A 57,671-nucleotide genomic window follows, 5' to 3' on the forward strand; every position below is an offset into this window, starting at 1 on the left:
GCCGTCGCCGCCGCCGAAGACGGCGAACAGCATGTTGATGACCATCAGCATGATGAAGCCGAGCGCGGCCGCCATCACGAAGCCGTAGAACCGGCGGTTGACGCGGATCCAGCCTGCCTTGTACGCGATCAGCACGCCGGCGAAGACCGCCATCGTGCCGAGCACGGCCTGCATGGCAGCGCCGCTGGCGATGCGGTTGTCGACGATGCTCGACAGGACGCCGAGGAATACACCCTCGAACGCCGCGTACGACAGGATCAGCGCCGGCGAGGCCTTGCGCTTGAAGGCCTGGACGAGGGCCAGGACCATACCGATCAGCGCGGCACCGATGCCGATGCCGTACGACCGGCTGATGTTCGCGTCGTCGACCGGCAGCAGCGCCCAGGCGAGCGCGGCCGTGACGATCAGAACGCCGAGCGTGGTACCGGTGCGCATGATGACGTCGTCGATCGTCATGCGGCCGGTGGTGACCGGGGCCTGCGGCGGAGCGCCGTGCTGCAGGTCCTGCTGGGCGTACGGGTTCTGCGCGTAGGGGTTCTGCGCGTACGGGTTGCCGGCTTGCGGCTGCGCGTACGGGTTGCCCTGCGTGCCCACAGCTGCGCCCCCGGCCTGCGGCGCGGTGTTGAAGCCCGCGTGGCCGTTGTCGCGGCTGAACCCCCGTCGCGAGAAGACCGGGTTGCTGCTCCTCATTTCACTCCTCCATGGCCACCCTGCGTGGCTGCCTTGGCTCAAGAGTAATAGGTAGGCAAAGGATTGACCCTACTGCTTGGGGAGGATCTTTCCCTCGTCGTGCTGCGCAACACGCTACGCGGGTGCTTGATTCCCGGCACGGGAGGGCCGCACTCATGACCAACCTGCGACATTGGCCTCCCCGCACCTCACCCGAACGGAAACCCCGTGTACCCCTCGGCGAGGTCCGTCTCGGCCGCCCGGGACGCCGCGATCCTCTCCAGCCGCGCCAGCTGGAGCCGGTCCTCGAAGGCGGTGGTGTCGGGGGCGCGGTGCAGCAGGGTCGTCATGTCGTAGGAGAACCGCTCGGCCTGCCACACGCGCCGCAGACAGGTCTCCGAGTAGGCGTCGAGCCGCTCCGCCGAACCGGTCTCCTTCTCGTACGACAGTGCCCGCGCGAAGGTGACGACGTCCCCGACGGCCAGGTTCAGCCCCTTGGCCCCCGTGGGCGGCACGATGTGCGCGGCGTCCCCGGCGAGGAAGAGCCGCCCGTGCCGCATGGGCTCATGGACGTACGACCGCATGGGCGTGACCGACTTCTGGGTGATCGGCCCGCGCTCCAGCCGCCAGTCGTCGGCGGTCTCCAAGCGCCGCTCCAGCTCGTCCCAGATCGCCTCGTCGGACCACTCCTGCGTGTCGGTGGCTTCCGGCACTTGGAGGTAGAGCCGGGATACGGACGGGGAGCGCATGGAGAGAAGGGCGAAGCCGCGGTCGTGGCGGGCGTAGACCAGCTCGTCGTGGGAGGGCGGTACATCGGCGAGGATGCCGAGCCAGCCGAAGGGGTACGTCCGTTCGAACGTGCGGGTGAGTTCGGCGGGGATCGCCTGCCGGGCCACTCCCCAGAAACCGTCGCAGCCGACGACGTACTCGCACTCCAGGACGTCCTCACGCCCCTCGTGCCGGAACCGCACCCGCGGGCTGTCGGTCTCCGCGCCCTCGACGGCCAGCGCCTCGGCGCCGAACAGCAGCGGGCCGCCCTCCTTGAGCTGGAGGGCGATGAGGTCCTTGCAGACCTCGGTCTGCGCGTACACCATCACGGACCGGCCGCCGGTCAGCTCCGGGAAGTCGACGCGGTGGCGCCTGCGGTCGAAGCGCAGCTCGATACCGTCGTGCCGCAGCCCCTCCCGGTCCATCCGCTCCCCGGCCCCGGCCGCGCGCAGCACGTCGACCGTGCCCTGCTCCAGGATCCCGGCCCGCTGCCGCTGCTCCACGTAGGCACGGTCGCGGCTCTCCAGGACGACCGAGTCGATACCGGCGTTGTGGAGCAGCCGGGCGAGGAGGAGCCCGGCGGGGCCTGCTCCGATGATGCCGACGGTGGTGCGCATCGATCGCTCTCCGTTTCTCTGTTCGCATAGCGAACTTTTCTTCACCATCTCCTGAAACGCGAGTCTCCGACGGCGCAGGCACGAAGTCAACGATCCTGCGATGAACTCTTCAATGGACGGGGCACGAGAAAGCGGTCGCGAAGGCGGCCCGCGAGAAGGTCGGAAGGTGCCCGGAACCGGACTTGAACCGGTACGCCCGCGAGGGGCAGCGAGGTTTAAGCTCGCCGTGTCTGCATTCCACCATCCGGGCAGGCCATGGGCTCCGCATCGAGGTTCCGAGCCTATCGGGACGCATCCCTCGAACAGCGGACGGGCGGACCGATGTTGTCTTATTTTATTGACGCCTGAGGGTGCATCAGCACATGGAACGGGCCATCCGCACTTGCCACCAGCCTTTCGTGCGACGCCCGGCGGCGTATACGGAATGACGGAATTTCACCGCCCGAACGAGGGGGCTCCACCTGTTCTTGACGAGTGGCCTCCGTGTCGTCCTCCAAGCGGGCCTCCGCTCAGAGTCGAGCGTCATCCCCAGGTATGACACGACCGCCCGCGGTCCGACCGAAGTCGCCCCCCGGAACCAGAACAGCGGGTGACTACACGAAGAGAGACGGCCGGGACGATGGATGACGTCCCCAGAACATCACCGTCGTCCTCAGGAGTGCCTTCTCGTGACCACCGCATCCATCGCCGGCCGGGCCACCGCCGTGGCCGCGCGCGCCACGGATCTGTCGAAGATCTACGGACAGGGCGAGACCCAGGTGGTCGCCCTCGACCGGGTCTCCATCGAGTTCCGCCAGGCCGAGTTCACCGCGATCATGGGCCCGTCCGGGTCCGGCAAGTCCACGCTGATGCACTGCGTGGCCGGCCTCGACACCTTCTCCTCCGGTTCCGTGCGCATCGGTGAGACCGAGCTGGGCTCCCTGAAGGACAAGCAGCTGACGAAGCTGCGCCGCGACAAGATCGGCTTCATCTTCCAGGCGTTCAACCTGCTGCCGACGCTGACGGCGCTGGAGAACATCACGCTGCCCATGGACATCGCCGGCCGCAAGCCGGACAAGCAGTGGCTGAACAACGTGATCGAGATGGTGGGTCTGAGGGACCGGCTGAGCCACCGCCCCGCCCAGCTCTCCGGCGGCCAGCAGCAGCGCGTCGCGGTCGCCCGCGCGCTCGCCTCCCGGCCCGAGATCATCTTCGGTGACGAGCCGACCGGAAACCTCGACTCGCGCTCCGGCGCCGAGGTGCTGGGCTTTCTGCGCAACTCCGTACGGGAGTTGGGGCAGACGGTCGTGATGGTCACGCACGACCCTGTGGCCGCCGCGTACGCGGACCGCGTCGTCTTCCTCGCCGACGGCCGCATCGTCGACGAGATGTACCGGCCGACCGCGGACAACGTGCTCGACTTCATGAAGCAGTTCGACGCGAAGGGCCGCACCAGCTGATGTTCCGCACCGCCCTGCGCAACGTACTCGCGCACAAGGCCCGGCTGTTGATGACCGTGCTCGCCGTGATGCTCGGCGTCGCGTTCGTCTCCGGCACCCTGGTCTTCGCCGACACCCTCTCCAACGCCTTCCGCAACCAGTCTGCGAAGAGCTACGACGACGTCGCCGTCTCCATCACCTCGTACGCCAGCACCGACGACGCCAAGGAAGAGCCCGGCCTCTCCCGCAAGACCCTCGACAAGGTCTCCGCGGTGGACGGCGTCGCCGCCGTGTCCGGCCGCGTCGACGGCTTCGCCGGGGTCGCCGACCCCGACGGGAAGCTGATCGGCGTCGGCTGGTCCAACAAGGGTTCCAACTTCGCCCCAGGCAAGGACGGCAAGGACCCCGCCTACACGTTCACCGACGGCTCCGGCCCGGTGAAGGACAGTCAGATCGCCCTGGACAAGGAGTCCGCGGCCAAGGGCGAGTACCAGGTCGGCGACCGGGTCCGGGTCGCCACCAACGGGCCGGTGAAGGAGTTCACCCTCAGCGGCGTGTTCACCACCGAGGACGGCGCGGTGAACGCCGGCGGCAGCCTCGTCCTGTTCGACACCGCCGTCGCCCAGAAGCAGTACCTCAAGCCGGGCTACTTCGAGAGCGCCACCGTCACCGCCGCCCCCGGCGCGACCGACGCGAAGATCCTGGACGCGGTCAAGCCGCTGCTGCCGGACACCGCCGAGGCCAAGACCGGCAAGGCGCTCGCGGACGAGCAGGCCAAGGAGATCGAGCAGGGCCTGGGCAATCTCAAGCAGGTCCTGCTCGGCTTCGCGGGCATCGCGCTCTTCGTCGGGATCTTCCTGATCTCCAACACCTTCACGATGCTGGTCGCCCAGCGCACGAAGGAGATCGCCCTGATGCGGGCCGTCGGTGCGTCGCGCAAGCAGATCACCCGTTCGGTGCTCGCCGAGGCGGCGGTGGTGGGCCTGGTCGCCTCGCTGATCGGCTTCGCCCTCGGCGTCGGGCTCGCGGTCGGTCTGCGGTCCGGGATGGCCGCGTTCGGCATGAAGATTCCGGACGGCCCGCTGATCCTGTCCGTCACGCCGGTGATCGCCGCGATCGGCGTCGGTGTGCTGATCACGATGTTCGCCGCCTGGCTGCCCGGTCGCCGGGCCGCGAAGATCCCGCCGGTGGCGGCCATGAACAGCGTCCACGCGGTGGCCACCACCAAGTCGCTGGTGCTGCGCAACTCCATCGGTACGGCCATCACCGGCCTCGGCGCGGCCGCGATCGTGGCGGGTGCCTCGACCGGCGGCGACGACGGCCGGATGTACATCGGGGCGGGCGCGTTCTTCGCGCTGATCGGTGTGATCATCCTGATCCCGCTGCTGTCCCGGCCCGTGATCGCGCTCGTCCGTCCGCTGCTCGTCGGCCCCTTCGGGGTGTCCGGGAAGCTGGCCGGCCAGAACGCGGTCCGCAACCCGCGCCGTACCGGCGCCACCGCCTCGGCGCTGGCGATCGGACTGACGCTGGTGACCGGCCTGTCGGTGCTCGGTGCCACGGTCGGCACGGCCATCGACAAGATGACCACGGACAACATCAAGGCCGACTACATGGTCTCGATGGCGAACGGCGGGGACCTCGACCAGTCCGCGCTGACGGCGCTGGAGAAGGCGAAGGGCGTCACCGCGGTCTCGCCGCAGCAGGACGTCGGCCTCCAGGTCGGTGGCGGGGACTACGTGTCCGCTTCGGCGGTCACCCCGGGCGCCATCCAGCACGTCCTGAACGTCGACGTCGTCAGCGGCGACATCGGCTCGCTCGCCAAGGGCCAGATCGCGGTCGCCGAGAAGACGGCCAAGAGCAGGGGCTGGAAGACCGGCGACAGTGTCAACGTCGCCTTCACCGACGAGAAGAAGGCCACGCTGACGGTCGGCGCCGTCTACAAGGACAGCGAGTTCCTCTCCCCCGTGCTCATCGACACCAAGGTCGTGAACCCGCACGAGGTGAAGCCGTACATCCCGCAGATCTTCGTGAAGGTGGACGGCGGCGAGTCCGCAGCGAACGAGAAGGTCCTCATCGACGCGCTGGGCGACAACCCCGCGATCACGATCGCGGACAAGCAGGACATCCGCAACGAGTTCGGCGGCGCCATCAACACCCTGCTGAACATCATGTACGGCCTGCTGGCGATGGCCCTGATCATCGCCGTGCTGGGCGTCGTCAACACCCTCGCGATGTCGGTCTTCGAACGGCAGCAGGAGATCGGCATGCTGCGGGCGATCGGTCTCGACCGGCGCCGGGTGAAGCGGATGGTCCGGCTGGAGGCCGTGGTCATCTCGGTGTTCGGCGCGGTGGTCGGCATCGGTCTCGGCTCGTTCCTCGGCTGGGCGATCGGCGAGACCATCGCGGAAGAGATCCCGGGCTACGTACTGGTCCTGCCCTGGGAGCGGATCGGGATCTTCCTGGTGCTGGCCGGACTGGTGGGCGTCCTGGCCGCGCTGTGGCCGGCGCGCAACGCCGCGAGGCTGAACATGCTGAACGCGATCAAGACGGAATAGCCGTACGAGCACATACGAGCACATGGGCCCCGCTCCCGGGGAGCGGGGCCCATGGCGTTTCAGCCCCAGACGCGGGCCCGCAGCGGCATCCCCGAGTCACCCGATGCGGGCGTCCGCACGGCCAGTACCTGGTTGACGCCGATGCGGTTGTGCTCGAAGGACAGCGCGCAGGCCGCCATGTACAGGAGCCAGACGCGGGCGCGGCCGGGGCTGGTGAGCCGTACGGCATGGGCCCAGTCGGCCTGCAGGTTGGCGACCCAGCGGCGCAGGGTGAGGGCGTAGTGCTCGCGGATCGCCTCGACGTCCCGCACTTCGAACTGCGCACGCTCCAGCTGGGTCACCGTGGTGCCGACGGGGGCGAGTTCGCCGTCGGGGAAGACATAGGAGTCGATGAACTCGTCCACGCTGTACGTCGACTCGTCGCGCTGAGGGCGGCGGGCGATCTGGTGGTTGAGCAGCCGTCCGCCGGGCTTGAGCAGGGTGTACAGGGTGCGGGCGTACTCCAGGTAGCGGGCGGAGCCGACGTGTTCGGCCATGCCGATGGAGGAGATCGCGTCGTACGGCCCGTCGGCGACGTCCCGGTAGTCCTGCACCCGGATCTCCACCTTGTCCGTCAGCCCCTCGCCCGCGACGCGCTTACGGGCGTACGCGGCCTGCTCGTGGGAGAGGGTGATGCCGACGACGCTCACGCCGTGCTCGCGGGCGGCGTGAATGGCCATGGAGCCCCAGCCGCAGCCGACGTCGAGGAGTCTTTGTCCCGGCGTCAGGGCGAGCTTGCGGCAGATGAGTTCGAGCTTGTCGCGCTGGGCGTCCTCCAGGGTCCCGGCGTCCTCCCAGTAGGCGCACGAGTAGACCATGGACGGGCCGAGGACGATCTCGTAGAAGTCGTTGCCGACGTCGTAGTGATGGCTGATCGCGCGTCTGTCGCTGCGCTTGGTGTGGAGGTGGGCGCGACCGCGGCGGACCTCCTCACGGGGCGGGGCGGGCGGCAGCGCGGGGCCGGCGAGCTTCACCAGTCCGCGTACGGCGGCCCGCACCTCGGGGTCGCGCAGCGCCTGGACGAGGGTCCGGTCGTCCTCCCCGCGCTCCCAGATGAACCCGGCCATCAGGTCGAGGGCGGTGTAGAGGTCGCCGTCGATGTCCAGGTCACCGGCGACCCAGGCGCGGGCGAGGCCCAGTTCGCCCGGCTTCCACAGCAGCCGGCGCACGGCACGGCGATTGCGTACGACGAGGGTCGGTGCACCCGGCGGCCCCGCCTGCGAACCGTCCCAGGCGCGGATGCGCACCGGGAGCGGGGCCCCCAGCAGCTGTTCGACGAGGCTCTTCAGCCGCTGTGCGGCGTCTGGCATGGCGCACACCTCCGTGACGGGGGATCCCGGAATGTCCCAACACCACGTAAACAAAAACAGGGGGACTACGCAGTCCCCCAAGAGCGTTACAACTGGGCAAAACAGCTGTAGCCAACACCTACATGGCGGCCCGGCCGAAGCCGCCGGAAGGCCCCCGGCGAACGCCGAAGGGCCTCCCGCACCACGGATGGCGGGAGGCCCTTCGGTTCGTTCAGCGACGGGAGCCGGTCAGGAGGCCTTGGCCTTCTCCTCGGACTTCTCGGTCTTCGGCGCGGCGGCGACCGGGGCGGGCTTTGCGGCCTCGTAGAACTCCTCGCGCGGGTGCTCCATCGCGCCGAGGGAGACGACCTCGCGCTTGAGGAACATGCCGAGAGTCCAGTCGGCGAAGACACGGACCTTGCGGTTCCAGGTCGGCATGGCCATACCGTGGTAGCCGCGGTGCATGTACCAGGCGAGCCGGCCCTTGACCTTGATCTTCATCTTGCCCATGACGATCATCGCGACGCCCTTGTGGAGGCCGAGCCCGGCCACCGCACCCTTGTTGGCGTGGGCGTAGTCCTTCTGCGGGAAGCCCCGCATACCGGAGATCACGTTGTCGCCGAGCACCTTGGCCTGCCGCAGCGCGTGCTGGGCGTTGGGCGGGCACCAGGCGTTCTCGTTGCCCGCCTTGCGGCCGACGAGGTCCGGGACCTGGGCGTTGTCGCCGGCGGCCCAGATGTAGTCGGTGCCCTTGACCTGGAGGGTCGGCTCGCAGTCGACGTGACCGCGGGGGCCGAGCGGCAGGCCGTAGCGGGACAGGACCGGGTTGGGCTTGACGCCGGCGGTCCACACGATGGTGTTGGAGTCGACCTCGAGGCCGTTCTTCAGCACCACATGGCCGTCGATGCAGGAGTCCATGGAGGTGGAGAGGTAGACCTCGACCCCGCGGGCCTCAAGGTGCTCCTTGCCGTACTGACCGAGCTTGGGGCCGACCTCGGGAAGGATCTTGTCGGCGGCGTCGACGAGGATGAACCGCATGTCCTCGCGCGAGACGTTGGTGTAGTACTTGGCCGCGTCGCGGGCCATGTCCTCGACCTCGCCGATGGTCTCCGCGCCCGCGAAGCCACCGCCGATGAAGACGAAGGTGAGCGCCTTGCGGCGGATCTCCTCGTCGGTGGTGGAGGCGGCCTTGTCGAGCTGCTCCAGCACGTGGTTGCGCAGGCCGATGGCCTCTTCGATGCCCTTCATACCGATGCCCTGCTCGGCGAGGCCGGGGATCGGGAAGGTGCGGGAGACCGCGCCGAGCGCGATGACCAGATAGTCGAAGGGCAGCTCGTACGCCTCGCCGACCAGCGGGGCGACGGTGGCGACCTTGCGGTCCTGGTCGATGGTGGTGACCCGGCCGGTGAGGACTTCCGCCTTGGGGAGCACACGTCGCAGCGGGACGACGACGTGGCGAGGGGAGATGTTGCCGGCGGCGGTTTCGGGGAGGAAGGGCTGGTAGGTCATGTACGACCGGGGGTCGACGACCGTGACGGTCGCCTCGCCGTAGCGCATCTTCTTCTGAATGCGCCGAGCTGCGTACAGGCCTACGTACCCACCGCCTACTACGAGGATCCTGGGACGCTCCGTGGTGCTCATGCCATCGAGTATCCACCCGCCCCAGGGGGGTGGCTCGTGCGCCCCTTCACAAGCTCCGGCAGGGGGTGTGTTATGCTGCGCGGCCCGCGTGACACAGGTCATGCCGGCGAGGGGGAACCACCGTACCGGTCGACCCGTTGTCAATGCCGCGTGAGCTGCCTCTCCGTTCCACCGGATCCCGCGTGAGCCCCTCGAAACACCCTCCGCGAAACCCTCGCGCAACGTCTCCGTCACGCACTCCTGAGCACGCCCACAGGCCCTGCGAACCCCCGGAAGGACCAACCGGAGCCTGTTCGTCGCCCAACAGGGCAGAATTCCTTGTGAAGAACTTCACGAACTTTTCCGGCGGGGTGTCGCGCAGTGGCGTGTCACGCCCCTCGGATGCGCTCATACGTTATCCGGCCTGCTCAGCCGATGGCTACCAATGAGTAATAAACGAGAGCTACGCCACCGGTGCGTGTCGTTCACCCGTCAGCCACGCTCCGCGCGATATTGGACAGAAGTGTGCATAGCGTGCCCGCATGAGCACTTCACAGCTGGCCAAGAAGGCCACTTCGCGAATAGGCGCAGTCAGCGCGGTCCTGGGTATCGCTCTTGCGATGGGCGCGGTGACGACCGCATCCGCCGCCGCGGCACCCGCCACTCACGCCGCCGTAAAGGCCACTCCGGCCAAGGGTGGCGGCCATGGCGACGATGGGGGGTGCAGCGGCCTCATCGTCCTACTCTGCAACTGACGGACAGCCCGCACAGGCTGCGGCGACGGCCCCGGCTCCTCTCTATGAGGAGCCGGGGCCTTCTGCCACCTTGAAGGCGATGCCGTCGAGGATGTCGTGCTCGCTCACGACGACTTCCTCGGCGCCGATCCGCTCCATGATCGAGAGGAGTACGAGGGCGCCCGCACCGATCACGTCCACGCGTCCCGGATGCATGGAGGGGATGGCCGCGCGCTCGGTGTGGGTGGAGTGCAGCAGCCGTTCGGTGATCTCCCGGACCCGGTCGTGGGAGACCCGGGAGTGGTGGATGGCGACGGAGTCGTACTCGGGCAGGTCCTGCGCGATGGCGGAGACCGTGGTGACCGATCCGGCCAGGCCGACCAGCGTGCGCGCCTCGCGCAGCGGAACCGTCTCCTCGGCGAGGTCGAGGGCGGCTTCGATGTCGGCGCGCATCGCCGCGATCTGCTCCTCACCGGGCGGGTCGGACACGACGCCGTCACGCACGAGGTGCCGCTCCGTCATCCGCACACAGCCGACGTCCACAGAGCGCGCGGCGCGCACGTGCTCCTCCCCCACGACGAACTCGGTGGAGCCGCCCCCGATGTCCACCACGAGGTACGGCTTGTCGAGGTGATCGCTCCCCGCAAGCTCCTTCGTCGCCCCCGTGAACGAGAACTCCGCCTCCTGATCGCCGGAGATCACCTCGGGCTCCACCCCGAGAATGTCCAGCACCCCCCGCACGAACTCGTCCCGGTTCTCGGCGTCCCGGGAAGCGGAGGTGGCCACGAACCGCAGCCGCTCCGCCCCGTGCTCCTTGATGATCGCCGCGTACTCCCGGCACGCCGCAAACGTCCGCTCCAACGCCTCCGGCGCAAGCCGCCCGGTCCGATCCACCCCCTGCCCGAGCCGCACGATCGTCATACGCCGGTCCAGATCGACGAGTCGACCGCTCTCCGGGTCCACGTCGGCGACGAGAAGCCGGATGGAGTTGGTACCGCAGTCGATGGCGGCGACGCGGGTCACTGCTCGTCCTCCTTCGGCGCCGTCACACACGCCCCCTTGCGCCACCACTCCGGCAGCATCGCGATCGCCTCGTCGCCGAGCGGATTGACACCAGGCCCCGCGGCCAGCGAGTGCGCGACAAGCACATGCAGACACTTCACCCGGTCCGGCATCCCGCCCGCGCTCGGAAAGCCCTTCAGCTCATCGATCTCGTCCCGGCGCCGGATGTAGTCCTCATGCGCGGAGCGATACGCGACGGCCAGCTCCGGGTCGGTCTCCAGACGCGCCGTCATCTCCTTCATGACGCCGTTCGCCTCGAGCGTGCCGATCGCCGACGCGGCCTTGGGGCACGTCAGGTAGTACAGCGTCGGGAAGGGCGTCCCGTCGGGCAGTCGCGGCGCCGTCTCCACGACGTCCGGCTGCCCGCACGGGCACCGGTGCGCGATGGCACGCAGCCCGCGCGGCGGACGCCCGAGCTGCTGCTTGAAGGCCTCGACGTCCGCGTCGGTGGGCTCGGTGCGCGGAGTGGACGGCGGGGGCTTTTCCATGCTCGTACGACATTCTCTCTGTCAGTTCACTGGCCGGAGGCGTCGGACTTGTCGACCCCGTCCCAGACATTCAGGTACCAGGGACGGTCCGCCGCCCCGGTGTCGGCGCGCGACTGCTTCGCCGCGCGCGGGTCGACCACGATGAACCCGGTCTCCCCCGGCATCACATAGTGCAGCCGCTGCCGGATCTGCTGCTGGGCGTACGCGTCGTCCTGCCAGCGCGCCTTCAGGTCCCGCAGCTGCTCGACCCGCTGCTGGGCCTGCTGCTTCTGCTGCTCCAGATCGGCGATCTCGGCGCGCTGGGAAACGTACTGCCTTATCGGATAGGCGAGGGCCACGACCAGCGAGCACAGGACGAGTGCCAGCAGCGCCGCGCGGCCGGTCAGCCGGGAGCGGCGGGCCTGGCGTTTGGTCTGGGACCGGTAGACACGGGCCGCCGTCTGCTCGCCGAGCAGCCGGATCCTGGTCGCGGTGGAGAATCGGTCCCGGTCCTTGACGGCCATGACCCACCTCCCCTTCATACGTGCGTACGTCCCCGCACACGGTACGGGACCGAGTACGGGGACGTACGTACGACGCTGCTCTAAGGCCTGTGTCAGTCCTTGAAGCGGGGGAAGGCGCTACGACCGGCGTAAACCGCCGCGTCGTCGAGGATCTCCTCGATGCGCAGCAGCTGGTTGTACTTGGCGACGCGGTCCGAGCGGGCCGGGGCGCCGGTCTTGATCTGACCGCAGTTCACGGCGACGGCCAGGTCGGCGATGGTGACGTCCTCGGTCTCGCCGGAGCGGTGGGACATCATGCACTTGAAGCCGTTGCGCTGGGCCATCTCGACGGCATCCAGGGTCTCGGTCAGCGAGCCGATCTGGTTGACCTTGACCAGCAGGGCGTTCGCGGAGCCCTCCTCGATGCCGCGGGCCAGGCGCTCCGGGTTGGTGACGAAGAGGTCGTCGCCGACGATCTGGACCTTGTCGCCCAGCTTCTCGGTGATGGCGTTCCAGCCGGCCCAGTCGTCCTCGTACAGCGGGTCCTCGATGGAGACGAGCGGGTACGCGGAGACGAGCTCCTCGTAGTACTCGGTCATCTCGGCGGCCGAGCGGGACTTGCCCTCGAACTCGTAGCTGCCGTCCTTGTAGAACTCGGACGCGGCGACGTCGAGCGCGAGCGCGATCTGCTCGCCGGGGACGTAACCGGCCTGCTTGATGGCCTCGATGATGAGGTCGAGCGCGGCGCGGTTGGACTCCAGGTTCGGGGCGAAGCCGCCCTCGTCGCCGAGGCCGGTGGACAGGCCCTTGGTCTTCAGCACCTTCTTGAGGGTGTGGTAGACCTCGGCGCCCCAGCGCAGGGCCTCGGAGAAGGTCTCCGCGCCGATCGGGGCGATCATGAACTCCTGGATGTCCACGTTGGAGTCGGCGTGCGAGCCGCCGTTCAGGATGTTCATCATCGGCACCGGCAGCAGGTGCGCGTTCGGGCCGCCCAGGTAGCGGAAGAGCGGGAGGTCGCTGGCCTCGGAGGCGGCGTGGGCGACGGCGAGGGAGACGCCGAGGATGGCGTTGGCGCCGAGCGAGCCCTTGTTGTCGGTGGCGTCCAGGTCGAACATCGCCTGGTCGATCAGGCGCTGCTCGGTGGCGTCGTAGCCGACCAGCTCCGGGCCGATCTGCTCGATGACGGCGAGGACGGCCTTCTCGACACCCTTGCCCTGGTAGCGGTTGGGGTCGCCGTCACGCAGCTCGATGGCCTCGAAGGCGCCGGTGGACGCACCGGAGGGAACGGCGGCACGACCCGTGCTGCCGTCGTCGAGGCCGACCTCGACCTCGACCGTGGGGTTGCCTCGGGAGTCCAGGATTTCCCGGGCTACGACGACGTCGATGGACGGCACGAGCATCTCCTTCGTGGATGTGACGCGGTTTAGCAGGACCGCAGCGGCTCTGCGAGATGAGCCTAACCGGCTCCGGGCGATCAGCCACCGGGTCACCCACCCGATGGACAGAACCGAGAGTAAATTGTTTCTGAACGGAACAAAAAGTGGGGCGGACGTGGGGCAGAAAAAAGCCCCGTCCCGGTGCGTACGGGGGAATGACGCACCGGGGCGGGGAGCCGAAGGCTGGATATCACTTCAGGTGCAGCTGCTGACCCGGGTAGATGAGGTCGGCGTCCGCGACGATGTCCTTGTTCAGCTGGAACACCTTGTGCCAGCCGCCCTTGACGCCGTGCTCCTCGGCGATGGTGCTGAGGGTGTCGCCCTTGACGACCTTGTACTCGCCGTCACCCTTCTTGACCTTCTTGCCGGTCGGGGTGGTGACGGTCTTCTTGGTGCTCTGCTCAGGCGCGGGGCGCTCGGCGGAGCGGGAGGCCGACTGCTGCTCGCTGGAGCGCGTGGTGGTCTCGTTGCTCTGGTTCTGCGAGGAACCGCTCGACGAGGAGCCGTTGTACGAGGCGCCCGACAGGCCGGTGCCGCAGTTCGGCCAGGCACCCTTGCCCTGGCCCGCGAGGACCTTCTCGGCTATCTCGATCTGCTGGGCCTTGGAGGCCTGGTCGGCGGTGGCGGCGTACTGCGTGCCGCCGTACGCCGCCCAGGTGGAGGCGGAGAACTGCAGACCGCCGTAGTAGCCGTTGCCGGTGTTGATGGACCAGTTGCCGCCGGACTCGCACTGGGCGACGGTGTCCCACTCGGAGGCGGTGGCGGCGGAGGCGTTGCCGGCCACCATCAGCGGGGCGGCGACGGCGGCACCGGTGACACCGGCGATGGCGATGGCGCGAGTGGCCTTGGACGGGCGGCGGTGCTTGCCCTTGCCGGAAAACAGCATGCTTGGATCCCCTCACCGACGCCTGCGAGGTGAGCTGTCGGGTTCGGGCCGGTTGAGTTGCCCGGCCATGTCTCGTACGAGGCTTTCGTCCCGTACGGGGCACGGCTTCACCCCAAGCCGCTCGGTCAACTGACCGGCGCGGCGCTTACCTTGGGTCCCCCGCTCCTGCCTACGGCGCTGTTAAGCGACGACTGTTCCCGTGCGGCCACTGGCAGGATTCGGCGTTGTGGCAGCCGGGGCTCGTGTTGACGAGCGGTGATGACCGTAGACACGCGATCCGTGGAATTTCAAAGACGATCAGGGCTTCTGAGACTCATCCCACACTTTCACTAAACCGGACATTCGGCGCGAAGCGGTGCGTCAACTACCGTTGGTTTTCGCCCGTTTCGACACCGACTCCGAGGGTCTGACCGGGGATGATGAGGTCCGGGTCGGCACCGATGGTTCCCTTGTTCTCGGCGTAGAGCGCGCGCCATCCGCCGTTCAGCTCAAGGGAGTCGGCGATGGTGGTGAGAGTGTCCCCGGTGCGGACGCTGTAGGAGGCGTGACGGCCGGAGGTGTCGGCACGTCCCTCACTCTCGGCCTCGTCCGCGCTGGCGCCCCGATGCTTGCCGGTCCCGGTGCCGGTGTCCGTAAGGTACGAAGAGCCGCCGCTCTGGACGGACTTGTCCGTATCATCACCCTCGGTCGAACCCGTGGAGGAGCTGGCGGAATCCCGTGAGGCACTCGGGCTAGATTCGGCGGATGTGTCTGACTTGGCCGAGTTGTCCGCCGCATCCGACGGCTCATCCGACGGCTCGTCAGACGGAGACGGAGAGGACGGCGAAGGGGAGGACGAGGAAGGGGAGGGCGAGGTGGACGACTCCGAAGATGAGGATGACTCAGGCGAGTCGGACAAACCGGATGAGTCGGAGGAAGTGTCGGGCGAGGTGGACGGTTCGGCCGATGCCTCGCCCGCCAGGCCCGTGTCGACGTTCGCCGAGCGGGAGTCCTCACCCAGACCGTGGAGCAGTCCGCATGCGGGCCACGCGCCGGCGCCCTGGTCCGCGAGGATCTTCTCGGCGACGGCTATCTGCTGGGAACGGCTGGCCTGGTCGGCGCTCGGGGCGTAGTCGAGGCCGCCGTACTGCTCCCAGTCCTCCTGGGCCAACTGCAGGCCGCCGAAGAACCCGTTGCCGCTGTTGGCGCTCCAGGCGCCGCCGCTCTCGCACTCCGCGACCTTGTCCCAGGTGCTGCCGTCGGCCGCGCTCGCGCCGCTCGCACCGAGGAGGGGGATGGCGATGGCGGAGCCGGTCACTCCGGCCGCGACGAGCAGGGCCGGGGCCTGACGGGGGCGACGGTGACGACCGTTCCCGGAGAGCATGCGGGGGCCTTTCGCGAGACAGCAGGGACCGGCGCGGCGGGTGAGGCTGGGGGGCCGCGCTGATCCGTGAACGTATAGGCAGCCCTTCACTTGTCACAAGTTAATGCCGCGTAGATCACGTGAAGATCACAGACTTGAGGTTCTGTCGCCTTTGGCTGCTTTCGAAGAGATGCGCCCCGTGATCTCAAACGGCGGGACAAGCGGCTCACGCTGGACCGGTGTGCCCCCACCACGGAGGTTCAGATGGTTCACGAGGACAGGCCAAAATCCTTTTGTGAACCATGTGTTCTCCCTGTCCTTGGCGAGCGCCCACGGCCCGTACCGCTCGGGAAGCTGGTCCCAAAGGCAGCCGCTGCGCAACCGATGGAGGACCCCGTTCACTTGAGTCCGGATGTCCACGGAGCCGCGCGCAAACTGACGATGCCGGAAGTAGGTTGCCATCAGCTCCTCGACAGCCGGCCACTCCGACTCCAGTACTTCACTGGGAACCAGGGCCCCAGTCCGCGCGTGCCATTCGGTCACCCTGCACTTGAGCCCGGAACGCTTCCGAACCTCTCCGAGCGGCTTCACCGTAATGTCCAGACGGTCGATCACCTGCCCCACCTCGGAGAGAGCCAAGTCCCGTGGCTTCCCCTTCACAATCAGCATGAGACCCGAGAGGTCCCCGGCACGCAGCGCTGCCTCCTCCTGTTCCGCGAGCACCTCCCTGCCCCTGGCAAGCAGTTCCCTTGCGCTCCGTACATCCTCAGCGAGCTGCCGCATGACCGCGTCCTTCACTGCCTGGTCAAGGTCGGGGACACGGGCCAGATCGGCTGCGGCACGTGCAGCGGCCTCCTCCTTGTCCTTGAGCGAATTCTCGAAGTGGGCAACACGCTCCCTCTGCTTGTGGATGTCCCCGGGACAGACCTGCGGGCTGCACCCCGACAGTGACGCAAGCTTCTCCGGCTCGGCCAGCAGCGTCAGAACCTCTCTCCACACCGCGGCCTCGATATCGTCGGCGGTCAGGTGAGGGTCCGAGCAACCCGTCTTCTTCCCTTTGCCGTTGTTACTGCCGCCGCACCGGTAGTAGCGAGTGTCGTTGGTTTTGCGGTAGTTGCCGACGTAACGGCGTCCGCATGAGCCGACGATCCGGCCGGTCAGCGGGTAGTACCCGGCAGGCGCATGCGAGGAGTGGCTGTTCCCCAGCATTGCCTTCGCAAGAGCGTCGGCTCGATCCTGGGTGATGATGCGGGGAACTCGGATGGCCACAGTGTCTCCATGCAGAGGGACTCCCTCCTGATCCAATTTGGTGCGGCTCCTCCCACTGCCGGCGGGGTTTCGGAAGACAACCTCCCCGCTGAGAAGAGCAGGGCTCCTGAGGCGCCGATGAAGATTGGCAGCAGTCCACAGTCGACCGCCGCGTGTGAGATACCCCAGGGTGTTCAACTCCCGAGCTGTCTCTGAGACGTTCTTCTCCTCGTCCACGATGAGACTCACGGCTTGGCGGACGACCCTCGCTTCGCCCTCGCTGATGACGAGCGTGGACCCACGCTTGCCGACCTGCTCGATGACGTACCCCCACGGCGGCGGGCCACCGACCCAGCCGCCTTCAAGGGCCTTGCGCTGGCGGCCGCCCTGCGTGCGCTCGCAGATGAGCTTCCACTCGGCCTCGGCCATCAGAGCGTGGAACTGCAGTTGTTGTCGGCCGGACGACGTGGTGGTGTCGATGTCCTGGGTGACTGACGCGAAACTGACGCCGAGGTCCTCCATGGCCCGGATCCAGGTCCAGAATGCCCGACCGGTACGGCCGATGCGGTCGAAGTTGTGGACCACGATCACGTCGACGAGACCTTGCCTAGCGGCCTGTTCGAGTCGCAACATGCCGGGACGCTCGATGATCGCCCCCGACACTCCCGCATCCTTGAAGATCAACTCAGGGGACAGAGTCCATCCAGGCTGGTTACTGATGTAGGCACGCCCCTCGCTCTCCTGGACATCAAGCCCGTAGCCCTAGGCCTGCTCATACGTGGAGACTCGCAGCATCAAAGCTGCTCGAACGGCGCGAGCGGGCTTCGATCCGCGGTTGGCCGCGGGCATGGGCATACCGATAGCGTTGAACACGTCAGCCCCTTCACGGCTGGCAAGGCCCCGGAGCTCTGGACAGCTCTGGGGCCCCTTGCATTATCGGGAATCTAACGCTTGTCAGGACACAGCGCTGCGGAATATGTGAAATTCTCGCCAATCTCCTATTTCTTGATACGTCAGGATCAGTCCCCGGGCTCTCCAACGGCCACGCATCCATTGCCCGGTTCCCGATACGGTCATCGTGTGAACGCCCCTTACACCGTCCCCGAACTCTTCACCTGGGAGTTCGCCGTCGACCCCTACCCGGCCTATGCCTGGCTGCGTGAGCACTCCCCCGTCCATCGGACCGAACTGCCCAGCGGGGTCGAGGCATGGCTGGTGACCCGCTATGCCGACGCGCGCCAAGCTCTCGCGGACGGGCGGCTGTCGAAGAACCCCGACCACCATGCCGAGGACGCACACGGGAAGAGCAAGACCGGTATCCCTGGCGAGCGCAGCGCCAATCTCATGACACACCTGCTCAACATCGACCCGCCGGACCACACACGGCTGCGGCGTTTTGTCTCCAAGGCGTTCACCCCCCGCCGTGTAGCGGAATTCGCGCCCCGCGTACAGGAGTTGACGGACGGCCTCATCGACCGGTTCGCGCCACGGGGCGAGGCCGACCTCATCCACGACTTCGCCTTCCCCCTCCCCATCTACGCCATCTGCGACCTCCTCGGCGTCCCGCACGACGACCAGGACGAATTGCGCGACTGGGCGGGGATGATGATCCGGCATGGAGGAGGCCCACGCGGTGGCGTCGCCCGCTCCGTCAAGAAGATTCGTGGCTACCTCGCCGAACTCATCCGCCGTAAGCGCAACGACCTGGGCGACGACCTGATCTCAGGCCTCATCCGCGCCTCCGACCACGGCGAGCACCTCACCGAGAATGAGGCTGCCGCGATGTGCTTCGTGCTGCTCCTCGCAGGCTTCGAGACCACCATCAACTTGATCGGCAACGGCGTGTACGCGCTTCTGCGCAATCCTGAGCAGCGGACCCGGCTTCAGGAGTCGATCAAGCGGGGTGAGCAAGAGCTGCTCGACACCGGCATCGAAGAGCTACTCCGCTACGACGGCCCCGTGGAGCTGGCCACCTGGCGCTTCGCGACCGAATCTCTCGCCATCGGAGGCCAGCACATTGCCGCCGGTGACCCAGTGCTGGTCGTACTTGCCGCCGCAGACCGCGACCCTGCGCGTTTCGCCGAGCCCGACACACTCGATCTCTCCCGCTCGGACAACCCTCACCTCGGTTACGGCCACGGCATCCACTACTGCCTCGGCGCACCCCTGGCCCGCCTCGAAGGTCGTACCGCTCTTGAGACACTATTGCGCCGCCTGCCCGATCTCCGGCTTGCCGCCGACCCCGCCGACCTGCGCTGGCGGGGTGGGCTGATCATGCGTGGCCTACGCGATCTCCCCGTACAGTTCACCGCAGTCTGACCGGGCTCAGCCCTCCGCCTCCTTGATCGCATCCCGGTAAGCCCGCGCCGCCGCCCGCAGCGCCGCCTCCGGGTCGACCCCGTCGGCCTCGGCGCGGGACGCGAGCGCCAGCAGCTCATAGCCCACGCCCTCGGCCTTCGGCAGCGGCACGTCCAGTCCCGCCGTGCGCACGCGCGAGGCCAGCTTCGCCGCGAGGGCGAGGCCGGGCTGGCCGAGGGGGACGCCGTCGGTCACCGACTTCCGCCGCTTCTCGGCCGCCTTGGTGCGCAGCCAGTGCTCCTTGACCTCCTCGGGGGTCGTCGCCGTCTCGTCGCCGAAGACGTGCGGGTGGCGGTGGATGAGCTTGGTGACGATGCCGCCCGCCACGTCGTCGATGGAGTAGGGGGAGTCGGTGTCCTCCTCGGCGATGCGGGCGTGGAAGACGACCTGGAGCAGGACGTCCCCCAACTCCTCGCGCAGTTCGTCGGCGTCGCCGTCCTCGATCGCCTCGACGAGTTCGTACGCCTCCTCGATCGCGTACTTCGCCAGGCCCTTGTGGGTCTGCTGCGACGACCAGGGGCACTCGGCGCGGATCCGGTCCATGACCTGGACGAGGTCGAGGAGGCGGGCGCCCGGCAGGTCGTACGAGGCGGGCAGCAGCTCCAGGTCGGGCATGTGGAAGCGACCCGAGCCTGCGAGCCGCGCGAGGCCGTCCGTCAGGGCCGGTTCGCCCTCGCCCGTGGCGACGACCACCACCGTCCGCCCGCCGGCGCAGATGTCGACCAGTTCCTCGGCGGTCGGGGACGCCTCGTCCACCGATATGCCTGCCTCCCCCAGATACGGCAGCTGCGGGTGCGCGCCGTCCGCGCACAGCACCCGGTCGGCGCCGTGCAGCGTCTGCCACGCGGACCAGGACAGCAGTCCGGGCGCCACGCGGTGGCTGGTGGTGAGCAGGATGATGCGGCCGGGGGCCTGTTCTGCGCTGGTTGCGTTCACTCTCCGAACGTAACGCACACCACTGACGGTGCCCCGAGTTGTCCACAGGGGGCAGGCGGCGGTTGCCGCCGTGCCGTTACGCCGTCTCCTGCGTCCCCGTCGCCGTGATCTCTCGTACCCACGGGGTCTTCGCGTCGACGCGGCTGCTCTTCTCGACGTCCCAGGCGCCGTAGCGCGGGTTGAGGTCGACGTTCAGTTTGTCGGAGGCCTCGGACAGTGCCTGCCAGAAGGCGGGCTGGCTGGTGTCGGTGCCGAGCCTCTCGGCGAGTTTCTGGGCCTCCAGCTGGAGGCGGAGGTTCTCGTCGAGGTGCTCCGGGGGGACGCCGTACTGCTGGAGCCAGGTCGTCTCCAGCCCCTTGGCGCCGCCGGCCTGCTCCTCCAGGGAGGTCCGCATCTCCTGGATCTCCTTGCGGGAGACGGTCACGCCCGCGTCCTGGGCGGCGCGGTGCAGCACCCGGTCGAGGACCATGCCGTGCAGGGTGTCGCGGGTGAGGCTGCCGGTCTTGGCGATGGCCTGCTCGTACTGTGCCTCGTCCGCGACGACCGCCCGCTGGGCCTCGCGCACCTGGCTGACCCTGTTCTCCAGCTGGGAGACGGTGATCCGCTGTCCACCGACGACGGCTGCCGCGCCGGGGTGCGCATCGTTTCCGCATGCGGTGAGAAGGGGGGCCGCGGCGACGATCGCGGCGGAGAGGAGGAGCGCGGTGCGACGGCGGCGGTGCAAGGAAGCCTCCCGGGATGGAGATTGTGCGGCGGTGCACAAAGTCTTGCGGTGATCGATGGTAGGCAGTGGCCAAGCTCTGGCCAACCCATTCGACCAACGATTCATCAGGACTTCGGGCACCTGGGAACCCGTCGAGTCGCACGTACGGCCCTCGATGAAGGGCCGGGTCTGCCGGACCCGCCTAGCGTCGAGGTGAACGCCGGTGCCGACTGCGCCGTGCTCCGAGGCAGAGGAGTCCCATGTCCGTCGTCTTGAATCTGCGCTGGCCGGAGATCACCCCCGAGGTGTACGAGGCCGCTCGCTCCGAGGTCCGCTGGGAGGAGGAGCCCGCGGACGGCCTGGACCTGCATGTGTCGTGGTATGCCGCGGACGGCTTCCACGTGCTCGACGTGTGGCGTACGGAGGACCACTTCGAGCGGTTCGTCGAGGAGCGGCTCGCGCCCGTGATCAAGGGCAAGCTGGGCGTCGAGGGCGACCCCGTCTACGAGTTCGCCCCCATGTACCGGCGGTTCGTGGCCCCCGGTGTCGCCGGGGCATCCTCCTAGCGCACGGCTCGCACTACCCGCGTACCTGTCCCAGCCACTGCAGCGTCCGGCGGATGTCCGTGGCGAGTGGGTGGCCGGGGCCGTGCAGGCGCTCCACGTCGAGTACCAGGCGGGCGAGGGTGTCGTGGGCGGCGCCGCGGTCGCCGAGGGCGAGGAGGAGGTGGCCGATGCGGCGGCGCACGTCGTGGGAGAGGTGGGGGTCGCCGGCGACGTACTGGTTCTCGTAGTACGGCAGGAGCGTGCGGTACTCCGCGAGTGCCGCCGCCGGTTCACCGAGCTGTTCGAGGCACTGGGCGGCCTCGTAGCGGAAGCGCAGGGACTGGGGGTCGGCCTGGCCGGCCTCGGCGGCGCGTTCGTCGGCGAGGCGGCGCAGTTCCGGCAGCGCGCGCCGGTACTGGCCGTCGTCCATGAGCGTGGCCGCGTACTGCTTGCGCAGGGTGCGCACGACCGGGGAGTGCTCGCCGTGCTGTTCGGCGGCGACGGGCAGGATCGCGCCGAGGATGTCGACGGCCTGGGTGATGCGGCCCTCGCCGAGGAGCCGCTTGACCTCGTCCACGGCGCGGGCGACGTCCGGCTTCTCGGCGACGGGCGGGACGACGGGGGCGGGCTGGGGCGCGGGTGTGCGGGCGCGGTCCGGCCAGGGGGCGTGCGGGCGCAGGAAGGGGCGTCTGGGGTCGAGGGGCGCCGCGGTGGGCGTCCCGCGCCCGGGCAGGAGCAGCGCTAGGTGCTCGTACACCTCCTGCGCGGAGGCGGGCCGGTGCTGCGGGTCCTTGGCGAGCAGCCCCAGGACGAGCGTTTCGAGCGATTCGGGGACTTCGGGGCGGATGCGGCGCACGGGCACCGGGGGCTCGTAGAGGTGCCGGTGCAGCACGCCGAGCGCCGTCGAGCCCGAGAACGGGACGTCGCCGCTGAGGAGTTCGTGCAGCACTACGCCGAGTGCGTACAGGTCGGTGTACGGGCCGACCGCGCCGCCCATCGCCTGCTCGGGGGCCATGTAGGCGGGCGAGCCGATGGGGGTGCCGGTGTGAGTGAGGCGGGTGGTGTCGGTGTCCATGACGTGGGCGACGCCGAGGTCGAGGACGGTGATCGTGCCGTCCTGCTTCACCATCACGTTGCGCGGCTTGAGGTCTCGGTGGACGATCGGCACCGCGTGCACGGCGCTCAGCACGGCGCACAGCTGCGCGGCGACCGCGACGGCCCACTGCCACGGGTACGGGTTGCGCTCGGCGAGATGACCGGCGAGGTCGACGCCGTCGACGTACTGCATGACGAGGAACAGCTCCTCGCCCGCGGTGCCCGCGTCATGCACCGTCACCAGGCCGGGGTGGTCGACCTGTGCGGTCACCCGGCACTCGCGCTCGAAGCGGCGGCGCAGTTCCTCGGCCTCGTGGCCGGCCACCTTGTCGGGCCGCAGCAGCTTCACCGCCACGCGCCGGTCGAGTCGCTGGTCGTAGGCCGTCCAGACCTGGCCCATGCCGCCCTGCCCGATGAGGGTGGACAGTGCGTACCGGCCGGCGACGACACGTCCTGCCGCCACGGTCACCGTCCGCTCTCGTGGTTGCCGTCGTGCTTGCGCAGATAGTCGCTGAGCTCGTCGAGCTCGGCGCGCACCTGGTCGATCCGGGCCGGGGCGGGGCGCTGCGGCCGGGTGGGTATCGGCGCCCGGTCCGCGGCGGCCTGGGGCATCGGGGGCGGGAAGTGCGGGGCGGCCGGGGTCTGCGGCGCGGTGGTGGCGGGGTACGGCGTCGACCGCTGCGGGTAGCCCTGCCCCGGTATCGGCGTCTGCCCCGCGCCGTACGCACCGGCGCCGTGGCGGAGCCGCTGGAAGTGGCGTATCTCGGCGACGAGGTAGTACGCGATGCTCGCCACCAGCGAACCCAGCAGCAGGAAGAGCCCGAGCCAGCCGCCCGGGGTGTGGATCTCCTCGCCGGGCTCGGAGCCGAGCAGCCCGACCGCGACGATATCGATGGCGATCAGGGCCCCGAGCAGGATCCAGTCGCGCATCTTGCGGGTGACGACCGCCAGGCGCAGCAGCATCGTCCAGGCGAGGAAGCCGAAGCTGATGATCGAGAGCGTCACGAACACCACACGCAGCAGAACCAGCCACAGCGTCGGGGGCGGCTGCTTCACCGGCTGCGGGTAGCCGTGGCCATGCATGACTGCTCCTGGTGCCTGAAGTGGGGTGTAGGGGACCCTCGGCGTCGCCTCGCGCGGGCGCGACGTCGGTGGTGCGATTGTTCGGTTCGAGCGTATAGGCCGACACCGACAACCGGTCCGCGTTGTACCGAACCGTTGTCGTGCGACCGGTCCCCTACGACCTCCCGGGCGAGAGCCGCACCGTCACACCACGTGCCGCATCCACACGTTGGGCTCGACATACACGGCGTACCCCTGCTCCGGTTCGCACCGCACCGGTACAAGCCCGCCCGGCACCTCGATGTCACCGGCGGTGTCGAAGGGCAGGCCCGTCCAGCCGCGCCACTGCTCCAGCGAGCCGGCGACGGTCATGGACGCCGGGGCGATGGAGTCGATGACGGCACCGGCGCGGGCGTGGACGCGCAGCCAGGGGTCGTGCGGGAGCCCGTCGGGGCGTACGCGGTGGGCGTACTCCTCGATGGGCGTGCGCACTTCGAGGTGCTTGGCGCTGGGGCGGACCGGGGCGACGACCTCGCCGAAGCCGTGCGCTCGGGCGTTCTCGCGCATCGCCGACAGCATGCGGCCGGACAGTCCGCGCCCCTGGGCGTGCGGGGCGACGGTGATGGAGATGGCGCTGACCGTGTCGGGGCGGACCCCGCGGCGCAGGTCACCGAAGGCCCACACCAGCACTTCGTCCCACCCGCGCGCGGGCAGTTGGCCCCGCCCTTCGGCGGCGAGAGCGAAGGGCACGCTCTTGGCGTGCGCCACGACCTCGCCCGTCTCGTCCTCGGCGAACAGCACGAACTCCGGGAGTTCGGCAGCGATGCGCGGATAGTGGGCGTCGCCCACGGCGTCGTTGATGACGAACTCCGGCCAGCTGTTGGGCATTTCGGCGATCCGCTGACGCGCCTCGGGACGTTCGGCCAGGCTCCATACCTTCAGCTCCATGCGGTCACCGTAGGTTCAGCCTCCGCACTGGCGCAGCATTATTTCCTTGTCGGGTGCCGTCACCGGCATCTCGTATTTCAGGGAGACCTGCGCGAAGCGGACCGCGTAGGAGCAGCGGATCCGTTTGTTCGGGGGGAGCCAGGACGCCGGGCCGGAGTCGCCCTTGGAGCTGTTGGCGCGGCCCTGGGCCGGGATCAGGTTGAGCGGGTCGTTCGCCAGTTGCTCGCGTTTGTTCTCGGACCAGCGTGCGGCGCCCATCTGCCAGCTGTAGGAGAGCGGCACCATGTGGTCGATCTGCACCTCGGTGGCCTTCTGCTTGCGCCACTCGATGGTCGTGCCGGTGTACGGGTCGTGCAGTGTCATGGAGATGACGACGCAGTCCGAGCCGGAGCGGAAACGGACGTCCTCGCCGTCCCGTTGGAGGAGGTCGTTGCGGGTGTCGCAGCCGTTGCGGGCCAGCGGCACACCGTCCGCCGAGTCCATCCACGCGTAGCCGAACTCGTCGCGCTCGTAACCCGTCTTGGGGCCGCGCCCCTTGGTCGTCACCTTCTCGATCAGCGCCCGCGCCTCGGCCCGGTCGGCGTCCGAGGTGAGGGGCGCGAGGCCCGGTTTCGTCCCGTCCGGGTTGTCGAACGGGCTGGTGCCGGAGCCGGAGGGTTCGTTGGCGCCGGAGGGCTCGCTGTCGACCTCGGGCAGATCGACGTTCTCGCAGCCCGCGAGCAGTAGTGCCATGCCGAGCATTACGGCGGCGGCGGCCGCCCCACCCCTGAGTTGTTTCACGTTGTCCCACGGTAGCGGCCGAGAGGTCCAGACCATATAGGCCCTTAAAGGGCATACATCTCAAGTCGGGCGTATCGTCGGTATCTGAGTAACCTCCGGAAGGAGCTCTGGATGGGCATCTTCGAGAAGCTCAGGAACCAGGTGAAGGGCGACAAGGCCAAGGACATGTCCGACACCGCGGAACAGAAGGTCAACGAGAAGACGGGCAACAAGTACGAGAGCCAGGTCGACCAGGCGCAGCAGAGGGCCGAGGGCGCCATGGGCATGGATCGCGACAAGCCCGAACAGCCGTAGCCACCAGACTCACGGAGGACAGCAGACCAGGCCGTCCGCGGACACCCACTTCCCGCGGACGGCTTCACACGCTCTGCGAGCTCTACGACCCCAGGATCGACGCCAGGAACTCCCCGACCCAGCCGAGCAACTCCCGCCCGACCAGCGGCTTCCCGCCCACCTTCGCGGTCTTCGGGCGCGGCACCAGCAGTTGGTGGGCGGCCGGCTTGATGACGGTCCCCGGGTACAGCCGCTTGACGCGCAGCTCCTGCGACTCGCGCAACTCCACCGGCGCGAAGCGGATGTTGTTGCCCTGCAGGACGATCTCGCCGACGCCGCACGCGCGCGCGAGCATCCGGAGTCCGGCCACCAGCAGCAGGTTCTCCACCGGCTCGGGCAACTTGCCGTAGCGGTCGACGAGTTCCTCGCGTACGGACTTGATGTCCTCCTCCGTGTTGGCGGAGGCGATGGACCGGTAGGCCTGCAACCTGAGCCGCTCGCCCGGCGCGTAGTCGTGCGGGACGTGCGCGTCCACCGGCAGCTCGATCTTGACCTCCAGGGGCGGCTCCTCCTCGACACCGCCCTCCAGGGAGGCCCGGTAGTCCGCCACCGCCTCGCCGACCATCCGTACGTACAGGTCGAAGCCGACACCCGCGATATGACCGGACTGCTCGCCGCCCAGGAGGTTTCCGGCGCCGCGGATCTCCAGGTCCTTCATGGCGACGTACATGCCCGCGCCCATCTCGGTGTGCTGGGCGATGGTCGCGAGCCGCTCGTGGGCGGTCTCGGTCAGCGGCTTCTCCGGCGGGTACAGGAAGTACGCGTAGCCGCGCTCGCGCCCACGGCCCACGCGCCCGCGCAGCTGATGCAGCTGGGACAGGCCGAAGTTGTCGCCGCGCTCCACGATGAGCGTGTTGGCGTTGGAGATGTCGATGCCCGACTCCACGATCGTCGTCGACACCAGCACGTCGTACCGCTTCTCCCAGAAGTCGACGACGACCTGCTCCAGCGCCTGCTCCGACATCTGGCCGTGGGCCGTCGCGATCCGCGCCTCGGGCACGATCTCGCGCAGCCGCGCAGTCGCCCGGTCGATGGACTCGACGCGGTTGTGGATGTAGAAGACCTGGCCCTCGCGCAGGAGTTCACGGCGGATGGCCGCGCCGATCTGCTTCTCCTCGTACGGCCCGACGAAGGTCAGCACCGGGTGGCGCTCCTCCGGCGGTGTGGTGATCGTCGACATCTCGCGGATGCCGGTGACCGCCATCTCCAGGGTGCGCGGGATGGGGGTCGCGGACATCGTCAGTACGTCGACGTTCGCGCGCAGCTTCTTCAGCTGCTCCTTGTGCTCGACGCCGAAGCGCTGCTCCTCGTCGACGATGACCAGGCCGAGGTCCTTGAACTTGGTCTCGGAGGAGAACAGCCGGTGCGTGCCGATGACGACGTCCACCGAGCCCTCGCGCAGGCCCTCCAGGGTCGCCTTCGCCTCCGTGTCCGTCTGGAAGCGGCTCAACGCCCGCACATTGACCGGGAATTGCGAGTACCGCTCGCTGAACGTGCCGAAGTGCTGCTGCACCAGCAGGGTCGTCGGGACGAGCACGGCGACCTGCTTGCCGTCCTGCACGGCCTTGAAGGCGGCGCGGACCGCGATCTCCGTCTTGCCGTAGCCGACGTCGCCGCAGACCAGGCGGTCCATGGGGACCGACTTCTCCATGTCGTCCTTGACCTCGGCGATGGTGGTGAGCTGGTCGGGCGTCTCCACGTACGGAAAGGCGTCCTCCAGCTCCCGCTGCCACGGGGTGTCCGCGCCGAAGGTGTGCCCGGGGGCCGCCATGCGCGCGCTGTACAGCTTGATCAGGTCCGCGGCGATCTCCTTGACCGCCTTCTTCGCGCGGGCCTTCGTCTTCGTCCAGTCGGCGCCGCCGAGGCGGTGCAGGGTCGGGGCCTCGCCGCCGACGTACTTGGTGATCTGCTCCAGCTGGTCGGTGGGGATGTAGAGCCGGTCGCCGGGCTGGCCACGCTTGGCGGGGGCGTACTCCACGACCAGGTACTCGCGGGTCGCGCCCTGCACCGTCCGCTGCACCATCTCGATGTACCGGCCGACACCGTGCTGCTCGTGCACGATGTAGTCGCCCGCCTCCAGGGTCAGCGGGTCGATGGTCTTGCGGCGCCGGGCGGGCATCCGGGCGCCGTCCTTGCCGGCCGCCTTCTGCCCGGAGAGGTCCGTCTCGGTGAGGACCGCGAGCTTCAGCGCCGTATCGACGAATCCGTAGTCGATCGAGCCGCACGCCACGTGCACGACGGACGGGGAGATCTCGCCGAGGTCCGCCTCGAGCCGTGCGGCGATGCCCTCGCCGCCGAGCACCTCGACGGTCCTGGCCGCCGGGCCGTGCGCTTCCGTCACGTACACCGTGCGCCAGCCGTCGGCGAGCCAGCCCTTGGTGTCGGCCAGCGCCCGCGCGGTGTCCCCGCGGTAGGACTCCGGCGCGTGCATGCCGAGCTTGAGCGTGTCCGCGTCGAGCTCCTCGTCCGCGGCGAACGGCGACACCGACCACCACATCATGTCCAGCTCGCGCGCCCGGTCCCGGACGTCCGCGATGGACCACAGGGAGGCCGCGCCGACGTCGATCGGCGCGTTGCCACCGCCCGCGGTGGCCGCCCAGGAGGCCTGAAGGAACTCCTGCGACGTCGCGACGAGATCCGAGGCACGCGTGCGTACCCGCTCCGGATCGCATACGACGGCCATGGCGCCCTTGGGGAGTACGTCGAGCAGCAGCTCCATGTCGTCGACGAGGACCGGCGCGAGGGATTCCATGCCCTCCACCGCGATCCCCTCGGCGATCTTGCCGAGCAGCTCGCCCAGCTCGGGGTGGGCCTCGGCCAGGGCACGCGCGCGTGCACGCACATCGTCCGTGAGCAGCAGCTCGCGGCAGGGCGGCGCCCACAGGCCGTGCTCGGCGACCTCAAGGGAGCGCTGGTCGGCGACCTTGAAGTAGCGGATCTCCTCGACGTCGTCGCCCCAGAACTCCACGCGCAGGGGGTGTTCCTCGGTGGGCGGGAAGACGTCCAGGATGCCGCCTCGTACGGCGAACTCGCCACGCTTCTCGACGAGCTCCACGCGCGCGTACGCAGCGGCGGCGAGGGCGTCCACGACGGTGTTCAGGTCGGCGGTCTCGCCGGTGCGCAGGGCGACGGGTTCCAGGTCGCCGAGGCCCTTGACCTGGGGCTGGAGCACGGAGCGTACGGGCGCTACGACCACGGAGACCGGGCCCGTCTCCGGGTCGTCGGCCCTGGGGTGGGCCAGGCGGCGCAGGACGGCGAGGCGGCGGCCCACGGTGTCGCTGCGGGGGCTGAGGCGCTCGTGCGGGAGGGTTTCCCAGGACGGGTACTCCGCGATGCCCTCCGAGGGGAGCAGGGAGCGGAGGGCCGCCGCCAGGTCCTCTGCCTCGCGGCCGGTCGCGGTCACCGCGAGGACGGGGCGGCCGGACTCGCGGGCCAGGGCGGCGACGGCGAGGGGGCGGGCCGCTGGGGGGCCGACCAGGTCGATGTGCATGCGGTTGCCGTCTGCGGCCGCCTTGGTCGCTTCCGCGAGGGCGGTGTCCTTGACGACGGCGTCGAGCAGACCGTGCAGGCTCATGTGGAGGGGGCTTCCGTCCGGGGGTGGGCAACACGAAGGGCCCGACTCGTCGCACGGGCCGGGGGGTCTCCAGCGTACGTCGGCGTCGGCGCGGGTGTCGGGGGCTGTGGATAACGTCCGCTGCATGGTGCCCGGCGCTGGTGCGGGCGTCGCAGTGTCTCGCCCCCGCCGCCCCTACCCGTCCCATCCCTGGGGGCTGCGCCCCCAGACCCCCGCTTCGGCCCTGAACGGGCCTTGTCCTCAAACGCCGGACGGGCTGGGTAAGTCAGCCCCTCCGGCGTTTGAGGAGCGGGGGTCCAGGGGGCGGAGCCCCCTGGCGGGGTCGAAGGGGCGGAGCCCCTGGAGGATGGGAATGGGTAGGGGCGGCGGGGGCGAAATCCGGGCCGACATGCACGAACCCGGTGCCGAGGAGTCCCCCCAAGACTCCCCGGCACCGGGCCCTTCCCCCGCAACCCCCGTATGCGGTGGCTACTCGGTCGCGATGGCGTTCAGGACGTTCATGCGGCCCGCCCGGAAGGCCGGGATCAGCGCGGCGAAGAGGCCGACGAAGGCCGAGCCCACGAACACGCCGCCGATCGTCACCCAGGGGATCTCCAGGACGTTCAGGCCCTCCAGGGCGAGGAGCTTCTGGGCGGTGGCGCCCCAGCCCATGCCGAGGCCGAGGCCCAGCAGCGCCCCGAACAGGGCGATGACCACCGACTCCATGCGGATCATCCGGCGCAGCTGGCGGCGCGAGAGGCCGATGGCCCGCATCAGGCCGATCTCCCGCGTCCGTTCCACCACCGAGAGGGCCAACGTGTTCACCACGCCCAGCACCGCCACGATGATCGCCAGGGCGAGCAGGCCGTAGACCATGTTCAGGAGCTGGCCGACCTGGTCCTTCAGTTCCTGCTTGTAGTCGGTCTGGTCGCGGACCTGGTACTGCGGGTACGGCTCCAGGGATTTCTTCAGGGCGGCGTACGCCTCTTCCTGCTGACCGTCCTTGGCCTTGGCGAACATGATCTGGTTCGGCGGGATCTTGTCGGCGGGGACGTACTTCCGCATGGTCTCGAGGCTGGTGTAGCGCGCCCCCTGGTCGATGGCGGTGTCGTCGTCCGTGATGGCGGCGACCTTGAGCTTGGCGGTCTCGCCGCCCTTGAAGGCGACGGTGATGGTGTCACCGACGCGGACGCCGTGCTTCTTGGCGTAGTCGGAGCCGACCGACATCGCGTCCTTGCCGTACGCGGCCGGCAGGCTGCCCGCCGTGGTGGGGCGGCGCAGGTCCTCGGCGTACGTCGGGTCGGCGGCCGTGAGGCCGGAGTCGTCCGTCTTGCCGTCCGGGGAGGTCAGCGTGGCGTCGAGGTCCTTGTAGGAGGTGACGTGGGCCAGGCCCGGGCTCCGCTGCATCGCCTTCTCGGCCTGCGGCACGATCCGCTGGTTGCCCTGGACGATGAAGTCCGCGCCGACCGACTTGTCGAGCTCGCTGGTGGCCGAGGCGACCATCGAGGAGCCGACGACCGACAGACAGGCGACCAGCGCGAGGCCGATCATCAGGGCCGCGGCGGTGGCGCCGGTGCGGCGCGGGTTGCGCAGCGCGTTGCGCTCGGCCATGCGGCCGACGGGACCGAAGGCCCGCAGCAGCACCGCGCTGATCACCCGGACGACCCCGCCCGCCAGCAGCGGGCCGATGACGACGAAGCCGATGAGGGAGAGGACGATCCCCGCGCCCAGCATCAGCGCGCCCTCGCTCGCCTTGTCCGCGTTCGCCGCGGTGTAGAGGGCGAGCCCGCCGGCGCCCGTGAGCACCGTGCCGATCACGCCGCGGATCCAGCCGGCCTTGACGTCGGCCGGCGTACCGGCGTCGCGCAGCGCGGCCATCGGGGAGACCTTGCCGGCGCGGCGGGCCGGGAGGTAGGCGGCGAGGACGGTGACGACGACGCCGAGGATCACACCGGCGATCGGGGTGCTGACCTTGATGGTGAGGTCGTCGGTGGAGAGGTTCATCCCGGCCATCGACATGAGCTTCATCAGGCCGATGGCGATACCGACACCGGCGGCGACGCCGAGGATGGAACCCACGACACCGAGGAACAGCGCCTCGACCAGCACGGAACGGTTGACCTGCTTGCGGGACGAACCGATCGCCCGCATCAGGCCGATCTCGCGGGTGCGCTGGGCGACCAGCATCGAGAAGGTGTTGATGATCAGGAAGATGCCGACGAGGAAGGCGATCCCGGCGAAGCCGAGCATGGCGTACTTGATGACGTCCATGAACTCGCCGACGTCCTTGCGGTTCTCGTCCGCGGTCTCCTGCTGCGTCTGGATCTTGTACGTGCCGTCCAGGGCCTGTGTGACGTTCTGCTTGAGCTGCGCGTCGGAGACGCCCGCCGCCGCGGTGACGTTGAACTGCGTGAACAGGCCGGTGGAACCGAGGAGTTCGCGCTGGGCGGTGTCGGTGTCGAAGTAGACGACGGAGGCGCCGGGGTTGGTCACCTTGAAGGTGGCGATACCGACGATCTTCGCGGTGAAGTCACCGGTCTGCGCGATGGTGCGCAGCTCGTCACCCAGCTTCAGATGGTGCTTGTCGGCGGTGTCGGCGTCGACCATCACCTCGGTCGGCCCGCGCGGGGCGTGTCCGGAGGTGATCTCCATGGAACGCAGGTCGTTCTTGGTCCAGTTGCCGGCGATGGTGGGCGCGCCGGTCGTCGACCCCATGTTCTTGTTGTCGCTGTTGACGACGGTCACGTTCATCGAACTGACCGCGCCCTCGGCCGACTTGACGCCCTCGGCCTTCTGGGCCTGCGCCAGCAGCGAGGCGGGCAGCGACTCCGGGACGCCGTTCTGCGGGGCCTCGTCGGTCTTGGCCTCCTTGGGGGAGACCGTCACGTCGGAGGAAGTCGTCGCGAAGAGCTTGTCGAACGTCGTGTTCATGGTGTCGGTGAACACGAGCGTGCCGCACACGAACGCCACCGACAGCAGCACCGCGACCGCGGAGAGGGCCATCCGGCCCTTGTGCGCAAAGAAGTTGCGCATGGAGGTCTTCAGGACGGTCATGACGTACGACCCCGGGCGTCGAAGTCCTTCATCCGGTCGAGGACGGCGTCGGCGGTCGGCTTGTACATCTCGTCGACGATGCGCCCGTCGGCGAGGTACAGCACGCGGTCGGAGTACGAGGCGGCCACCGGGTCGTGGGTGACGATCACGATGGTCTGCCCCAGCTCGTCCACGGACCGCCGCAGGAACCCGAGCACCTCGGCACCGGCCCGCGAGTCCAGGTTTCCGGTCGGCTCGTCACCGAAGATGATCTCAGGCCGGGCGGCCAACGCCCGGGCCACGGCGACACGTTGCTGCTGCCCGCCGGAGAGCTGCGTCGGCCGGTGCTTGAGCCGGTCGCTGAGCCCGACGGTGTCGACGACCCGCCCCAGCCACGCCTTGTCGGGCTTCCGCCCGGCGATGTCCATGGGAAGGGTGATGTTCTCTATGGCGTTGAGCGTCGGCAGCAGGTTGTACGCCTGGAAGATGAACCCGATCCGGTCCCGGCGCAGCTGCGTGAGCTTCTTGTCCTTCAGCCCGGTGATCTCGGTGTCGTCGAGGTAGATCTGCCCGGACGTCACGGTGTCGAGCCCGGCGAGGCAGTGCATCAGGGTGGACTTGCCGGACCCCGAGGGGCCCATGATCGCGGTGAACTGCCCGCGAGCGATGTCCACGTCCACCTGGTCCAGGGCGACGACACGGGTCTCACCGGACCCGTACGCCTTGACGACCTGCCGCGCCCGCGCGGCAACGGCCGTACGCCCTCCAGTACCCCCGTGCCTGGGAATGGTCACAGCCGATGTCACGGTATGTCTCCTATATCGGTCAGCAGATGAAGCGTGTCGGTTCAGCGGAACCGTGCGTTCGTGCGTTCGTGCGTGAGCTTCGGTACTCGGTACGCCCATGAGTCTGGTCGCGGCAGGGGGTCCTGCGCGCTGGTGCCCGACCCCGTCTTTTCCTGGGGAAAACCCCACCCCCGCGGGTTCGGTACGGCGCCCCCCTCGGCGTAAAGCCAGGTTAAGGACGACCCCGTACCCGTCTCGTCCTCCGCCGGTACGAACCCTCCCCGAGCCCTAGTACGGAGAGACCCCTAGGGGCTGTCCACCCTGCGGTGGAGCGCACCTCGGGGTTCCCTCCACCCTCGGACGCACTCAGCCTCCACCCTCCCGCGACGTGAGGCTCAAGTGGGATGCTGGCGCGCGGCAGATAGATGCAAGGGGAATGCATGGGGAAGGAAGCCCGGTGGGCAGTACGAGACCTGCGATAGGCGACACCGCACAGCGCACCGGAAGCGAGAAGCGGGGAGCCGTCGTAGCGGCCCTCATGCTCGCGATGGCGCTGGCGGCCCTCGACTCCACCATCGTCTCCACGGCCGTACCGCAGATCGTCGGCGACCTCGGCGGCTTCTCGGTCTTCTCCTGGCTCTTCTCCGGCTACCTCCTGGCCGTGACAGTCACCCTCCCCTTGTACGGCAAGCTCTCCGACACCTTCGGCCGCAAACCGGTGCTGATCGCGGGCGCGGTGGTGTTCCTGCTGGGCTCGCTGCTGTGCGCGGTGGCCTGGAACATGGGGGCGCTGATCGCGTTCCGGATCGTGCAGGGCCTGGGCGGCGGGGCCCTCCAAGGCACGGTCCAGACGCTGGCCGCCGACATGTACCCGCTCAAGAAACGCCCCAAGATCCAGTCCAAGCTGTCGACGGTGTGGGCGGTGTCGGCGGTCGCAGGACCGGGCGTGGGCGGAATCCTGGCGACGTACGCGGACTGGCGCTGGATCTTCCTGATCAACCTGCCGATAGGGGCGGTCGCGCTGTGGCTGATCGTCCGGTACCTGCACGAACCCGAGCGCGAACGGGCTGCACGCGCGCGTGTCGACTGGGCGGGCGCGCTCGCGGTGTTCGCCTGCGGCGGCGTGCTGCTGACGGCACTGGTGCAGGGCGGGGTGGCGTGGCCCTGGCTGTCCGCACCATCCCTGGCCTTGTTCGGTACGGGACTCGCGCTCGTAGCGGTCGTGGTGATCGTCGAGCGGAGAGCCGCCGATCCGATCATCCCCGGGTGGGTGTGGCGGCGCCGCACGATCGCGGCGGTGAACCTGGCGCTGGGTGCGCTCGGCCTGCTGATGGTGGCACCGACGGTGTTCCTGCCGACGTACGCCCAATCGGTCCTCGGCCTGGCCCCGGTGGCGGCCGGCTTCGTCCTGTCCGTCTGGACCCTGAGCTGGCCGATCTCGGCGGCGTGCAGCCAGCACGTGTACCGGCGCATCGGATTCCGCAACACGGCGATGCTGGGGGTGGGATCGGCGTCTCTGCTCCTGCTGGCGTTTCCCTTTCTGCCCTACCCGGGCCAGGCATGGCAACCGGCCCTGCTGATGCTGCTGTTGGGGGCGGCCCTGGGTCTCTTCCAGCTCCCGCTGCTCGTGGGCGTGCAGTCGACGGTGGGCTGGGAGGAACGCGGCACGACGACCGCGTCGGTCCTCTTCTGCCGCCAGACGGGCCAGACGATCGGCGCGGCAGTCTTCGGCGCGGTGGCCAACGGGGTGCTGGCGGCACGGCTGGGCGGGGCGAGCGACCTCGACTCCGTGACACGGGCGCTGGACGCGGGCGCCGCGTCGGAGTCCGTACGGCGGGCGATCGCGGACGCGGTGCACGCGGTGTACTTGGGGGCGGCGGGGGCGGCTGCGCTGGCGTTCGTGGTGCTGTTGCTGATGGCGCCGAGGCGTTTCCCGGTGCTCAAGGAATAGGAGATGGGGGCATTGGTGAGGCTGGAACGGCTGCGCGCCGACCACGCGCGCGTGCTGCTCGCGTTCGAGCGGGAGAACAGGGAGTACTTCGCGCACTCGATACCGGATCGCGGGGACGCGTACTTCGCCGACTTCGCCGCCAGGCACAGGGCGTTGCTCGCCGAACAGGACGCCGGGGTCTGCCACTTCCACGTCATCGTCGATGACGAAGGGCGTCTGATCGGGCGCGTCAATCTGATCGACGTCGAGGACGGTTCGGCGGAACTCGGCTACCGCGTCGGCGAACACGCGGTGGGCAAGGGCGTCGCCACGGAGGCGGTCGCCGAGGTGTGCCGGGTCGCCGGTACGACGTACGGGCTGACGTCCCTGATCGCCGTCACCACCCTGGACAACCAAGCCTCCCGGGTCGTCCTGGAACGGAACGCCTTCACCGCCGTAGAAGACATCACGATCGACGACCGGCCCGGCATCCGCTATCGCCGCTTGCATCTCGGGCACTGACAGGGCGGAAACCGTCCCGCGAGGTCGATGGGGGCGTCCTTCCTGGACGGCTGGTACGTCACATCCGGTCCCCAGGTCCGCCCACCGTCCCGGGACACCCGCAGCGTCATCGACGCCCCGATGAGCTCGTTTCCCTTCTCTTCGTCCCACTGCCCCACACCAACGCCCTTCACTTTGCGTGTTGTTGCCTGCACAGAGTGACGTCACCGTGGGTACGCTCGGAAGGTAGCTGAGCGTGACAACGGGGTCCGCACGGAGGGGGTTGCACGGGTGGCGATCGAGGACAATCCGCGGTCGAGGGAGCAGTACGGCGCGGAACTGAAGCGGAGGCGTGAGGCGGCGCGTCTCACGCAGGAGGAACTGAGCCAGCGTGCGGTGATGTCGCGCACGCACATTGCACATATCGAGGGCGGGCGGCGGAGGCCGGATGTGGAGGATGCGTGGCGACTCGATCAAGTGCTGGGTGCTGACGGGTTCTTCGAGAACTTCCTGCCGACGCTGGACGGGCGAAAGGTTGCGGAACACTTCAAGGGGGCGCTGGAGTTCGAGGACCAGGCGACGGTGATCAAGGAGTACGCACCGAGTCTGGTGCCCGGCATCTTGCAGACTCAGCCGTACGCCTACGAGGTTCTCAGCTGCGGCTACCCGCGCAGGAGCGACGAGGAGCGTGACAAGCTCCTCGTCACACGCATTGAACGGGCCCGCATCCTCGACGACTTCCACGCCCCCGAGGTCTGGGCGCTCCTCGACGAGGCGGTGCTACGACGCGTCGTGGGCGGGCCCACGGTGATGTGCGAACAGCTCTGTCACATCGCACAGTTGGCCGAGAATCGTCGCATCCGCGTGCATGTGCTTCCCTACTCCGTGGGGGCACACCCTCTGCAGGCAGGCTTCCTCTCCCTCATGTGGTTCGAGGAGTTGCCGCCCATCGCGTACTCAGAAGGCGTGAACAGCGGGCGGCTCCTGGAACTTCCGTCCGTAGTGCGCGAGTGCCAGGAGATCTACGATCTTGCTCTGGGCGACGCCTTGTCGCACCGTAAGTCCCTGGACCTGCTCCGGTCCGTTGCGGAGGATTACGAGCATGAAGCGCAGCGAGCACACCATCCCTGACGCCTCGGCACTGACCGCCTGGCGCAAGTCCAGCTACAGCGGCGGCAGCAGTGACTCGTGCCTCGAAGTGAACGACACCGCCCGCCCCACACACGTCCCCATCCGCGACAGCAAGACCCCCACCGGCCCAGCGATCATCTTCTCCGCCCCCGTCTGGTCCGCCTTCGTCACTTCGCTCGGTCGAACCACCCCGTAGCCTCCGGCAGGCAGGAACAGCAGCACGACGGCGGGCACCCCGAGCACGATGACCGTGATCCAGACCCCGCCCCGGGCGCTGCCGTCGAATGTCAGGGCGAGCAGAGCGCCCACCCAAACCAGCAGCCATGGCGCCATCAACTGGCCCATCCCATAGGGGACGTCAGCCCATCCCACAACAGCAGTTGAACCGCGCTCAGATGGGTTTCACTGGCTGCTGCGCCAACAAGGCTTCGGCATAGTCGGATGGCGTCCGATTTGTGGCCAAGCGAGGCCGGCTTCGACAAGATCAAGAACCTTCGCGTGCACGCCATGCCACGGGAGGGGGGCGGCCTCCCGCCACGCTGCCAGACCGCCGCCCCACCCTCCGTCCCAGCCCTTGCTTCATCTATTGAAATTCGATAGATTTCCATCGCAACTCGATGGAAGGGTGAGTCATGGGAAAGCTGACCGTGGGTGCGCTGCGCGCCGTGCTCGTGGTGGTGCTCGTCGGCACCGTGTTCGTACAGGCAGGAATGGTGTGGGCGTTGGTCAGCGGGAGCGACCCGGAGGACGGGTCGCTCCCGCTGACCCCACTGCGCGTGATCACGATCCTGGGCATGGTGTCGGTCCAGGTCGCCCTGGTCTGCGTATGGCGACTGGTGGCGATGGTGCGACGCGGAACCGTGTTCTCCCACGCCGCCTTCCGCTACGTGGACGGCGTGATCGGCGCGATCGTGGCGGCTGCCCTCGTGTGGTTCGCGGTCACGGCCATCAATGCGCCGGGCCAGCGGGACGACCCGGGCGTCACCGTCATCATGGGCGGGATTGGCGTGGGGATCCTGGGGGTCGCGCTCATCGTGCTCGTGCTGCGGATGCTGCTCGCCCAGGCCGTTACACGCGACGTCGAAGCGGCGCAGATGCAGGCCGAGTTGGACGAGGTGATCTGATGCCGATCGCCGTCGACATCGACGTGATGCTGGCCAGGCGGAAGATGTCCGTGGGAGACCTCGCGGACCGCGTAGGGATCACGCCCGCCAACCTGGCAGTACTCAAGAACGGCCGCGCCAAGGCGGTGCGCTTCGCGACGCTCGCCGCGCTCTGCGAGGTGCTCAAGTGCCAGCCGGGCGACCTGCTGCGCTGGGAGCCCGAGGACACCGCGGACGAATGAAACGTGCCTGCCGACGCGTCATCGCCGATCCCGCCTACCTTTGACCAGCTCCGCGAGCATCCCGGGGCCGTGCCCGAGGAGATCCCGGACCTGCTGGAGCGCCTGGCCGAGGTGCCCGACCCTCGCGATCCGCGCGGCGTACGGCACGCACTGGTCGTCATGCTTGCGCTGACCGCGTGCGCGGTTCTGGCCGGAGCGTCCTCCCTGCTGGCGGTGGGCGAGTGGATCACCGACGCCCCGCCGCCCGTCCTGGAGCGCCTTGGCGTACGGCCCGATCCGCTGTCCCCGAAGTGGTGCCTGCCGGCGGAGGCGACGGTGCGGCGGCTGCTGGGCCGCATCGACGGCAACGCGCTGGACCGGGCGGTGGGCCGTTGGCTGGCCGACCGGCGCGCTGGGGCCGACGGCCAGCTGCACGCAGTAGCGGTCGACGGCAAGACCCTGCGCGGAGCGGCCAGGGCCACGGGCCGCAAGATCCATCTGCTCGCCGCCTGCGACCATCTCCCCGGCCCGGTCCTGGCCCAACTCGACGTAGGCGAGAAGAACAACGAGATCCCCTGCTTCCAGCCTCTGCTGGAGACCCTCGCCGACCTGGCGGGCGTGGTCGTGACCAGCGACGCCATGCACACCCAGCGCGAGCACGCCAGCTACCTGCTTGGCCGAGGCGCGCACTACATCGTGATCGCGAAAGGGAACCAGAAGAAGCTCCACAAGCAGCTCAAATCCCTTCCCTGGAAGCAAATCCCGCTGCAGGGCCGTACCCGCGACACCGGCCACGGCCGCGGGGAGATCCGCCGCATCAAGGTGTGCACGGTGAACAGCCTGCTCTTTCCCGGCGCCCGCCAGGCCGTCCAGCTCAAGCGCCGCCGAGTGGACCGCAAGACCGGCAAGGTCAGCATCAAGACCGTCTACGCGGTCACCAGCCTCACTGCGGAACAGGCCACACCCGCTGGGCTCGCCCGGCTGATCCGCAACCACTGGAAGATCGAAGCCCTGCACCACATCCGAGACGTGACGCTCGCCGAGGACGCCTCCCAACTGCGAACCGGATCCGCACCCCGCGCCATGGCGACCTGGCGCAACCTCGCCATCGGCGCACTTCGCCTCGCCGGGAAAGGCAGCATCGCCGCCGGCCTCCGGCACAACAGCCGCGACGCCGGCCGACCGCTCGTCCTCCTCGGACTCACATGATCACGAAACGGACGTCACGCGACTACGCCGAAGCCCTGGCTGCGCCAACCACGGAATGGCTCCAGTGTGGAAATCTCCGAGGACGCGGCCTCCAATCCAGTCGAGAATGCGGAGGCCAATTCCGCCACCATGCTCTCCATCTTGACGGACTCGACATACTCGACCTCAGGCGACGGTTTCCAAGAAGTTCTGGAGTGACACCGGAGTACGTACGCCGCCGCCACTCGCTCAAAGGTCACGACCCTCTCCACACCCTGCGAGTAGAAGTCGACTTCACCTCGCCCCTCAGATTTCAGCCTCCTCAGCAGCTCGGGCAGTTGTTCCATGAGAGCCGACATGTCGTACGACACGACAGGATCCGGCACCCCCGCATCACGAGGTACTCGTAGTCGTCCACGTCTTCCAGAGGCTCGGAAGCCATGGCCGAAGCTATGACTCCCTCGGGGCAGGACAAGCTGAACTCGAAAGGCAAAATCGCCCCCGTTCCATTCCATAGCACGACCCACTTGCACGCAGACATCTACGCCCCCTGAGATACCTCAAAGAACCTCAACACACCCTTCAATGGAACTCCGATGTTGCGACGATCGATCCCAGCGCCTTCAAGGTGCACGAGGATACGCCCCTCTTCGGCGCGATTCGGGAAGCGCCGCACGAACGCCAAAACGCACGAGTCAAGGGTGTCGAATACGTAGCCCTCAATTTCCTCATCGCTTGGGTCGGCAACCGTACTTTCAGCACTGATTGGCGCTGTTGCCAGGATGGCTCCGGGAGCTCCATCCCCTCGATCATTGATCAGAACCTGCACGTTTCCGATCTGCGGAGAACCGCCATATCGCTCGTACGCAAGAGGAGAATTCAGAACCGCAGCATCACAATCCCAACCAGTTCCCGGAACCGAGCCCACCCGAAACTCGATTCCGGGAACACGGCCCAGAATATTCCGACATTCCCGGACGAGCCTGTCCGATGACGCTGCCAGCACGTACTTCATCGCCGTCACCCACAGCTCGTGGTCGGCATTATTTGAGGCCTACTCAGCTTCGGGAGCATATCGTCATCGAGGGCGACTCCTCCATCAATGACATCCGCCGTGTAGGCCAACCTCGCGGGTTCGGGGAGATCCGCCAGCTTCCTTTGTGCGGATCCTGATGTAGGAACCCTCTCCAGAGTAGGAGGCCGGTTCGGACAGGTCGTGGAGCTGTGCCTCCAGGCACGCCCGGTACTCTTCGAAGGATCGCCCACAGGTGCGCGCGACCCATCGCCCGTCGTGGAACCTTGCACTGGACCGGGCTGGGCACCTACCGGTGGGTGGTCGAGCACACGATCGCCTGGCTCCACGGCTTCCGTCGGCTCCGCATCCACTGGGAGAGACGAGCCGATATCCACGAAGCCTTCCTCAAACTCGCCTGCCGCCTGCTCACACATCGACAACTCGGCACGCTGTGCCAGCCATAGGCGACCGACGAGTTGTCTCCGCTCACTGCAGCGGGCCAGACTCCAAGAAGGTACGCATCTCGATGGCAAGGTGGCGCATGTCCTCTCCAGGAGCATGACTGGTCGTCATCTCGAAACGCCACTCGTCGTCGGGGAATCGGTCGTGCAGCCCTCATGTCAATCGGACGTGTGATCCTGCGTGTTCCGCAGTCAGCGTCAGGTCGTCCTCGAGAGAGCGCCAGGTCCGGATGCCGTTCCATCCTCGAAACTCTTCTGCCAGCTCGGCAAGAAAGACGTCGAGGCCGTCACCGTCCCAGGTCCTCACCATGACCTCGATCCGCACCGACTCACCTTGAGCCGTCGCGAGGAAGTCGCGCATCAAGTCATCACGCTCTTCCGGGAAGGAGCGTGACAGCTGGTGGAAGCGCAGGCTGATCGCTCGATAGCGGCCACCTCCGACGCGGACAGCTGGGTTGGTCTCGCCTTCCTCCATCACGAGTGCAGGCTACGGGCACGAGAATCCCTGTGACCAGGGGTTTTGTTCCCCCTGCCGGACACAGGTCTTTGGAGTGAGCACAGCGCGGTTTCCCAGTCAGCCCTAGAGCCGCAGCTCGCGGTACTTGGCGGACAGCAGCGGGCCGAGGTGTTCGACGACTCCGTATCCCGGCTCGTGCTTGTAGGGCAGTTGGTACAGGAATGACGTCACGATCACTTCGATCACGTCGGGCCAGTGTACTTTCCGGCCAGAGCGTCATCGATGGCGCTGACGAGGCACCACCCTTAACCCTCTTCGTGTCCTCGGTGACCCACAACCGCAAGCCACCAAGCCGACCCGGCGTGCAGCAGAGACGCGACCGCGCCCCACTCGTCACACGCAATTGGAAGATTTGGGCCACCGGCTGACCAAGAATGCCCAGCCCCGCCAGAGATCAGAGTGGCCCAGACTTTCCAATTGAGACCCAGCCACCCCGCCCCCACGCTCACGGACGGCTCGCCGCTGTGGGATCTCAAGTTCGGCTGCACAATCTCACCGGCCGTTTCATATCGACTGCACTCGCCGTGCTTCTCGACGAACTTGCCCACCGCGCACGGCACATCGACCTGGCCGGCGAGCCTGGCCGCAGCACCTCCCACCTTGTGTGGGGTTACGCCTCCCTGCCCGTCTCACTCTCCGCGCGCGGATCACGGGTGAGCTATCCTCCGCGCATGCGCGGACAGTTCACCGGCTGGCCGGAGCGGGCCATGGACGTGTTGTGGCAGCTCCAGGGCGAACCGACCCACGCGACCCGCGAGCGCTACCGCGCGGACCGCGAACGCCTGGTCCGGCAGCCGATGGTCGCCCTGCTCAACGAGGTCGCGGACACCGACCCCCGGTACGAGGACTTCTCCGTCTGGCACTACCGCACCGACTCCTGGTGGTGGCAGCACCAGGTCGCGGTGATCCGGCTCGGCCGCAAGATCGAGATCGGTCTTCGGTTCTCCCTGGACGGCCTGCGGATCCAGGGCGCCTGGTGGTACCCCGATCCCGGCCAGGTGGACACGTTCCGCAAAGCCGTGGCCTCCGAGAGGAGCGGCCGCGAACTGTCCGCCATCGTCGAAGACGTACGGAAGAAGGGCTACGACATCTCCGGGGACGTGATGAGACGCCCCCCGCGCGGCTATCCGACGGACCACTCCCGTACGAACCTGCTGCGCCACCGTTCGCTGATCGCCGCCCGTCCCCTCGGCTGCGAGCAGTGGCTGCACACCCCCGAGGCGGTCGACCAGGTCCTCTCGGCCGCCGCCGACCTGGACGCCCTGCTGATGTGGCTGGTCCGCCACGTGAAGCGCGCCGCCTGACATCACGAGGCCCCGGGTCGAGGGCCGTCTGCCCGTCCGGAGCGGTCGTGGCTCGCATATGTATCAGCGGCCGTCAGGCGTATCGGTCGTTGTCGTTGACGGGACGGCGGGAAGCACGGCGGCGGTCGGTGACCTGCCGCCACTGGTCGCCGTAGGTGAAGCCGATCATGTCCTCTCCTGCCATGGCGCCATGGGGGAAGCTGAGTTCGGGGGCGCTGATCTCGTCGAGCCTGCGCAGGGCCTCGCCGTCGAGGGTGACGTCGACGTTGGTGTGCCGACTCTCGACTACGAGACCTTCGACGTGCGCAGCTCCCCCGGGCTGCGATTGATCGTGCACCACGCCCCGACAGACAGCCCCAGCGCGGACGCCCTGAACCTGCTCGGCTCGCTCGTCGCCAGCCGTAACCGCAGCACCAAGTAGACGGGACCGCGCCCGCCACGCAGCCCACCTCATCGCAAACCCACCTCGGCCACCCGAGTCAAGGGTGGAGCGAAGCGGAATCGGCGCAGACTCACGCCTCCCAGCCGGCAACCGCACAGTTCCCCTAGGGACGCCACCCCCCGCCCCGGACCCCACCTTCAGGGTCCCGCCGTCCTCCCGAACGACGCCCGGCGCCGCCCCGTCCGCGTCTGCTGGAGGCATGGACTTCAACAGGCGTACGGCTCTTGCGGCGGGGCTCGGGGTCGTGGTGGCGGGTGTTCCGTCCGCCCAGGCGACTACGGGCGGCGCGATCACGGTGCCGGGTGAGTCCCCGGTGCGCGGCAACATCCCCGTCGCGCGGGACCGGCGTGCCTCCGGCGGGCGCTATCTCGCCCTGCTCACGACCGAGCAACCTCCCTCCGCGGACGGCTGGTTCGCCACGTACCGCCTGAGGGTCCCCGACACCGGCGTCTACGCCCTCACCGCCGTCGCCACCGCCCCCGTCGAGACCCCGCACACCGAGGCCGTCGCCTCATACCTCCGACTCGCCGTCAACAACGGCCCCTTCACCGACATCGCACGCTCACAACCGCACTGGTACGAGTCGAAGCCCGCCTGGGGCGACCTTTCCGTACTCGACCTCGGCCGTGTCGAACTCCGGTGCGGCGACAACACGTTGACCCTCCGCGTCCGCGAACCTGCCGTCCTCGACACCACCACCGCCTACGCTCTCTCCCTCGACCACCTCACCCTCCGCCTCCTCCACCGCCACCCCGCCCTGCACCGGCTCACCGTCCCCCGCCACCGCGACGGCGAGCCCGCCCGCCTGCACCTGGCCCTCGACGGACACGCGAGCCGCCCATACGCCGTCCGCTACACCGTCACCGACTACGACGGCCACCGAGTCGCCGACGGACAGGCCACCGTCCCCGCAGGCCGAACCACCGTGACCGTGGCCCTCCCGCACGACCTCCCACCCGGCCACTACCGCATCCACGCCGACAACATCACCGGCGCCTTCGCCCGCCTCCCCACCCGCCCCGCGCTCACCGGCACCGCCAGCCGCTTCGGCGTCAACATCTGGCACTCCTCCCTGATCCCCCCGTCCCGTCTCGCCGAATTCGCCGCCGCGGTAAGGGACATGGGCGCCGGTTGGGTCCGCGACGGACAGTCCTGGCCCGTCGCCGAGCACGCCCCCGGCGCGTACGACACCGCGCACCACGACCGCGCCATCCGCACCCTGCGCGCCCACGACCTCGCCGCCCTCGACGTCCTCTCCCCCGCCCCCGAGTGGGCGATGACCGACGCCTCACTGCCGCTGCCCGCCGACCTGCGGCACGCCTACCGCTACGCCCGCCGCCTCGCCCAAGCCGCCCCGGATGCGCTCCAGCTCTCCAACGAACCCGACGTCGACACCACCCGCAGCACCGGCGACGCCCACGCCGCGTTCGTCAAGGCGGCCGCGCTCGGCGTCAAGGACGCGTCCGCCGCTCCGCCGCTCGTCGTCCTGCCGGGTATCGCGCAGGCGGGCCCCTTCCAGGACCTGATGCTGGCGAACGACGTCGTCCGGTACGCCGACGTCTGGGCCTTCCACGGTTACCCCGACCCCACGGCGCCGGGCGAGCCGCAGTTCCCCGGCGCGGCGGACGAACAGCACGCGCTCGCCCGGCGGCACGGGGCGGACGTACCGCTGTGGATGACGGAGTGCGGGGCGTTCCAGAAGACACCCCGCGATCTGACGCCCGCGCAGGAGGCCGTACAGGCGCGGTATCTGGTGAAGTCCATGGTGGAGGGGCTGGCCGCGGGGAACGCCAAGCAGTTCTGGTTCGCCGGGCCGCCGCTGCACGACGACGGCGTGTACTTCGGGCTTTTCGACCGGGAGTTCGCGCCGCTGCCCGCGTACAGCGCCTTCGCCGCGCTGACTTCGTTGCTGGGGGCGGCACGGTTCGTGCGGGCCGGGCAACTGGCCGATGACGTCAGCGTGTTCGTCTTCGACAGCGGGCGTGGGGAGCTGGTGACGGTCGCGTGGTCCGCGAGGCGGGGCATGCGGCTCGATCTGCCGGGCGTGGCGTACGACATCATGGGGCGCCGGATCTCCGGGAGCGTGACCGCCTCGCCCGATCCCGTCTACGTCGTCTCGCGTGCCGATTCCGGATCTTGTGGCGCGTCTCCGGGGCGCCGTCTCCCCTCCCCTGCCGAGCACATCGTCCTCAGCCAGCGCTACTCCGCCCGCAACGCCGCCGCCGGCAAGGACAACGGGGACGCGCCACCGCCGTACGGATACCGCCTGAGTCGCCGTACGCGCATGGTCGTCGACGTCTACAACTTCGGTGCGGCGGCGCGATGGGTGACGGTCGCGGGGCGTGGGGGTGGTGGGTGGTCGGTGCGGGCGGAGGGTGGCTCGGGCCGGGTGCGGGTGCCGGGCGGGGGGAGGGTCGCGGTTCGCTTCACTCTCGTCGCGGGGAGTTCGGTGCGGCGGCGCGTCGATCACCGGGTGACCTTCCGTGCGCGGCTCGGCGACGGCTCCGAAGTGCCCGTTTCCGTAGCGCTCGTTCACCTCAAGTAATCGTGAAAGGTCTGAGTTAACGCGGGTAACAGCCCAGGTCAGCGCAGCAAGCGCGTACCGACCGATCAGTTTGGTGAAAACCTCGACCGTCCGGGCTACCAGCGAGTAGCGTGCGCACTCCGCTCGCCCCCACCTCCCTGCGGTCCGTCACCCAGCGGACCCGAGCCACGCAAGGAGCACCGGGATGTCCTACGACCCGTACACCTACCCCTGGGCGCCACCAGCCCCGCCCGAACCGCCCGCCGCCCGACGGGTGCCGGACCGGGCGCTGTTGGGGCACCACCGGGATCTGCGGATCCTGCGCACCGCCTACCGCTGGCAGCGGCGGGTGGCGACGCTCACCGCGCTGGGCTACTTCACGCTGTTCCTGATCCTGTCGGCGTTCGCGCCGGGGTTCATGACGAGCAACGTCACCGACGGACTGCCCGCCGGACTGCTGCTCGCGCTGCTTCAACTGCCGGTCACCTGGCTGGCGATCGCGCTGTACGAGTACACGGCCCGCCGCCATGTCGACCCGCTCGCCGACCGCATCCGCAAGGAGGCCGCGCTGGACGCCAAGCGGGAAGGGCGGGAAGGGCGGGAAGGGAGGGACGGGAGGGAGGAGGCGCGATGACTACCGGCTTCGGCAACAGCTCCATGTCGCTCGTGGCGTTCTCCACCGTGGTGACCATCACGCTGCTGCTGTGTGTGATGACCGGGCCCGACCGGGACGACCTCGACGAGTTCTACACCGGCTACAACTCCCTGTCCTCCATGCGCAACGGGCTGGCGATCGCCGGGGACTACGTCTCCGCGGCGACCGTGCTGGGCACCGGCGGGGTGATCGCGCTGTACGGCTACGACGGCATCGTGCTGGCGCTGAGCACCGCGCTGTCGCTGATGCTGCTGATGTTCCTGCTGGCCGAACCGCTGCGCAACGCGGGCCGGTTCACCATGGGGGACGCGCTGGCCCGCCGTATGCCGGGGCGGTCCGTGCGCATCACGGCGTGCGCGGTGACCATCGCCGCGCTGCTGCCGCTGATGCTGGTGCAACTGGCGGGGACCGGGCAGTTGATGGCGTACATCCTGGGGTTCTCGGGGTCGTCCCTGAAGACGGGCTGCATCGTCGGGCTGGGTGCGCTGATGATCAGTTACGCGGCGATCGGCGGGATGAAGGGCACCGCTCTCATCCAGATCCTGAAGATCGTGATGCTGCTCGGTTCGGGCGCCGTGGTCGCCGTACTGGTGCTGAACCGGTTCGACTGGGACGCGGGCGCGCTGTTCGACGCGGCGGCGGCGCAGAGCGGGGCGGGATCGGCGTTCCTGGAGTCGGGTCTGCAGTTCTCCGGCGGGTTGCATCCCCGACTGGACATGATGACCTCGCAGTTCGCGGTGGTGCTGGGCGGGGCGTGTCTGCCGCACGTCACGATGCGTATGTACACCGCGTCCAGCGCGCGTCAGGTGCGGCGCTCGATGTCCTGGGCGGTGTCGTCGGTGGTGCTGTTCGTGCTGGTCATCACGGTCGTCGGGTTCGGTGCGACCGCGCTGATCGGGCGCGAGGCGATCGTGCAGGCCGATCCGCAGGGCAACTCGGCGTATCTGCTGGGCTCGCGGGCGGTGTTCGGGGCGGACATGTCCACGGTGGAGACCTTCCTGTTCACGGCGGTCACCACGGCGATCTTCCTCACCGTGCTCGCCTCCGTCGCCGGCATGATCCTCGCCTGCGCCAACTCCCTGGCCCACGACGTCTTCGCGGCCCGCGTCCAGGAACTGTCGCCACGCCGCGAGATGCTGCTGGCCCGCCTCTCCGCGCTGGCGGTCGGCGTCCCCGCGATCCTGCTCGCCACGCTGGTCCAGCACCGCAGCCTGCAACCCCTGGTGACCCTGTCCTTCTGCCTCTCCGCCTCCGCCATCGCCCCCGCCCTCGTCTACGGCCTCTTCTGGCGCCGGTACACGCGGGCCGGTCTGCTGGCGACGCTGATCGGCGGCTCGGTGGTCGTGCTGCTGCTGATGCCGGGCACCAATCTGGTCTCCGGGTCACCGTTCTCCGCCTTCCCGGAGGCCGACTTCAACTGGTTCCCGTTCACCACCACCGGCCTGGTGTCCATCCCGGCGGGCTTCGCCTTCGGATGGCTGGGGACGATGATCTCCGGGCGGCGGAAGGCGGAGGAGCAGCGGCGGCAGTACGAGGCGGTGGAGGGGTCGATCCTGGCGGGGGCGGTGCGCAGGGGCGAGTGAGAGCAGGGGATCAGCACTGCTCTCACTCCGCCGTCGCGCGGGCCTTCAGCGCGGTCAGGCTGCTGCGTACGCGGTCGATGTGGGCGCGGACCTGGTCCCAGCGCTCCCCGTGCTCACGCAGCACGCGCTCGGTCTCGCGGGCGATCTGTTCCCGGCGCGACCGCGCCTCGGCCAGCACCTCGGCCGCCCGCGCGTCCGCCTCTTCCTGGAGCCGTCCCACGGAGCCCTCGGCGTCGGCGTAGGCCTGCTTGGCGTCGGCGAGCGCGGCCTCCGCACGCGCGACCCGTTCGGCGCACTCCGCGTCCAGCGCGGCGATGCGTTCGTCCTCCTCGCGCTCCGCCTCCGCCCACCGCTGGGCGTGCTCCTTCGCCTGGTCGGCCAGCATCGCGGAGACGCGCTGCCGCATCTCCCGCAGCGCGGCGAGGGACTCGGTACGGCTGTCCTTCACCTCGCGCCGGGCCGCGATACGGATCTCGTCGGCCTCGGCGCGCGCGACGACAAGGGCCTGCCGGGCGAGTTCCAGGGCATCGGCGCGTACGACGTCCGCGTCCGCCTGCGCCGCGGCCTGGGCGCTCGTCGCGTACACGTGCGCCTCTTTCGCACAGCGCTGCGCCTCCTGCCGCGCGGCCTCCCGTACGGCGGCGGCCTCCTCCTCCACGAGCTGGAACAAACGCTGCGCGGGCTCCCCGAGCGCCTCGTACGTCTGCGGGACGAGCTGCGCCACGGTCTCGCGCAGCCGTACGACCTCCGCCTCCATCTCCTTGGCGAGCACGGTGAGACGCGCCGCGCGCTCCCAGGCGGCGTCCCGGTCCTGGGAGAGCGCTTCGACATACGCGTCGGCCTCTGCGGGACGGTAGCCGCGCCCCCGTACGGCCACGAAGCCATGTGGCGACACCGCTGCGCTGCTCATCCTGGGGCTCCTCTCCATCAGACGTGACGTCATCAGGCGTGACGTCATCAGACGTGGCATCAAATACAACTGATTTTGCGCACATCCTGATGGATCAGACGGAAGTGTTCATAACGCGACACTCCGCGCAGAGGTCACGGCTGCCGGACAGAGCGCGGGGGCCGGTGGTGACCGGCCCCCGCGGAGGATCTTCGTACGACGTCAGCCGCGCGTCAGAGCAACCCGTCCCACATCTGCTCCAGCAGCACCGACCACCAGCTCTCCGGCGAACCCAGCGCCGCCGGGTCGAGCGAGGCCAGCTGTGCCTGGAAGTCGACCGTCCAGCGGCCCGCCTGCTCCTGGTTCAGTCCGAACCGCAGCCGCCACATCCGGCCGAGCAGCGCCAGGCAGCGCTGGAACTCGGGCAGCCCCGTGTTCACGAACTGCGGCGGTACGGACGCACCGCCCGGCCCCGCCTCCACGGGGACGGCGACGATGTTCGCCGTCCCGTACTGCACGCAGATCGCCTTGCCGAAGTCGCTGCCCATGACGAGGTACGAGCCCGCGTCCGGCGCCGGCTGCACCCCGCGCTCGGCCGCCAGCTCCGCCAGTGTCGGCACCGGCCGCCCCGGCTGGGCCTGCGCCCAGAAGAACGGGCCCATGTCCATCGGCAGCCCCGCCATCACCAGCGAGTGCGCCACGACCGGCGGCACGCCCTGCCGGGACACCGCGGCCTCCTCGAACCGGAAGATCCCCGGCCCGAACGCACCCGCCAGCTCCTGCGCGATCCCCTCCGGGGGAATCGGCGGCGCCGACTGCACCTGCGGAAGCGGCGCCCGTACGGGGGCGGGGCGCGCGGGTCCGTCGGCGACCTGGTGCAACTCGCCCTGGTGAACGAGGAGTTGCCGCATGCCTTGCTGCCGGCTCGCGTGATCCGTGCCGTAGGGCGCGATGCTCGTGATCCGCGCCTGCGGCCACTGTTCCCGGATCATCCGCGCACAGTACGCGCCCGGCAGCTCACACGACTCCAGCTCCGTGTGCAGCTCCAGCACCTTGTCCGGCGGGATGTTCATCGCCCGCAGCTCATGGAAGATCTGCCACTCCGGGTGCGGCGTCCCCGGCGCCGAACGCCGGATCAGCTGCTGCTCGGAACCGTCCTGCGCGCGGTAGCGAAGCACGGCTTGGTAGCCGGGGCCGACGGTGGGCTGGGCGGTGGGGGGTTGGGGGTAGCCGTAGGCCGGGGGTTGGCCGGGGGGCGGGGACTGGGCTGAGGCGGGGTGTCCTGGTGCGGATTGGCCGGGCATGGGGTGTCCGGGCATGGAGTGTGCGGGCGCGGCGTGGCCGGGCGCCGCGTGGCCGGGCATGGGCTGCCCCGGACCGGGGTGCGTGGGGGGCGGCACAGGGCCGGGGGGCATGGCGCCGGGGGGTACCTGGCCTGGAGGGACCTGGCCCGGAGGCACTGCACCAGGAGGCGCCTGACCCGCGCCGGGTGCCATGCCGGGGGCGGGCGGGACGCCGGGGGCGCCGGGGGCGGGCGGTGCGCCCGGGGCCTGCGGCGGTGGCGGAGGCGGGCCGGGGGCGCCCGCCGGGGGCGCGGACAGCACGGTCTCCGCGTGGTGTACGGCACCCTGGCCCCCGGAAGAGCCTGGCATGCCCGGGGCACCCGGAGGCTGCGGAGCGCCCGGCGCACCCGGCCCCATCCGGCCGGGGTCGGAAAGCACCGTGGCGGCATGGTGAACGCCGCCCGGAGGAGTACCGCCGGGAGCACCCGGCGTTCCCGGCGCACCGGGCGGATTGGGGGCGCCCGGCGGATTCGGCGCGCCCGGCGTCTGCGGGCCACCACCCGCGCCGGCCGGTCCCTCGGAACCGTCGGGGCCGAGCGCCGACACAAGCTGGGTCGGCACATAGCCGCCCGCCGGCGTACCCGGCGCACCGGGCCCGGACGGCGGGGGATGCGGAGTTCCCCCGCCCGCGCACCAGGCGCACCCGGCGGAGGAGGCGGCGGCACCGCCCCGCCCCGCGCCGCCCTCGGCGGACCCGCCTTGCTCGTCGCCGCATCGGCGATGTCCCCGGCGTTCGGCGCGAGCGGCCGCCCCGGCGCACCCGGAGACGGCATACCGGCATCAGCACCACCCGGGCCCTGGGGATACCCGTACGACGGCGCACCCGCTCCACCCGGACCCTGCGGATAGCCGTACGACGGCGCAGGCGGCGGCATGCTCCCCTGCGGCGCACCCGGCGCACCGGGGTCATCGATCGCCGGCTCCTGCGCCGTCGGCGGAAGCCGGCTGCCCCCCGACATCAACGCCGTCTTGGCGTCCGGTGGCGCAGGCGGCGAAGTCTCGTCGTCGGCCCCGCTCAGCGGCGGCGCGAACACGGTCTCGGGCAGCGGCACCGAACGGTCGTCCCCCGCATCCGCGTTGGTGTCCGTCCCGGCCCACGGAGTCGCCCCAGCAGGCACACCGGGACCACTGGACGCCCCCGCACGCACCCCCGCGCCCCCACCGGCCTCCGACGCACCGACTCCGGCACCAGCACCATCCGAGGCACCACCAGCCGCAGACGCGGCCGGTGCCTGATCCGCACCCGCACCGGACCCCGCAGCTCCCGAACCCGACGCCCCAGCAGAGGCACCCCGCCGATCCGCGATCCCCAACTGATCCGCCGCCTCCTGCAACCACTCCGGCGGCGTCAGCAAGAACGACGTCTGGTTCAGATCCACCCGCGCCGGAGCGGCCGGCGCCGGTGCCGGCTCGGCGGCGCCGTCCGGGCCGCCGTACTCCTCCTCGTACCGGCGAATCACCTCACCCACCGGCAGCGACGGCCACAGCGTGGCCTCACCGCTGTCCCGGGCGATCACCAGCCGCTGCGTGCCGCCGTCCGAACGCGGCCCATCCGGGCGGTCCTCCGCCCACACCACGAACCCGAGCTCGAACTCCCGCACCCGCACCTCACGATGCTGGTACGACGGCACATCACCGTTGATCCACTCTTCCGCGCGCTCCTGCGCCTGTGCGAACGTCACCATCGGTCAGCTCACTCCCCGGACACCGGAACGGACCGCGCGAACCCGCCGTCCACCATCAGATTCGCCACCGTCACCAGCTCCGGCGGCGACCCCGCCAGCCGCGACAGGAACGCGTCGAAGTCCTCCCCGCACGGCAGCAGCAACCGCTCCACCCGCTCCGCGGGCGCCCACGAGGGATCGACGTCGCGCGCATCGTCGTACGAGCAGAACCACACGGAACCGATCCGCTCGCCCTTCACCTTCACGGCCAGCAAACCGCCCTGCACAAACCCGACGCCCAGGTAATCCTTGGTCAGGTGGTCGCGCAGGCACTTGTTGACGTAGACCAGGTCATTGACGGCCGCCTCGTCCCGCACCGTGAAGAACGGCTGGTCGATCAGCAGGCCCAACTCCGCGTCCAGCGCGGTCCCCACCGGCGCACACCCACCGGCCGCCTTCAGGAACGACCGATACGCACCCGGCAGCCGGTACCCGAGATCCTCCTCGACGCCCAGCACCTGCGTCTCCGTCACCGCCAACGCCGACTTCGGCAGACCGAAATGCGCCGGACGCGTCTCCTGCAACGGCCGCGTGCCCCGCTTGTGCTGATCCACCGCCGCCGTCGCCACACCACCGTGATGCCGCAGCAACGCCTTCACCTCGACCGGAACCAGCTCCAGCCGCCGCGACCCGACCACGTGATGCCACGTCCACCCGTGCGGCGTCGCCACCGCCGCAATCGTGTCCCACAACTCGTGCCCCGACGCCGCCAACGCCGCGTTCGCCGACACATAGTCCGTCAACCGCAACTCATCGACGCCGAAGCCCTCCGGCGGATCGGCGATCTCCGCAGCCGCACGCGCATACGGCGAGAAGTCGGGGTAGCCGCGCTCGTCCACCCGTACCCCTCTGGGGTGACGGGCCGCCCGGACCGGGTCCGGGAAATGCACGACCTGCCCGGCATAGGCCGCGTTCGGCGGCGCGGCTTGCTGCCCGAGCCGACCTGTCGTCATGGCGGTTGCCCCCTGCGGCACTCTGTACGACCCCGCGACGGACACCTTCGACCCGCCACGGCCCGTATTCGACTGTCTCCAACGCGTTGACCGCGCGCATCGCGGTGCCGACAGCCTATGCGGTACGACCAACCCGGTCACCGGCACCGGGTCACCGCCGCTCCGCTTCCGTGACCAGCCGTCACCCCCTCGTGACAGCGTGCCCAAACCCGGGCGTGTCGCAGCGCCCCAGCTTCCGCACCAGCCACGCCATTTGGCACTCTGTGTGATCCGGGGGGATGCACGGGAGGGGATGACGATCATGAACGCGACGCAAACGGGACCATACCCAGGGCCTCACACGGGCGCGAGCGGTGACCCCAGAATCGGCTGGAGCAGCACCGAAACCCGCCACGTCCCCGCCCTCCACCACCGCCGCGACGGCATACTCCCCACCGTCGCCGCCGCCCTCTCCGTCCGCGGCGCCACCCTCACCGGCACCGCCGCCCGCGGCGACCAGGCCCCCGCGCTGCACCCACTCGTCCAGGACTTCCTCGACACCCTCACCAGCGCCCAACGCGACCGCTTCACCGGCCGCTGCGCCGAGACCATCCTCATCTCCCGGCACATCGCCACCGCCGACGCCGCCCGCAGCAAACGCGCCGCACGAAAACCCATGACCAACGGCGAAGCCCGCAGAGCCCTCAAGCAGGCGAAACTCACCGCTCGCCGCATCCGCGAGGACGGCGACCCCCTGCACGGCAGCTTCGCCGCACCCTGCCGCGCCTGCACCGCCCTCAGCGCCCACTTCGGCGTCCGCATCGTCGACCCCACGGCGACCGACGACTGACTCCCGTCCCCAACACCCGCGAATCTGAGGGCAGATGCACGCCGACCGCTCCTCCACCATCCGCTTCCCCGTCCCCGTCGACGCCGCCCTGCGCGCCGCCGGCTGGCAGCCCGGACGCTGGGACATCAAGCAGGCCGAGTACTGGGCCGACGCACTCCGCGACCACACCTCACCCGCGGGCCACCGCCACGCCGTCTTCCCCGCCGCCGTAGAAGCCTGGGCCGAATTCGGGGGACTGCACATCACCCCCGGCGCCCCCGGCCGCCAGATCGCCCCCGCGAGCCTCCACGTCGACCCGCTGTACGGCCTCCACATGGCCCGCACCCTCGGCGACCTCGGCCGCGCCCTCGACACCGACGTCAGCCCTCTCGGCGCCGAAACCGACACCCAGTCCATCCTCGCCATCGACACCGAAGGCCGCGTCTACGCCCTCGACCACACCGGCGACTGGTACCTCGGCCCCGACGTCGACCAGGCCCTCGCCGCCCTCCTCGCAGGCATAACCCCCGTACGGCTCACCGCGGGCTGAGGCAACCGGGCATCACGGCGACCGGCCATCACCCGCGAACCGGACATCACCACGAACCGCCACCACCGCGAACCGAACACCACCGCGAAACCGGCCACCACCACGACCCGGGCACCACCGCGCCCCGGGCACCACCACGACCCGGACATCACCGCGAAACCGGCCACCACCACGACCCGGACATCACCGCGAACCAGACCCGGACACCACCACGAACCAGGCACCACCACGACCCGGACACCACCACGAACCAGGCACCGCTACGACGCCGGGATCACCGCCGAGACCCGGAAACCCCCCGCATCCGTCGGCCCCGACACAAACACCCCGCCCAGCGCGGACACCCGCTCCTTCATCCCCACCAGACCGTTCCCCCGGACGGCAGCCGCGCCGACGACGCGGCCTCCGGTGGCGGCTCGTTCTCCACCTGCATCGCGATCTCCGACACCCGGTGCGCCAGCCGCACATGCGTCTTCGCCCCCGCCGCATGCTTGTGGACGTTCGTCAACGCCTCCTGCACCACCCGGTACGCGGTCTGCTCGACCTCCGGCGCATACGGCCGCGACTCCCCCTCCACCGAGAAATCCACGGCCATCCCCGCAGCCGCCGACTGCCCGATCAACTCGTCCAGCTCGGACAGACAGGGCCCCTCGCCCGTGCCGTCCTCATCGGCAGCCCGCCACGCCGCCGCGGCCGCGGCCGCCCCCACCGCCGCCAACGGCACCGCACGCTCACGCCGCTGCACACCGCCGTCCCCGCTGCGCAACACCCCGAGCATCTCCCGCAACTCGGTCAACGCCTGCCGCCCCATGTCCCCCACGAGCGCGGCATTCCGCACAGCTTTCTCAGGGTCCTTCCGAGCCACCGCCTGCAGCGCGGCTGCATGCACGACCATCAGGCTCACCCGATGCGCGACGACGTCATGCATCTCCCGCGCGATCCGAGTCCGTTCCTCGTTCCTCGCCCACTCGGCCCGCTCCTCGGCCCGCTCGGCAAGCAGCTGAAGCTCCCGCTCCAACGAATCCGCCCGCTCCCGCAAGCTCTCCATCAACCGCCGCCGCGCCCCCACATACAGCCCCAGCAGCAAGGGCGGCGCGGTCACCCCCAGAGACGCACTGATCGAAGCGAACGGAACGAACCAGTCCCCCAGCGTCACATCCCCCGACGCCATGTCCTGCCGCACCTGCACAAACGTCACGATCAACGTCCCCACCAGCGACATCCCCGCCAGCGACGCGATGATCCGCCGCGGCAGCTCGGACGCGGCCAGCGTGTACAGACCGACGATGGTCATCAGGAAGCCCATCTGGGCGGGCGTGATGGCGATCGAGACGAGTACGACGGCTATCGGCCACTTCCGCCGAATCACCAACACCAACCCGGCCAGCACCCCGAACACCACCCCCGCGGCCACCGGAATCCCGGCATCCCGCGCGAACGGAATCCCCTCAACCGCACACTCCAGCGCGGATACGAACGCCAGGCCCCCGTCGAGCACGGCACTCCGCCATCTGGCCCACCACCAAGGCCCGGTCAGGGCCGGTGCGTGGTCTTCCCCCGTCGTGGTCATGCATCCAGCCTACGGGCGCAAGCCCCCCGTTTTCCGGCGAGTTTCCGCGACTGGCCTACACCACACTCCGTAACCGAACAGAAGCGAAACCGCCCGAAATCCCTCGAACTGCTGAATCGCACACCGTTCGCCTCCGGAGGCGATCATTCCACCCGGACGGTATGCCCATGGCACATTCAGATGGCAAGTACCCCGACTTCGAGGTACTGCGGGAACAGGCGGCGGCGCTCCGCCGTGCAGGACTCAGCCGACGCCAGATCCGCGACCGACTGCACGTCGACAACAACGACATCCTCAACCGCCTCCTGGAGGGCGAGCCACCTCCGGAATGGACGAGGCGGCCCAACGCGAAGGACGACCTGAGGGCGCGGGCACGGGAACTCCGGCTGGAGGGCTGGACGTACGACCAGATCCAGGTGGAGCTGGGGTGCTCGAAGAGTTCGATCTCGCTGTGGGTACGGGATCTACCGAAGCCGGAGCGCAAGCGCAGCCGCGAGGAAGCAGTGGCGATCGCCCGACGAGGCTGGGAAGCGAAGCTGCAGATCAGGGACGAGGAGCGCCAGCAGACCAAGGAGGCAGCCACTCAAGCGGTCGGCAACCTGACTGAGCGGGAGCTATTCCTGGCGGGTGTCGTCCTGCACTGGGCCGAGGGCGCCAAGGACAAGGCGTACAGCCACCAACGTCGCGAGCGGCTGCAGTTCATCAACAGCGACCCGAACGTGATCAGCCTGCACCTGCGCTGGCTCGAATCTCAAGGCGTGGAGCGCGAACGCATGCGGTTCCGCGTCAGCATCCACGAATCCGCCGACGTGGCCGCGGCCGAGGCGTTCTGGGCAGGGCATGTCGCCGTCGAGGCCGCCAGCTTCCAGCGAGCCACGCTCAAGAAGCACAGCCCCGCGACGAACCGCATGAACACAACCGAATCCTACCGAGGTTGCCTGGTCATCTACGTCACCAAGAGCGCGGACTTGTATCGTCGCATGGAGGGCGCCTGGTACGGCATAGTAGGAGGCGCCACTCGACAGCCAGACTAAATGTCCGGTTTGGTCGAGAATGTTCCCCCGTGGTGTAATTGGCAGCACTGTGGCTTTTGGTGCCATCTGTCCGGGTTCGAGTCCTGGCGGGGGAGCCATACTCGGTTCGGGTCCTGACTGGCACGGCTCAGTCCAGGGCCCGCTCTCATATCCCCCCTGATTCCCCCCGGTATCCTGCGGATGTCACTCCACCCCCTCCACAGCCGAAGGGCATCCCGTGAGCGCCATTCGCCCGGCAGCCGTCGTCGTTCTCGCAGCGGGTGAGGGCACCCGTATGAAGTCGGCCACACCCAAGGTCCTGCACGAGATCTGTGGCCGCAGTCTCGTGGGCCATGTGCTCGCCGCCGCGCGGGAGTTGCAGCCCGAGAACCTGGTCGTCGTGGTGGGCCACGCCCGCGAGAAGGTCGGTGCGCACCTCACGGAGATCGACCCCGACGTACGCACGGCCGTCCAGGCGCAGCAGAACGGTACGGGGCATGCCGTGCGGATGGCGCTGGAGGAGCTCGGGGGTTCTGTCGACGGCACGGTTGTGGTCGTGTGTGGCGATACCCCGCTGCTCACCGGGGAGACGCTTCAAGCCCTCGCCGCGACCCACTCCTCCGACGGTAATGCCGTCACCGTCCTCACCGCCGAGGTGCCGGACGCGACCGGTTACGGACGTATCGTGCGCGACGGTGCTTCCGGCGCTGTCACGGAGATCGTCGAGCACAAGGACGCGTCCGAGTCGCAGCGGGCGATCCGCGAGATCAACTCCGGTGTGTTCGCCTTCGACGGGCAACTCCTCGCGGACGCCCTCGGGAAGGTGCGGACCGACAACAGTCAGGGCGAGGAATACCTCACCGACGTCCTCGGTATCCTCCGCGAGGCCGGTCACCGCGTCGGTGCGTCCGTCGCCGGCGACCATCGTGAGATCGCCGGGATCAACAACCGGGTCCAGCTCTCCGAGGCCCGCCGGATCCTCAACGACCGGCTGCTGACCCGCGCGATGCTGGCCGGCGTCACCGTCATCGACCCCGCGACGACGTGGGTCGATGTGACCGTGACCTTCGAGCGGGATGCCGTCGTACACCCCGGAACCCAGCTGCACGGCTCCACTCACCTCGGCGAGGGCTCCGAGGTCGGTCCCAACAGCCGCCTCAAGGACACGCGCGTCGGTGCCGGTGCCCGTGTCGACAACACGGTGTCCGACAGCGCCGACATCGGGCCGCAGGCTTCCGTCGGCCCGTTCGCCTATCTGCGGCCGGGCACGCGGCTCGGGCTCAAGTCCAAGGTCGGTACGTACGTCGAGACGAAGAACTCCCTGATCGGGGAGGGGACCAAGGTTCCGCACCTCTCCTACGTCGGGGACGCGACGATCGGTGAGTACACGAACATCGGTGCCGCGAGTGTCTTCGTGAACTATGACGGGAAGGACAAACACCACACGACGGTCGGCTCGCAC

The 57,671-nt window shown here is 69.2% G+C and carries 48 protein-coding genes, 2 tRNA genes, 4 pseudogenes and 1 riboswitch (2 of these 55 cut by a window edge); of the genes and pseudogenes, 24 read left to right on the plus strand and 30 right to left on the minus strand.

Annotation, left to right across the window (positions count from 1 at the left end; genetic code table 11):
* From QQY66_RS19390 to QQY66_RS19400, 3 genes are all read right to left on the minus strand, one after another.
* Positions 1-690, minus strand: partial view of a Bax inhibitor-1/YccA family protein gene (locus QQY66_RS19390; protein ID WP_301981606.1) — the 5' portion only. Its footprint begins 222 nt before the window's first position; 690 of the gene's 912 nt are visible here — the first part of the coding sequence; the start codon lies at positions 688-690; the stop codon falls past the left edge of the window.
* 188 nt (positions 691-878) lie between these two features.
* A complete protein-coding gene (locus QQY66_RS19395; RefSeq protein WP_301981607.1) occupies positions 879-2,054 on the minus strand; it encodes a 4-hydroxybenzoate 3-monooxygenase in 1,176 nt (391 codons plus the stop codon).
* 167 nt (positions 2,055-2,221) lie between these two features.
* Positions 2,222-2,304, minus strand: a tRNA-Leu gene (locus QQY66_RS19400).
* Positions 2,305-2,722: 418 nt separating this feature from the next.
* On the opposite strand from QQY66_RS19400, the gene QQY66_RS19405 reads away from it, so the two are divergent.
* Complete coding sequence (locus QQY66_RS19405; protein ID WP_301981608.1) at positions 2,723-3,493, plus strand: ABC transporter ATP-binding protein; 771 nt, start codon at positions 2,723-2,725, stop codon at positions 3,491-3,493.
* Complete coding sequence (locus QQY66_RS19410; protein ID WP_301981609.1) at positions 3,493-6,027, plus strand: ABC transporter permease; 2,535 nt, start codon at positions 3,493-3,495, stop codon at positions 6,025-6,027. Before QQY66_RS19405 ends, QQY66_RS19410 begins: the two co-directional genes overlap by 1 nt.
* Before the next feature lie 59 nt (positions 6,028-6,086).
* Here the strand turns inward: QQY66_RS19410 and QQY66_RS19415 are convergent, their stop codons facing one another.
* Together QQY66_RS19415 and QQY66_RS19420 are read right to left on the minus strand one after the other, a co-directional pair.
* Positions 6,087-7,376, minus strand: coding sequence for a class I SAM-dependent methyltransferase (locus QQY66_RS19415; protein ID WP_301981610.1), 1,290 nt, complete (start codon positions 7,374-7,376; stop codon positions 6,087-6,089).
* Between the two features lie 228 nt (positions 7,377-7,604).
* On the minus strand, positions 7,605-8,996 hold the full coding sequence (locus QQY66_RS19420; protein WP_301981611.1) for an NAD(P)/FAD-dependent oxidoreductase: 1,392 nt from the start codon (positions 8,994-8,996) through the stop codon (positions 7,605-7,607).
* 521 nt (positions 8,997-9,517) lie between these two features.
* On the opposite strand from QQY66_RS19420, the gene QQY66_RS19425 reads away from it, so the two are divergent.
* Positions 9,518-9,730: a hypothetical protein gene (locus QQY66_RS19425; protein WP_301981612.1), complete on the plus strand. Its 213-nt coding sequence runs from the start codon at positions 9,518-9,520 to the stop codon at positions 9,728-9,730.
* A gap of 42 nt (positions 9,731-9,772) precedes the next feature.
* Here QQY66_RS19425 and QQY66_RS19430 read toward each other — a convergent pair whose 3' ends face one another.
* The 8 genes and pseudogenes from QQY66_RS19430 to QQY66_RS19465 all read right to left on the minus strand — a co-directional run.
* Positions 9,773-10,732 (minus strand): Ppx/GppA phosphatase family protein, encoded by a 960-nt coding sequence (locus tag QQY66_RS19430; protein WP_301981613.1) that lies wholly within the window; start codon positions 10,730-10,732, stop codon positions 9,773-9,775.
* Positions 10,729-11,259 (minus strand): DUF501 domain-containing protein, encoded by a 531-nt coding sequence (locus QQY66_RS19435; RefSeq protein ID WP_301981614.1) that lies wholly within the window; start codon positions 11,257-11,259, stop codon positions 10,729-10,731. The genes QQY66_RS19430 and QQY66_RS19435 overlap by 4 nt, the downstream gene beginning before the upstream one ends.
* Before the next feature lie 26 nt (positions 11,260-11,285).
* Complete coding sequence (locus QQY66_RS19440; RefSeq protein WP_301981615.1) at positions 11,286-11,762, minus strand: septum formation initiator family protein; 477 nt, start codon at positions 11,760-11,762, stop codon at positions 11,286-11,288.
* A 92-nt stretch (positions 11,763-11,854) separates the two neighbouring features.
* The gene (gene eno, locus QQY66_RS19445; RefSeq protein ID WP_301981616.1) at positions 11,855-13,141 is read right to left on the minus strand and encodes a phosphopyruvate hydratase; all 1,287 of its coding nucleotides are present in this window, start codon (positions 13,139-13,141) and stop codon (positions 11,855-11,857) included.
* Positions 13,142-13,367: 226 nt separating this feature from the next.
* Positions 13,368-14,063 (minus strand): transglycosylase family protein, encoded by a 696-nt coding sequence (locus QQY66_RS19450; protein WP_301981617.1) that lies wholly within the window; start codon positions 14,061-14,063, stop codon positions 13,368-13,370.
* Between the two features lie 4 nt (positions 14,064-14,067).
* A riboswitch (cyclic di-AMP (ydaO/yuaA leader) is annotated at positions 14,068-14,250 on the minus strand.
* A 177-nt stretch (positions 14,251-14,427) separates the two neighbouring features.
* Positions 14,428-15,426, minus strand: a complete 999-nt coding sequence (locus tag QQY66_RS19455) for a transglycosylase family protein (protein WP_301981618.1) — start codon at positions 15,424-15,426, stop codon at positions 14,428-14,430.
* A gap of 126 nt (positions 15,427-15,552) precedes the next feature.
* Positions 15,553-16,614: a transposase gene (locus QQY66_RS19460; protein ID WP_301987407.1), complete on the minus strand. Its 1,062-nt coding sequence runs from the start codon at positions 16,612-16,614 to the stop codon at positions 15,553-15,555.
* A gap of 9 nt (positions 16,615-16,623) precedes the next feature.
* Positions 16,624-17,400, minus strand: a pseudogene (locus QQY66_RS19465) (recombinase family protein); the annotation flags it as partial.
* Between the two features lie 333 nt (positions 17,401-17,733).
* On the opposite strand from QQY66_RS19465, the gene QQY66_RS19470 reads away from it, so the two are divergent.
* Positions 17,734-18,972 (plus strand): cytochrome P450, encoded by a 1,239-nt coding sequence (locus QQY66_RS19470; protein ID WP_367666981.1) that lies wholly within the window; start codon positions 17,734-17,736, stop codon positions 18,970-18,972.
* 6 nt (positions 18,973-18,978) lie between these two features.
* On the opposite strand, the gene QQY66_RS19475 is transcribed toward QQY66_RS19470, so the two are convergent.
* Together QQY66_RS19475 and QQY66_RS19480 are read right to left on the minus strand one after the other, a co-directional pair.
* On the minus strand, positions 18,979-19,947 hold the full coding sequence (locus QQY66_RS19475) for a nucleoside triphosphate pyrophosphohydrolase (protein WP_301981620.1): 969 nt from the start codon (positions 19,945-19,947) through the stop codon (positions 18,979-18,981).
* 76 nt (positions 19,948-20,023) lie between these two features.
* The gene (locus tag QQY66_RS19480; RefSeq protein ID WP_301981621.1) at positions 20,024-20,671 is read right to left on the minus strand and encodes a SurA N-terminal domain-containing protein; all 648 of its coding nucleotides are present in this window, start codon (positions 20,669-20,671) and stop codon (positions 20,024-20,026) included.
* A 239-nt stretch (positions 20,672-20,910) separates the two neighbouring features.
* Here QQY66_RS19480 and QQY66_RS19485 point away from each other — a divergent pair, with 239 nt between their 5' ends.
* Positions 20,911-21,216, plus strand: coding sequence for a hypothetical protein (locus QQY66_RS19485; protein ID WP_301981622.1), 306 nt, complete (start codon positions 20,911-20,913; stop codon positions 21,214-21,216).
* Between the two features lie 13 nt (positions 21,217-21,229).
* Here QQY66_RS19485 and QQY66_RS19490 read toward each other — a convergent pair whose 3' ends face one another.
* The 4 genes from QQY66_RS19490 to QQY66_RS19505 form a co-directional block, all read right to left on the minus strand.
* Positions 21,230-22,717, minus strand: coding sequence for a serine/threonine-protein kinase (locus tag QQY66_RS19490; RefSeq protein WP_301987409.1), 1,488 nt, complete (start codon positions 22,715-22,717; stop codon positions 21,230-21,232).
* Between the two features lie 38 nt (positions 22,718-22,755).
* Complete coding sequence (locus tag QQY66_RS19495; RefSeq protein ID WP_301981623.1) at positions 22,756-23,373, minus strand: hypothetical protein; 618 nt, start codon at positions 23,371-23,373, stop codon at positions 22,756-22,758.
* A 183-nt stretch (positions 23,374-23,556) separates the two neighbouring features.
* Complete coding sequence (locus tag QQY66_RS19500) at positions 23,557-24,300, minus strand: N-acetyltransferase (protein WP_301981624.1); 744 nt, start codon at positions 24,298-24,300, stop codon at positions 23,557-23,559.
* A gap of 15 nt (positions 24,301-24,315) precedes the next feature.
* Entirely contained in the window at positions 24,316-25,041 is a 726-nt protein-coding gene (locus QQY66_RS19505; RefSeq protein WP_301987411.1) for an HNH endonuclease family protein, read from the minus strand.
* A gap of 150 nt (positions 25,042-25,191) precedes the next feature.
* On the opposite strand from QQY66_RS19505, the gene QQY66_RS19510 reads away from it, so the two are divergent.
* Positions 25,192-25,374 (plus strand): antitoxin, encoded by a 183-nt coding sequence (locus QQY66_RS19510; protein ID WP_301981625.1) that lies wholly within the window; start codon positions 25,192-25,194, stop codon positions 25,372-25,374.
* Between the two features lie 82 nt (positions 25,375-25,456).
* Here the strand turns inward: QQY66_RS19510 and mfd are convergent, their stop codons facing one another.
* The 3 genes from mfd to QQY66_RS19525 form a co-directional block, all read right to left on the minus strand.
* Entirely contained in the window at positions 25,457-28,987 is a 3,531-nt protein-coding gene (gene mfd / locus QQY66_RS19515; RefSeq protein ID WP_301981626.1) for a transcription-repair coupling factor, read from the minus strand.
* A gap of 468 nt (positions 28,988-29,455) precedes the next feature.
* Entirely contained in the window at positions 29,456-32,020 is a 2,565-nt protein-coding gene (locus QQY66_RS19520; protein WP_301981627.1) for an ABC transporter permease, read from the minus strand.
* Positions 32,017-32,805, minus strand: coding sequence for an ABC transporter ATP-binding protein (locus QQY66_RS19525; protein WP_210588257.1), 789 nt, complete (start codon positions 32,803-32,805; stop codon positions 32,017-32,019). Before QQY66_RS19525 ends, QQY66_RS19520 begins: the two co-directional genes overlap by 4 nt.
* A gap of 436 nt (positions 32,806-33,241) precedes the next feature.
* On the opposite strand from QQY66_RS19525, the gene QQY66_RS19530 reads away from it, so the two are divergent.
* From QQY66_RS19530 to QQY66_RS19560, 7 genes are all read left to right on the plus strand, one after another.
* On the plus strand, positions 33,242-34,735 hold the full coding sequence (locus QQY66_RS19530; RefSeq protein WP_301981628.1) for an MFS transporter: 1,494 nt from the start codon (positions 33,242-33,244) through the stop codon (positions 34,733-34,735).
* A 3-nt stretch (positions 34,736-34,738) separates the two neighbouring features.
* Positions 34,739-35,236 carry a GNAT family N-acetyltransferase gene (locus QQY66_RS19535; RefSeq protein WP_301981629.1) on the plus strand — a complete coding sequence of 166 codons (498 nt, stop codon included), beginning with the start codon at positions 34,739-34,741 and terminating at the stop codon, positions 35,234-35,236.
* Positions 35,237-35,506: 270 nt separating this feature from the next.
* On the plus strand, positions 35,507-36,346 hold the full coding sequence (locus QQY66_RS19540) for a helix-turn-helix transcriptional regulator (RefSeq protein WP_301981630.1): 840 nt from the start codon (positions 35,507-35,509) through the stop codon (positions 36,344-36,346).
* The gene (locus QQY66_RS19545) at positions 36,318-36,542 is read left to right on the plus strand and encodes a DUF397 domain-containing protein (RefSeq protein WP_301981631.1); all 225 of its coding nucleotides are present in this window, start codon (positions 36,318-36,320) and stop codon (positions 36,540-36,542) included. Before QQY66_RS19540 ends, QQY66_RS19545 begins: the two co-directional genes overlap by 29 nt.
* A gap of 436 nt (positions 36,543-36,978) precedes the next feature.
* Positions 36,979-37,470, plus strand: coding sequence for a DUF2975 domain-containing protein (locus QQY66_RS19550; protein ID WP_301981632.1), 492 nt, complete (start codon positions 36,979-36,981; stop codon positions 37,468-37,470).
* Positions 37,470-37,691, plus strand: coding sequence for a helix-turn-helix transcriptional regulator (locus tag QQY66_RS19555; protein ID WP_301981633.1), 222 nt, complete (start codon positions 37,470-37,472; stop codon positions 37,689-37,691). Before QQY66_RS19550 ends, QQY66_RS19555 begins: the two co-directional genes overlap by 1 nt.
* 69 nt (positions 37,692-37,760) lie before the next feature.
* Entirely contained in the window at positions 37,761-38,879 is a 1,119-nt protein-coding gene (locus QQY66_RS19560; RefSeq protein WP_367666982.1) for an ISAs1 family transposase, read from the plus strand.
* Positions 38,880-38,893: 14 nt separating this feature from the next.
* On the opposite strand, the gene QQY66_RS19565 is transcribed toward QQY66_RS19560, so the two are convergent.
* Together QQY66_RS19565 and QQY66_RS19570 are read right to left on the minus strand one after the other, a co-directional pair.
* On the minus strand, positions 38,894-39,229 hold the full coding sequence (locus QQY66_RS19565; protein ID WP_301981635.1) for a hypothetical protein: 336 nt from the start codon (positions 39,227-39,229) through the stop codon (positions 38,894-38,896).
* Positions 39,230-39,399: 170 nt separating this feature from the next.
* Positions 39,400-39,873: a hypothetical protein gene (locus tag QQY66_RS19570; RefSeq protein ID WP_301981636.1), complete on the minus strand. Its 474-nt coding sequence runs from the start codon at positions 39,871-39,873 to the stop codon at positions 39,400-39,402.
* 263 nt (positions 39,874-40,136) lie between these two features.
* Between QQY66_RS19570 and QQY66_RS19575 the strand changes: the two are divergent.
* Positions 40,137-40,337: pseudogene (locus tag QQY66_RS19575) on the plus strand (transposase); the annotation flags it as partial.
* Positions 40,338-40,488: 151 nt separating this feature from the next.
* Here the strand turns inward: QQY66_RS19575 and QQY66_RS19580 are convergent.
* A complete protein-coding gene (locus QQY66_RS19580; protein ID WP_301987413.1) occupies positions 40,489-40,809 on the minus strand; it encodes a DUF6228 family protein in 321 nt (106 codons plus the stop codon).
* Positions 40,810-40,914: 105 nt separating this feature from the next.
* Positions 40,915-41,037, minus strand: a complete 123-nt coding sequence (locus tag QQY66_RS19585; protein ID WP_301981637.1) for a hypothetical protein — start codon at positions 41,035-41,037, stop codon at positions 40,915-40,917.
* Between the two features lie 485 nt (positions 41,038-41,522).
* Here QQY66_RS19585 and QQY66_RS19590 point away from each other — a divergent pair, with 485 nt between their 5' ends.
* The 5 genes from QQY66_RS19590 (at position 41,523) to QQY66_RS19610 (ending at position 47,359) form a co-directional block, all read left to right on the plus strand.
* Entirely contained in the window at positions 41,523-42,155 is a 633-nt protein-coding gene (locus QQY66_RS19590) for a DUF2461 family protein (RefSeq protein WP_301981638.1), read from the plus strand.
* A gap of 190 nt (positions 42,156-42,345) precedes the next feature.
* A complete protein-coding gene (locus QQY66_RS19595; protein WP_301981639.1) occupies positions 42,346-42,576 on the plus strand; it encodes a hypothetical protein in 231 nt (76 codons plus the stop codon).
* 220 nt (positions 42,577-42,796) lie between these two features.
* Complete coding sequence (locus QQY66_RS19600; protein WP_301981640.1) at positions 42,797-45,142, plus strand: hypothetical protein; 2,346 nt, start codon at positions 42,797-42,799, stop codon at positions 45,140-45,142.
* 184 nt (positions 45,143-45,326) lie between these two features.
* Complete coding sequence (locus QQY66_RS19605; RefSeq protein WP_301981641.1) at positions 45,327-45,755, plus strand: DUF485 domain-containing protein; 429 nt, start codon at positions 45,327-45,329, stop codon at positions 45,753-45,755.
* Positions 45,752-47,359, plus strand: a complete 1,608-nt coding sequence (locus tag QQY66_RS19610) for a cation acetate symporter (RefSeq protein WP_301981642.1) — start codon at positions 45,752-45,754, stop codon at positions 47,357-47,359. Before QQY66_RS19605 ends, QQY66_RS19610 begins: the two co-directional genes overlap by 4 nt.
* A gap of 22 nt (positions 47,360-47,381) precedes the next feature.
* On the opposite strand, the gene QQY66_RS19615 is transcribed toward QQY66_RS19610, so the two are convergent.
* The 3 genes and pseudogenes from QQY66_RS19615 to QQY66_RS19625 form a co-directional block, all read right to left on the minus strand.
* Entirely contained in the window at positions 47,382-48,269 is an 888-nt protein-coding gene (locus QQY66_RS19615; RefSeq protein WP_301981643.1) for a cellulose-binding protein, read from the minus strand.
* A 212-nt stretch (positions 48,270-48,481) separates the two neighbouring features.
* Positions 48,482-51,276: pseudogene (locus QQY66_RS19620) on the minus strand (SUKH-4 family immunity protein).
* 8 nt (positions 51,277-51,284) lie between these two features.
* On the minus strand, positions 51,285-52,268 hold the full coding sequence (locus QQY66_RS19625) for an SMI1/KNR4 family protein (protein ID WP_301981644.1): 984 nt from the start codon (positions 52,266-52,268) through the stop codon (positions 51,285-51,287).
* 292 nt (positions 52,269-52,560) lie between these two features.
* Here QQY66_RS19625 and QQY66_RS19630 point away from each other — a divergent pair, with 292 nt between their 5' ends.
* Positions 52,561-53,097, plus strand: a complete 537-nt coding sequence (locus QQY66_RS19630) for a YwqJ-related putative deaminase (protein ID WP_301981645.1) — start codon at positions 52,561-52,563, stop codon at positions 53,095-53,097.
* A gap of 34 nt (positions 53,098-53,131) precedes the next feature.
* The gene (locus QQY66_RS19635; protein ID WP_301981646.1) at positions 53,132-53,626 is read left to right on the plus strand and encodes an SUKH-3 domain-containing protein; all 495 of its coding nucleotides are present in this window, start codon (positions 53,132-53,134) and stop codon (positions 53,624-53,626) included.
* A gap of 260 nt (positions 53,627-53,886) precedes the next feature.
* Here QQY66_RS19635 and QQY66_RS19640 read toward each other — a convergent pair.
* Positions 53,887-55,196: pseudogene (locus QQY66_RS19640) on the minus strand (sensor histidine kinase).
* Between the two features lie 167 nt (positions 55,197-55,363).
* Here QQY66_RS19640 and QQY66_RS19645 point away from each other — a divergent pair.
* The 3 genes from QQY66_RS19645 to glmU all read left to right on the plus strand — a co-directional run.
* Positions 55,364-56,230, plus strand: a complete 867-nt coding sequence (locus QQY66_RS19645; RefSeq protein WP_301981647.1) for a hypothetical protein — start codon at positions 55,364-55,366, stop codon at positions 56,228-56,230.
* A 23-nt stretch (positions 56,231-56,253) separates the two neighbouring features.
* Positions 56,254-56,328: transfer RNA gene (locus QQY66_RS19650), tRNA-Gln, on the plus strand.
* Between the two features lie 119 nt (positions 56,329-56,447).
* Positions 56,448-57,671 carry the 5' portion of a bifunctional UDP-N-acetylglucosamine diphosphorylase/glucosamine-1-phosphate N-acetyltransferase GlmU gene (gene glmU / locus QQY66_RS19655; RefSeq protein WP_301981648.1) on the plus strand. 225 nt of this gene lie beyond the right edge of the window, so the window shows 1,224 of its 1,449 coding nt (coding positions 1-1,224); the start codon lies at positions 56,448-56,450; its stop codon lies off the right edge, out of view.

It is taken from the genome of Streptomyces sp. DG2A-72 (assembly GCF_030499575.1).
In the GTDB taxonomy this organism is placed as follows: Bacteria; Actinomycetota; Actinomycetes; order Streptomycetales; family Streptomycetaceae; genus Streptomyces.

Excerpts from the sequence above, each read along its gene's own strand:
- QQY66_RS19625 (WP_301981644.1), bottom strand. The coding sequence starts at position 52,268 with ATGACGACAGGTCGGCTCGGGCAGCAAGCCGCGCCGCCGAACGCGGCC.
- QQY66_RS19485 (WP_301981622.1), top strand. The coding sequence starts at position 20,911 with ATGTCCGTCGTCTTGAATCTGCGCTGGCCGGAGATCACCCCCGAGGTG.
- QQY66_RS19500 (WP_301981624.1), bottom strand. The coding sequence starts at position 24,300 with ATGGAGCTGAAGGTATGGAGCCTGGCCGAACGTCCCGAGGCGCGTCAG.
- mfd (WP_301981626.1), bottom strand. The coding sequence starts at position 28,987 with ATGAGCCTGCACGGTCTGCTCGACGCCGTCGTCAAGGACACCGCCCTC.
- QQY66_RS19415 (WP_301981610.1), bottom strand. The coding sequence starts at position 7,376 with ATGCCAGACGCCGCACAGCGGCTGAAGAGCCTCGTCGAACAGCTGCTG.
- QQY66_RS19505 (WP_301987411.1), bottom strand. The coding sequence starts at position 25,041 with ATGCTCGGCATGGCACTACTGCTCGCGGGCTGCGAGAACGTCGATCTG.
- QQY66_RS19570 (WP_301981636.1), bottom strand. The coding sequence starts at position 39,873 with ATGAAGTACGTGCTGGCAGCGTCATCGGACAGGCTCGTCCGGGAATGT.
- QQY66_RS19595 (WP_301981639.1), top strand. The coding sequence starts at position 42,346 with ATGGGGGAAGCTGAGTTCGGGGGCGCTGATCTCGTCGAGCCTGCGCAG.
- QQY66_RS19550 (WP_301981632.1), top strand. The coding sequence starts at position 36,979 with ATGGGAAAGCTGACCGTGGGTGCGCTGCGCGCCGTGCTCGTGGTGGTG.
- QQY66_RS19460 (WP_301987407.1), bottom strand. The coding sequence starts at position 16,614 with ATGCTGGGGAACAGCCACTCCTCGCATGCGCCTGCCGGGTACTACCCG.
- QQY66_RS19440 (WP_301981615.1), bottom strand. The coding sequence starts at position 11,762 with ATGGCCGTCAAGGACCGGGACCGATTCTCCACCGCGACCAGGATCCGG.
- QQY66_RS19535 (WP_301981629.1), top strand. The coding sequence starts at position 34,739 with ATGGGGGCATTGGTGAGGCTGGAACGGCTGCGCGCCGACCACGCGCGC.
- QQY66_RS19600 (WP_301981640.1), top strand. The coding sequence starts at position 42,797 with ATGGACTTCAACAGGCGTACGGCTCTTGCGGCGGGGCTCGGGGTCGTG.
- QQY66_RS19520 (WP_301981627.1), bottom strand. The coding sequence starts at position 32,020 with ATGACCGTCCTGAAGACCTCCATGCGCAACTTCTTTGCGCACAAGGGC.
- QQY66_RS19420 (WP_301981611.1), bottom strand. The coding sequence starts at position 8,996 with ATGAGCACCACGGAGCGTCCCAGGATCCTCGTAGTAGGCGGTGGGTAC.
- QQY66_RS19410 (WP_301981609.1), top strand. The coding sequence starts at position 3,493 with ATGTTCCGCACCGCCCTGCGCAACGTACTCGCGCACAAGGCCCGGCTG.
- QQY66_RS19580 (WP_301987413.1), bottom strand. The coding sequence starts at position 40,809 with ATGGAGGAAGGCGAGACCAACCCAGCTGTCCGCGTCGGAGGTGGCCGC.
- eno (WP_301981616.1), bottom strand. The coding sequence starts at position 13,141 with ATGCTCGTGCCGTCCATCGACGTCGTCGTAGCCCGGGAAATCCTGGAC.
- QQY66_RS19555 (WP_301981633.1), top strand. The coding sequence starts at position 37,470 with ATGCCGATCGCCGTCGACATCGACGTGATGCTGGCCAGGCGGAAGATG.
- QQY66_RS19635 (WP_301981646.1), top strand. The coding sequence starts at position 53,132 with ATGCACGCCGACCGCTCCTCCACCATCCGCTTCCCCGTCCCCGTCGAC.
- QQY66_RS19645 (WP_301981647.1), top strand. The coding sequence starts at position 55,364 with ATGGCACATTCAGATGGCAAGTACCCCGACTTCGAGGTACTGCGGGAA.
- QQY66_RS19610 (WP_301981642.1), top strand. The coding sequence starts at position 45,752 with ATGACTACCGGCTTCGGCAACAGCTCCATGTCGCTCGTGGCGTTCTCC.
- QQY66_RS19510 (WP_301981625.1), top strand. The coding sequence starts at position 25,192 with ATGGGCATCTTCGAGAAGCTCAGGAACCAGGTGAAGGGCGACAAGGCC.
- QQY66_RS19435 (WP_301981614.1), bottom strand. The coding sequence starts at position 11,259 with ATGGAAAAGCCCCCGCCGTCCACTCCGCGCACCGAGCCCACCGACGCG.
- QQY66_RS19495 (WP_301981623.1), bottom strand. The coding sequence starts at position 23,373 with ATGCATGGCCACGGCTACCCGCAGCCGGTGAAGCAGCCGCCCCCGACG.
- QQY66_RS19590 (WP_301981638.1), top strand. The coding sequence starts at position 41,523 with ATGCGCGGACAGTTCACCGGCTGGCCGGAGCGGGCCATGGACGTGTTG.
- QQY66_RS19450 (WP_301981617.1), bottom strand. The coding sequence starts at position 14,063 with ATGCTGTTTTCCGGCAAGGGCAAGCACCGCCGCCCGTCCAAGGCCACT.
- QQY66_RS19425 (WP_301981612.1), top strand. The coding sequence starts at position 9,518 with ATGAGCACTTCACAGCTGGCCAAGAAGGCCACTTCGCGAATAGGCGCA.
- QQY66_RS19395 (WP_301981607.1), bottom strand. The coding sequence starts at position 2,054 with ATGCGCACCACCGTCGGCATCATCGGAGCAGGCCCCGCCGGGCTCCTC.
- QQY66_RS19545 (WP_301981631.1), top strand. The coding sequence starts at position 36,318 with ATGAAGCGCAGCGAGCACACCATCCCTGACGCCTCGGCACTGACCGCC.
- QQY66_RS19615 (WP_301981643.1), bottom strand. The coding sequence starts at position 48,269 with ATGAGCAGCGCAGCGGTGTCGCCACATGGCTTCGTGGCCGTACGGGGG.
- QQY66_RS19455 (WP_301981618.1), bottom strand. The coding sequence starts at position 15,426 with ATGCTCTCCGGGAACGGTCGTCACCGTCGCCCCCGTCAGGCCCCGGCC.
- QQY66_RS19630 (WP_301981645.1), top strand. The coding sequence starts at position 52,561 with ATGACGATCATGAACGCGACGCAAACGGGACCATACCCAGGGCCTCAC.
- QQY66_RS19605 (WP_301981641.1), top strand. The coding sequence starts at position 45,327 with ATGTCCTACGACCCGTACACCTACCCCTGGGCGCCACCAGCCCCGCCC.